Source organism: Heliophilum fasciatum, from assembly GCF_004341395.1.
In the GTDB taxonomy this organism is placed as follows: domain Bacteria; phylum Bacillota; class Desulfitobacteriia; order Heliobacteriales; family Heliobacteriaceae; genus Heliophilum; species Heliophilum fasciatum.
Genome location: NZ_SLXT01000006.1, coordinates 114,556 through 157,687 on the forward strand (window position 1 = coordinate 114,556; position 43,132 = coordinate 157,687).

General features: G+C 54.7%; 25 protein-coding genes (1 of these 25 cut by a window edge). 21 read left to right on the top strand and 4 right to left on the bottom strand.

Annotated elements, in window-relative coordinates; translation table 11 throughout:
• The 18 genes from atpD to EDD73_RS14795 form a co-directional block, all read left to right on the top strand.
• Window positions 1–532, top strand: partial view of a F0F1 ATP synthase subunit beta gene (gene atpD, locus EDD73_RS04845; protein ID WP_131918645.1) — the end only. 881 nt of this gene lie to the left of the window's left edge; only the last 532 of its 1,413 coding nucleotides appear in the window; its start codon lies beyond the left edge, outside the window; it ends in the stop codon at window positions 530–532.
• Between the two features lie 18 nt (window positions 533–550).
• A complete protein-coding gene (locus EDD73_RS04850) occupies window positions 551–967 on the top strand; it encodes a F0F1 ATP synthase subunit epsilon (protein ID WP_131918646.1) in 417 nt (138 codons plus the stop codon).
• Between the two features lie 124 nt (window positions 968–1,091).
• Window positions 1,092–2,108, top strand: coding sequence for a YwmB family TATA-box binding protein (locus EDD73_RS04855; protein ID WP_131918647.1), 1,017 nt, complete (start codon window positions 1,092–1,094; stop codon window positions 2,106–2,108).
• A gap of 188 nt (window positions 2,109–2,296) precedes the next feature.
• On the top strand, window positions 2,297–3,559 hold the full coding sequence (murA, locus tag EDD73_RS04860; RefSeq protein WP_131918648.1) for a UDP-N-acetylglucosamine 1-carboxyvinyltransferase: 1,263 nt from the start codon (window positions 2,297–2,299) through the stop codon (window positions 3,557–3,559).
• Window positions 3,560–3,679: 120 nt separating this feature from the next.
• Window positions 3,680–4,669, top strand: coding sequence for a SpoIID/LytB domain-containing protein (locus EDD73_RS04865; RefSeq protein WP_131918649.1), 990 nt, complete (start codon window positions 3,680–3,682; stop codon window positions 4,667–4,669).
• Between the two features lie 89 nt (window positions 4,670–4,758).
• Window positions 4,759–5,007, top strand: a complete 249-nt coding sequence (gene spoIIID / locus EDD73_RS04870; RefSeq protein ID WP_131918650.1) for a sporulation transcriptional regulator SpoIIID — start codon at window positions 4,759–4,761, stop codon at window positions 5,005–5,007.
• 133 nt (window positions 5,008–5,140) lie between these two features.
• The gene (gene mreB, locus EDD73_RS04875) at window positions 5,141–6,172 is read left to right on the top strand and encodes a rod shape-determining protein (RefSeq protein WP_131918651.1); all 1,032 of its coding nucleotides are present in this window, start codon (window positions 5,141–5,143) and stop codon (window positions 6,170–6,172) included.
• 16 nt (window positions 6,173–6,188) lie between these two features.
• Complete coding sequence (gene galU / locus EDD73_RS04880) at window positions 6,189–7,085, top strand: UTP--glucose-1-phosphate uridylyltransferase GalU (protein WP_131918652.1); 897 nt, start codon at window positions 6,189–6,191, stop codon at window positions 7,083–7,085.
• A gap of 80 nt (window positions 7,086–7,165) precedes the next feature.
• Window positions 7,166–7,990 (top strand): flagellar basal-body rod protein FlgF, encoded by an 825-nt coding sequence (gene flgF, locus EDD73_RS04885; RefSeq protein ID WP_131918653.1) that lies wholly within the window; start codon window positions 7,166–7,168, stop codon window positions 7,988–7,990.
• Window positions 7,991–8,031: 41 nt separating this feature from the next.
• A complete protein-coding gene (flgG, locus tag EDD73_RS04890; RefSeq protein WP_131918654.1) occupies window positions 8,032–8,808 on the top strand; it encodes a flagellar basal-body rod protein FlgG in 777 nt (258 codons plus the stop codon).
• A gap of 213 nt (window positions 8,809–9,021) precedes the next feature.
• Window positions 9,022–11,652 carry an S-layer homology domain-containing protein gene (locus EDD73_RS04895; RefSeq protein ID WP_165876329.1) on the top strand — a complete coding sequence of 877 codons (2,631 nt, stop codon included), beginning with the start codon at window positions 9,022–9,024 and terminating at the stop codon, window positions 11,650–11,652.
• Between the two features lie 198 nt (window positions 11,653–11,850).
• Complete coding sequence (locus EDD73_RS04900) at window positions 11,851–17,988, top strand: IPT/TIG domain-containing protein (protein ID WP_131918656.1); 6,138 nt, start codon at window positions 11,851–11,853, stop codon at window positions 17,986–17,988.
• 27 nt (window positions 17,989–18,015) lie between these two features.
• On the top strand, window positions 18,016–20,865 hold the full coding sequence (locus tag EDD73_RS04905; RefSeq protein WP_131918657.1) for a hypothetical protein: 2,850 nt from the start codon (window positions 18,016–18,018) through the stop codon (window positions 20,863–20,865).
• Window positions 20,866–21,015: 150 nt separating this feature from the next.
• On the top strand, window positions 21,016–22,773 hold the full coding sequence (locus tag EDD73_RS04910; RefSeq protein ID WP_165876330.1) for an S-layer homology domain-containing protein: 1,758 nt from the start codon (window positions 21,016–21,018) through the stop codon (window positions 22,771–22,773).
• 44 nt (window positions 22,774–22,817) lie between these two features.
• Window positions 22,818–25,370, top strand: a complete 2,553-nt coding sequence (locus EDD73_RS04915; RefSeq protein WP_131918659.1) for an S-layer homology domain-containing protein — start codon at window positions 22,818–22,820, stop codon at window positions 25,368–25,370.
• Between the two features lie 92 nt (window positions 25,371–25,462).
• A complete protein-coding gene (gene csaB / locus EDD73_RS04920) occupies window positions 25,463–26,545 on the top strand; it encodes a polysaccharide pyruvyl transferase CsaB (RefSeq protein ID WP_131918660.1) in 1,083 nt (360 codons plus the stop codon).
• Entirely contained in the window at window positions 26,542–27,555 is a 1,014-nt protein-coding gene (locus EDD73_RS04925) for a WecB/TagA/CpsF family glycosyltransferase (RefSeq protein WP_131918661.1), read from the top strand. Before csaB ends, EDD73_RS04925 begins: the two co-directional genes overlap by 4 nt.
• Window positions 27,556–27,668: 113 nt before the next feature.
• Complete coding sequence (locus tag EDD73_RS14795; protein ID WP_165876331.1) at window positions 27,669–31,625, top strand: S8 family serine peptidase; 3,957 nt, start codon at window positions 27,669–27,671, stop codon at window positions 31,623–31,625.
• Here the strand turns inward: EDD73_RS14795 and EDD73_RS04935 are convergent.
• The 3 genes from EDD73_RS04935 to EDD73_RS04945 all read right to left on the bottom strand — a co-directional run bounded on the left by EDD73_RS04935 (window position 31,622) and on the right by EDD73_RS04945 (window position 35,589).
• Complete coding sequence (locus EDD73_RS04935) at window positions 31,622–32,599, bottom strand: hypothetical protein (RefSeq protein WP_131918662.1); 978 nt, start codon at window positions 32,597–32,599, stop codon at window positions 31,622–31,624. The two genes, EDD73_RS14795 and EDD73_RS04935, sit on opposite strands and share 4 nt — an antisense overlap.
• A 6-nt stretch (window positions 32,600–32,605) precedes the next feature.
• Complete coding sequence (locus EDD73_RS04940) at window positions 32,606–33,202, bottom strand: sigma-70 family RNA polymerase sigma factor (RefSeq protein ID WP_131918663.1); 597 nt, start codon at window positions 33,200–33,202, stop codon at window positions 32,606–32,608.
• Between the two features lie 224 nt (window positions 33,203–33,426).
• The gene (locus tag EDD73_RS04945) at window positions 33,427–35,589 is read right to left on the bottom strand and encodes a tetratricopeptide repeat protein (protein ID WP_131918664.1); all 2,163 of its coding nucleotides are present in this window, start codon (window positions 35,587–35,589) and stop codon (window positions 33,427–33,429) included.
• 191 nt (window positions 35,590–35,780) lie between these two features.
• On the opposite strand from EDD73_RS04945, the gene EDD73_RS04950 reads away from it, so the two are divergent.
• Entirely contained in the window at window positions 35,781–38,114 is a 2,334-nt protein-coding gene (locus tag EDD73_RS04950; protein ID WP_165876332.1) for a copper amine oxidase N-terminal domain-containing protein, read from the top strand.
• 182 nt (window positions 38,115–38,296) lie between these two features.
• Complete coding sequence (locus tag EDD73_RS04955) at window positions 38,297–40,546, top strand: copper amine oxidase N-terminal domain-containing protein (protein ID WP_131918666.1); 2,250 nt, start codon at window positions 38,297–38,299, stop codon at window positions 40,544–40,546.
• Window positions 40,547–40,623: 77 nt separating this feature from the next.
• On the opposite strand, the gene EDD73_RS04960 is transcribed toward EDD73_RS04955, so the two are convergent.
• The gene (locus EDD73_RS04960) at window positions 40,624–41,373 is read right to left on the bottom strand and encodes an SLAP domain-containing protein (RefSeq protein ID WP_131918667.1); all 750 of its coding nucleotides are present in this window, start codon (window positions 41,371–41,373) and stop codon (window positions 40,624–40,626) included.
• A 242-nt stretch (window positions 41,374–41,615) separates the two neighbouring features.
• Between EDD73_RS04960 and EDD73_RS04965 the strand changes: the two genes are divergently transcribed.
• A complete protein-coding gene (locus tag EDD73_RS04965; protein ID WP_131918668.1) occupies window positions 41,616–42,842 on the top strand; it encodes a TolC family protein in 1,227 nt (408 codons plus the stop codon).
• The last annotated feature ends 290 nt before the right edge of the window (window positions 42,843–43,132 follow it).

Genomic DNA, 43,132 nt, shown 5'->3' on the forward strand with positions numbered 1-43,132 from the left:
GACGAAAAACGGTTCGATCACGTCGGTTCAGGCCATCTACGTGCCTGCTGACGACTTGACCGACCCGGCGCCGGCAACGGCCTTTGCTCACCTTGACGCGACGACGGTTCTTTCCCGTTCCATCGCCGAGTTGGGCATCTATCCCGCCGTTGACCCCCTTGACTCGACGTCGCGGATTCTCGACCCCAACATCCTCGGTGTGGAACACTACACCGTGGCCCGGGGCGTCCAAAAAGTCCTGCAGCGCTACAAAGAGCTGCAAGACATCATCGCCATCCTCGGGATGGACGAACTCTCCGACGATGATAAACTGATCGTGGCGCGCGCCCGGAAGATCCAACGCTTCCTGTCGCAACCGTTCCACGTCGCCGAAGCCTTCACCGGCACACCCGGCAAATACGTACCGATCAAAGAAACCATCCGTGGTTTCAAAGAAATCATCGAAGGCAAACACGACGAACTGCCCGAAGGTGCATTCTACATGGTCGGCACGATCGACGAGGCCGTCGCTAAAGCCAAGACAATGGCCTAACGAGGGGAGTGACCAGCCATGGCCAACAAGACCTACCGGCTTGAGGTGGTTACCCCGGAGCGGTTGGTACTCAGCGACGATGTTGAATTCACGTCCGCTCCGGGCGCAGAAGGCAGCATCGGCATTCTTGCTGACCACGCCCCCTTGCTCACGGCACTTCAGATCGGCGTACTTGAATACACCAAAGATGGACAAAACCAAAAGTTGACCGTAACCGGAGGCTTCTTGGAAGTCGGTGATGGCAAAGTCACCGTACTCTCCAATGCTTCTGAGCGTCCCGTCGAAATCGACATTTCCCGCGCCGAAGCGGCCCGACGCCGTGCGGAAGCACGGATCGAAGAAGCCAAGCGCGGCACCGAAGATGCGGATTTAGCGCGTGCCGAGTTTGCCCTCAAGCGAGCGCTCCTGCGCATCGATGTATCCAAATTCGATTAATTGATCCGTTTACACACCCCCTGTGGTCGTTTTGACCCAGGGGGTTTTGTGTTAGCAGCAAGTATATTTTCCGGGACACCGCGGGCATGCTAGAGGGAAGGAAAGCTAAAGAAGGTGTCCCAACATGTTACGATTGATCAGCCAACTGGTAGTACAAACGCTCATTATCCTTTTAATCAGTTATCTTCTCCTTTTTCGCCAAGACGGACAAGGCGCCAAATGGGTGATCCACCAGATTCCCCAATTGGAGCAAAGCGTTAGCGAACTGGGCGACAGTTTACTGGCTAATATTACCCGTTTGCCCTGGCCACAGGCGATTCAAAAAACAGCAACGTTCCAACAACTGCGCGAACAAACCGGAGAATTCCCCTATCCCGATGATCGGGAAAATAGGCAGATCTCATCGCCTGGCAGTGAAGCGGGAGCAGCCGCCAAAAAAACGGTTGAAGCCCCGTTGATCCAGCAGATCTATGCAGCCATGCAAGCCTGCAACATCTACGTCATTGACGGACGTCTCAGCGCCTGGGCACCGTTGCCGGAGCAACCGCTCGGCCGCCATACCATCACCATGAGTGCGGACGAACGGAAAAGTGCCGCCGAAGCCTATTTGCAGCGGGAATACCGGGCCTTATTGCCCAGTGCGGGGGGCCATGATCAAGTCCGTACCGAAGTCAAAGTGGAAGGCGATCGCATTTTTGCGCAACTGATCAGCGATGATGTGCAAGATTTGCGGATTGATATGACCATGCAGATTACAGGCGACCGGGGACATCTGAGTATTGCATTAAAGCAGCGCTTTCCCGACTTTGCGCGCGCTACCTGGACAACAGCATTAAACGATCTCAGCCGCCGTTCCAGCCAATTTGAATACAGTGTGGCGATCCACGGTGTTCGTCCCGGCGAACTGGGGCAAGAGGAACAAGCTTCACTGATCCGTGATACCTGGCGCAAACTGCAAGCCGAACCGGTGGAAAACGGTGAGGGCTATCGCGAGATCTACAATGCCTACAACGCATCATTTCCCGGTGGTATGAAGCTTGGGGGCAAAGCCATCAACATTCAGGCCACAAGCCGTTATTATGATAAGGACCAACAGACCCATATTACGGTCGGCTATCCCCTCGTTATGCCGGAAAGCTAACCACCCTGCGATCATCAGCAAAAGAAACGGGCAGGTATTCGTAAAAGCTTGTCAAATCGGCAGGTAAGCCATATACTGATGCCTGTGGAAAGAGCTCCTGTTTTTAGCGCGATGAACAGCCAAAGGAGGTGCCGCCGCTGACTGGAATGCCCCCGTCAATGGCATGACAGCGAAAAGCGGTAAGCCGATTGCATGATACAAAAATTCTGATTACCGGGGGACGACGCTTGCAAGGCACGATTCGTGTCAGCAGCGCCAAAAATGCCGTGCTTCCCCTGCTGATTGCCTCCCTGCTTGGCGAAGGCGAATCGGTGCTGACCGATGTGCCCAGCCTGGCCGATGTCGATACCACCTGCGCCGTACTGCAGCACCTTGGCTGTGAAGTGGCCCGGCAAAACAAAGACATCGTCATTCGCCCGGGACAAAGCAGTACCGTCGAAGCGCCCTACGAATTTGTACGGCGGATGCGTGCGTCCTTTCTTTGTCTTGGCCCGCTGTTGGCCCGTTATGGTCGGGCACGGATTTCCTTGCCCGGCGGTTGCGCCATCGGGTCCCGGCCGATCAATCTGCACCTCAAAGGATTGGAAGCCATGGGCGCCCGGGTACGCATGGAATATGGCCATGTGGAAGCCAGTTGCCGTCGTCTGCAAGGTGCGCAGATCTATCTCGACTTTCCCTCCGTCGGTGCGACGGAGCACTTGATGATGACCGCCGCGCTGGCCGAAGGACAAACCATCCTCGAAAATGCCGCTGAAGAGCCGGAGATCATCGATCTGGCCAATTACTTAAACAGCATGGGTGCCCATATCAAAGGTGCCGGCACCACCGTGATCAAAATCGAAGGTGTGAAGCAGCTTCGCGGAACCCATTACACACCGATTCCCGATCGCATCGAAGCCGGTTCCTATATGGTCGCTGCCGCAGCCACCCAAAGTGACCTGCTCATCGATAATGTCATTGCCGATCACGTCAAACCGATCACGGCCAAGCTTAAAGAAATGGGTGCCTATGTACAGGAAAACGACAGCAGCGTCCGTGTACGCAGCTGTGAACCCCTGAAGGCCGTCGATATCAAAACCTTACCCTATCCTGGTTTCCCCACCGATATGCAAGCGCAGATGATGGCCTTGCTGGCGATCACCCAAGGTACGAGCGTCGTTACGGAAACGGTGTTTGAAAATCGTTTTATGCATGTCGACGAATTAAAACGTATGGGTGCCCAGATCAAAGTGGAAAGCAGTTCTGCTGTCGTCCAAGGCGTGCCGCGCCTCTATGGTGCTCCCGTGAAGGCGACCGATCTGCGGGCCGGTGCGGCCCTCGTCGTGGCGGCGCTGGCGGCCCAAGATACAACAGAAATCAGTTGCATTCATCATATTGAACGCGGTTATGATGATATTGTCAGCAAACTGCAGCACATCGGCGCCCAAATTGGGCGAACGCATTCCAGCTAAAACGAAGCTCCCCGAAAGGGGGGCTTTTTGCTTTTCGGTTCATAAAACAAGCCGAGACCACATACTCATGAAAAACACAGGAACATCGTCAAGGTTTCCGTCGCCCCGGAGATAAAGGAGATGATTATGAGACGCTACCTGATCATTGCGGGCAGCATTCTCGTTGTACTCAGCATCATCGCCATCGGTGTACCCTATGTGATCATCCATACCCAACGTCAACCCCTGCCGACAGAACCGCTGGTCACGATCGAACAAAAAGATGGAGCAATGCAACAAGTACCCATGGAAACCTATCTCATCGGTGTTCTGGCCGGTGAACTTTCCCCCAACGATCCCGAACAAGCGCTCTACGCCCAAGCCGTGGCCGCCCGCACCTATGCCTGGCGGAAAATCCAAGCCGGAGAAACATTAACCACGACCGTCAGCACCCAAGTCTGGCTGTCACCGGAAGAACGGCTAGCGCGCTGGGGTGTCCTGAAAACGCCAACCTACACGTATCATTTACAACGGGCGATCCAAGCCACGAGCGGACAAATTCTGACCCATCAAGGGCAGCCGATCCTGGCCGCTTTTCATGCTTCCTGTGGTGGAAAAACTGAAGATGCCAGTGAAGTCTGGGGACAGGTACGGCCTTATCTGATCAGTGTGCCCTGTTCCGAAGAAGACCAAGCCCACAACCAAAGTGTTCGTACGGTCCACTTTAGTTTGATCGATCTGGACGGACGCTTAGGGACGAATTTGCAGAACACAACGGCAGTGACGGCAGGGGGAACAAGCAAAAAGGCAAAAAAAGACGAATCCGCCATAGCCCAAGCCATGCTGCCGGCCGTGGCCATTACCGAAACAACACTAAGTGGCCGAGCCAAAACCGTGCGCATCGGTGAGCAGACGTGGCGGGCGACGGAACTGCGCAAGTTGCTCCAACTGCGCTCGACTGATCTCACACTGGCCTGGCAAGGAAACCAACTCCAGATCACTACCCGTGGCTACGGACATGCCGTCGGACTTTGTCAAGACGGCGCATGTTTGCTGGCCCAACAAGGAAAGGCCTACCAAGAAATCCTTCAGCACTACTACCCCCATACGGAACTGCAAAAATTGTATTGATGCCTAGCGGGAACGGCCCGGCAGAATGTTCTTTTTTGCTTACCCCATCCATATAATCTACAGATTTTTTGGGTGAGGGAGGGCCACTCATGCAGGAATATATCCTCAAACGCGTCCTCGAAGTATCACAATACATTCTCGATTCGGCCGCGACTGTACGCCAAACGGCCAGCGTCTTTGGCGTGAGCAAAAGCACCATTCATAAAGATGTGACCGAACGCCTCCCCGGCGTCAATCCCCAGCTATCGGCCCAAGTCAAACAGATCCTGGATCGCAACAAATCAGAACGCCATATCCGCGGCGGTGAAGCCACACGCAAAAAGTATCAAGACAACTGAAATTTCCTGGCGAAGCGAAAGAAAAAAAAGCGAAGCGAACCGATTCCCCTTGGATCCAGCCAAATGACAGGGTATACTGTAGTTAGGGAAAAAACGCGTTTTTACGCTTCAGATGGACTAGGGGGACAAGTTCGTGTTAGGCTTGACTGAAGATATTGGTATTGATCTTGGCACCGCAAGTGTGCTTGTTTTTGTCAAAGGCAAAGGCATTGTTTTGATGGAACCATCGGTTGTAGCGATTAACAAAGATACAGGATCGATCATCGCTGTGGGTGAGGAAGCTCGGCGTATGCTGGGGCGTACACCGGGTAACATTGTCGCTATCCGCCCCTTGCGTGACGGCGTGATCGCTGACTATGATGTAACAGAGCGCATGTTGCGTTACTTTATTACCAAAGCTTGCGGAAAATCATTCTTTTTCAAACCACGGGTGATGGTCTGCATTCCTTCCGGTGTAACCGGCGTGGAAGAGCGGGCCGTTCGCCAAGCGGCTATGCAAGCCGGTGCTCGCCAAGCCTACCTGATCGAAGAACCACTGGCAGCGGCCTTAGGTGCCGGGCTGGAAATTTCCGAAGCATCGGGATCGATGATCGTCGACATCGGCGGAGGTACTACCGACATTGCCGTACTTTCCTTAGGCGGCATCGTCTGCTCCAAATCGTTGCGTGTCGGCGGTGATAAATTTGACGAATCGGTCGTTCGCTACATCCGCAAAGAACATTCCTTAATGATTGGTGAACGTACGGCCGAAGAACTGAAGATTAAAATCGGTACGGCCTATCCCTCGGGCCGTAAAGGGGACGACGCGGCCGATATTCGCGGTCGTGACCTGGTTACGGGCCTACCCAAAACGGTGCGCGTCAGTGCCATTGAGGCCTATCGCGCGATGCAAGAAAACATTGAAGCCGTTGTTTCCGGCGTTAAAGAAGTGCTGGAACGGACACCGCCGGAACTGGCTGCGGACATCATGAACAAAGGCATTGTCATGACCGGTGGCGGTTCCCTGCTGAACGGCCTCGATACGTTGATCGCCAAAGAAACACGTTTGCCCGTTCATGTGGCTGACGACGCCATCTCCTGTGTGGCTCTCGGTACAGGATTGGCGCTGGGCATGCTCAACTATCTCCATAAGGACAACATCATGTCCAAAAAAGTAATGATGTAAAAAAGGATGAGTGCCTTTGAAACGCAAAGTACGGAAGGCCATCATACCCGCTGCCGGTTTAGGTACGCGCTTTTTGCCGGCAACCAAATCACAACCCAAGGAAATGCTACCGATTATCGATAAACCAACCATCCAGTTTATCATTGAAGAAGCGATTGCCGCCGGCATTGAAGATATCCTGATTGTGACGGGGCGGAGCAAACGGGCGATCGAAGATCATTTCGATCGCTCGATTGAACTGGAAGTTTTTTTAGAAGAGCGCCAGAAGTTTGACCTGCTCGACACGGTTCAGGAAATCGGACGACTTGCCGATATACATTATGTACGGCAAAAAGAACCGTTGGGACTCGGTCATGCCATCTACTGCGCTCGCTCTTTTATCGGCCACGAGCCTTTTGCCGTGATGCTCGGTGATGACGTGATCCAGGGTGACATCCCTTGTATCGGCCAGATGATCGAAGCCTATGAACAAGTGGGCGGCACGATCGTCGGCGTGCAACCGATTCCGCCGGAGCATTCATCACGCTATGGCATCGTCGCCAAAAATCAACTTGTACGTCCGAATCTCTGGCAACTGCAAGCAATCGTTGAAAAGCCGAAGCCCGAGCAGGCCCCTTCCGACCTGGCCGTCATGGGGCGTTACATCATTGACCCGGCTGTCTTTGATGTCTTGGCAAGCCAGCGACCCGGTGCTGGCGGTGAGATTCAATTAACTGATGCTATTGATGCATTACATACTCAACACCACCAGCAGTTGTATGCGTACATTTTCCAAGGCCGCCGTTATGACGTCGGTGACCGGATGGGGTATCTGGAAGCGACCGTTGATTTTGCCTTACAGCGCCCGGACCTTGCCCGCGATTTCGCCGCCTATATGCAGCGAGCGCTACGTAATTATTCTGACCTTCCTTAAAGAAAGCAGTTCCCGAGTCACCGGCAACCAACAGCAATGGACAATGAAATGACCGACCGACTCATGGAGGAGGAATTGCTTTGATTCGTGGACTTTATACATCGGCAACCGGCATGCTGGTGCAGCAAAACAACCAAGATACCATCGCCAACAACTTGGCCAATGTGCAAACCACAGGCTTTCAAAAAGAACGGGCCGTCACCCGCCAATTTCCCCAATTACTGATTCGGCGTTTGGAAGACATGAGCCCTACCCGCATGGGTTTCGGTATCGGCCACGGCATCGCAATGAACGACCCTGCGCCGATCCTCGGTAACCTCGGTACGGGAGCGATGACTGACCAGATCTGGACGGATTACTCCCGTGCCGGCCTGCGAACTACCGGTAACCCTACAGACCTCGCGCTGAACGGCCGGGGATATTTTGTCATTCGCACGGACGGGGGCGACCGTTATACGCGCAATGGAGCCTTTACGATGGGACCGGACGGGCGCTTGATGACCCAGTCCGGTGCCCCTGTTCAAGGGCAAGGTGGCGACATCATCATCCCCCCAGCGAGCAACGTGGCCATTGATGAACAAGGCAACGTCAGTGCCAACGGGGAAGTGGTCGATCAACTGCGCATCGTTGATTTTCCTGATCCCCTGCCGGGCCAACCGGTTACCTTGGTCAAGCAAGGCGACAGCCTTTTTGCCGTAGCGGAAGGAGCTAACGCAACCCCGCAAGATTTGACCGGCCAAAACGGCCTCATCCGCGTCGGTGCGTTGGAAAACTCCAATGTCAATGTCGTTCAAGAGATGGTGCACATGATTGAGGCAGCGCGAGCCTATGAGGCCAATCAAAAAGCGATCACCGCCCAGGACGGAACCCTCGACAAAGTCTGCAACGAAGTAGGCCGTGCGTAGCCCAAGCACAAGCCGCCAACCGATCAAGGAGGTAACCCACCATGATGCGTGCCCTCTATTCCGCCGCTTCCGGTATGAACGCACAGCAACTGAACATGGACACTATTTCCAACAACCTGGCCAACGTTAACACCTATGGCTACAAAAAAGCCCGTGCAGAATTCAAAGATCTGCTGTATGCCAACTTGCGCAACGCAACGGCCCAAGTACCGACGGGGATGCAAGTCGGTTCCGGTGTTCGTCCCAGTTCCATCACCATCATCAATACAGGCGGCTCGTTAATCAACACTGGAAACCCCACCGATGTGGCCGTTTCCGGCGAAGGCTACTTCCGGGTGGTCAATCCTGCTGATGATACCCGGCCCTACTACACCCGTGACGGCAGCTTCAAGCTTGATGCAGAAGGGTACCTCGTCAATGGTGATGGCCTGCGCTTAGACGGTGTCGATCCGATTCCACCGCGCTCATCGAATGTCAACATTGATAAGGATGGCCAAATCAGCTATGTGGAAAGCGGTGCGGCTACGGCCACAGCCGGTTCGAAGCTTCAGCTTTACACCTTCCCGAACCCCGCGGGTCTCGAACGCAAAGGCGGCAACCTGTTGATGCAGACCGATGCATCAGGAGAAGCCGGCGGTGGTGATCCCAACACCGAAGACCGCGGTGGCATTGTGCAGGGGTTTTTGGAAGCATCGAACGTCCAAGTCGTGGAAGAGATGGTGGCCATGATCACGGCCCAGCGGGCCTATGAAGTGAGCACCAAAGCCATTCAAACGTCCGATGAAATGATGGGACAAGCCAATACGCTCAAACGATAAATCCCGACAACGCTAAACCCCGAGGATGAACGAACACCGCCTGATGAGGCGGTGTTTTTTTTATGCCCTGCTGCAATTGGGCAACCACTAAAGAAACAGGGGCAACGAAAGCTTCCACATAAGCGCAGGAAAAACAGGAATTTGTCATCTTTTTGGCGAAGGAACAAAGATAACGCCAACAGCTACATGGCGTACAAACAGGAGGGTTACCCCATGCACAAACGCCTTGTCGGCGGACTCCTCGCCATCAGCGTACTTGCCGCCCCGTTCAGTGGTTGGGCGGCGCCCGTAAAAACCTTTAGTGACGTAAGCACGGCGTTGCCGGAATACAGACCGATTACCAAGTTAGCCAGCCAAGGAGCGATCAAAGGCCGCGAAGACGGTACCTTCGGGCCGGCCGATCCGGTCAAACACCTGGAAGCCCTCGTTATGGTGCTACGCTTTTTTGGCTATGAAAAAACGGCCGATGCTGCCGGCAGCCAGCTAACGGCCGCCGACGAAGCGCGCTTTGGCGGCAAGGTACCCGCGTGGGGACGAGGGTACTTGGTTGTCGCCGGCAGTCAGAACTATATCGAGCCCGGTGAGCAGTTTAACTGGCAGCAAGGGGCATCCCGCGCTTGGATTGCCCGTACCCTGGTCAAAATGCTCGGCCATGACCAAAATGCCCAGGCCAAGATGAATCAACCGTTGACGTTTACCGATGACCACCAGATCCCGCCGGCGCTGCGCGGTTATATTGCGGCTGCGGTGGAACTGGGGTTAATTCGTGGTTATGAAGACGGCAGTTTTCAGCCCAACCGCACCGTATCGCGCGGCGAAATGGCCATCTTCCTCGATCGGGCCGAACGGCAGATGAAGCAACTGCCGCCCGGGGAAGCCCAAGCTACCGTCATTACCGCCCAAGACGGCGTGATCACCGCCATCGGCAGCGAAGGCCTCATGCTGAACTTGGCCTTAGATCCCAATGCGCGCATCTTTATCAAAGACAAACTGGGTACGGCTGCCGACTTGCAGCCGCAAGATCAAATTCGCTATATCAACAACGGCGATCAAGTGGTCTACGTGGAAGCCAGTCAGGGCATGACCACCACCAGCAGTACCTTGCGCGGTGAAGTGATCCAAAACAACAGCACGACGGGGATGATCACGATCCGCAAAGCTGACGGCAGCCTGGGCAGCTACTTTTTAGCAACCGGCGTGAAAATCATCAATATGCTGGGGCAACCGATGACATCTACCGGCATCACCGCCGGCACGGTCGTCCAGCTCAGCCTCAACCATGAAAGCAAAGCGTCGCAGATTCTGGTCGAAGCCAGCAGCCAAAACAGCAGCCAAGGTACGATCGTCGATATCAATTTGGCGAGCAAACTTTTGATCATTGCCGATACGCCCAATCACTTGAGTACCTACATGCTAAGTGATACAACGGCTGTGGAATACAAAGGCCAGCGCTTTGCCAGCGTCAGTGACCTGCGTAATGGCGATAAAATTGCCGTGGAAACCGATGGGGCGAACAGCGTCACTAAAATCACCGTCATTACCGCCCAAGATACCAATCAAATCGAAGGCACCGTCAGTTTGATCGACCGGGACAAGCGGATTGTCACGATCAAAGCAGGCAGCAGCCTCTATGCCTATGAAGTACCCAGCACCACGTCAGTGCAGTTCAGCGACGGGACCAAAGCCGGCTTTGATCAGATCTACGCCGGAGACAGCGTCACCGTGGCCGTGAACAACGGCGCCGTCACCAAGCTGACGGTCAACAAAACCGGGACAACAACAGGCATCGTCGGGAAAATCGTTTCGGTCGATACGGATCGGCGTCTGTTGATCGTCAAAGATCCCCAAGGCCAACTGCGCTCTTACGACATTAAGGATCCAGTGATTCTCGATATCGAAGGGATTAGCAGTCCCAGACTGACCCACCTGGCCATTGACAGCATGATCGAATTCCAGTTGATCGATGAAAAAGTCAGCTATATCAAAGTGCGCAACACCACCGAATGCGTCGTCACCCGTGTGGACAGTGACAGCCATTTGATCACCTTGCGTGATCTGACCGGTGTGGAAAAGAACTACTTGGTCAGTGATGACGTGGAAGTGCAGATCTACAAACGCTCCGGCGAAGACCTCGGGGACGTCAACGTCAACGATCGTGTCAAAGTGCGCATTACCGGTGACATCGTCGAGCAGATCAAAGTGCAGACCTTCCTGAGTGGTCAGATCACCGACCGATCCGAAAGCAGCAACAATGTCTACATCAAAGATACCAACGATGACGAGCGGTCCTATCAGATCGGCAGCGACATTGACTTGGTGGTTCCCAACCAACCGGACGCCCGGGTGGCCGATCTCACGCGCGGTCAATGGGCCGTCGTTACCTATTGGGGTAATACGCCCGAAGTGGTGACGATTCAGGAACCGGTCAGCGGGGAGGTAACGGCTGTCGATGCCGGCTACGGCAAAATTACCGTTCGTCAATATGACGGTACCTTGCGTGTTTGTGCCGTCGCACCGACGCTAAAAGTCGAGAAGAACGGTGAAACCACCGGCGCATTAAGCACCATCACCACCGGTGACCGGGTCCAACTGATCTTAGACAACCAAGCCCGCGTCTTCCGGGCCAGCGCCACCCGCAAAGTCACCGGCACCGTTACCGGCATCAATCGCGGCACCAAAGAAATCCTGATCAACGATACCTATCTTGGTTATCTGGTGGACAGCAACACCTATGTGCTGCAAAAGGGTGTACGTAAAACCTTCGATGATATTCAGCACAAACAAAATGTCACCATCTACTACTTGCCCGGTTACAAAGCATTGGAAGTTCTCCTGCCGAACTGATATCGTCAAGACAAATGACCTCCCGGCGATCTTGTTGGTGAGGTCATTTGTCGATTCCGCCCCTTACGTAAAGTGCCGGGACCGTTTTGTCGATAAAGAAGATAAGGGATGTTAGGACTGTTTCAGGAATTCGTTTCCAGGGGCTATGGCGTAAAGAACCATGGCGCGTAAAGAACCATCCAAGGAAGGAGCATTTCCATGGCGATCGTACATATTTATCGCAAAACGGTCCGATTCGTGGCCTTGATGCTGATCGGCTTGCTGTTGTTGCCGCTCATTCCCCCGGAGGCCGTACAAGCGGCGACGACGCCCGACCCGCCGCAACTCAAGGAGATCAGCTACACGGCACAGGCGCCGGGCACTCCCGTTACGGATATTACCATTACCGCTACCTACGGTTTGAGTGATGCGACGCGGGTGCGCTTGCGCGGTCCCAGCGGTTTTAGCCAGATCGTCAATATTGCCACGGTAGCGGAAGACCAACTCATCTTAGAGCCAGTCACTTTTCCCGAAACCTTGCGTGAAGCGTCACTGCTGACGGTGATCATTGAACGCAAAAGCACAACATTGACCTTTACTAATGCCATACAGTACCACGGCCTGGGGATTAGCTCCAGTGTCACCATCGATATCCCTTCCGGGAAGGCCGGCAGCCCTGAAACTCGCAACATCTACTCGGTTGGTTTTTATACCGAATATGAAAATCTCGATACGGATCCGCTAACGGGGCGAAGAATCCTGTTTGAGCCTCTCTATGGTGCGGCCATCCTTGATAACTACTCCGTCCTTCCCGGCGGCTTTGATCCCGCAGCGCCTGATGCGCCGTACGATTTTCCGTCAGGATTTACAGCCAAACGCGGCAAATCCGCCCTGGCCGGCTTTGAAGCGACAAGCTTTATTATTCCACCTACCGGTGTGCCTGGATCGCAGTACCGTCCGCGGTTGGAGCGCATCAATACGGCGCGCTTGTCGACGGTGCGTAACGTCATCAGAGAAAGCATTGCCGATCCCATCTTTCGTTTTACCGGCAACGAGTTGCCTTTGCCGGAAATTATCTCCATTGAAAATGATCCGCTTTATTCCCAACTGCAGATACCCGATCAAGTCGCACTCCAAAGTATGATTCCGGGACAAGTGTTTAACTCCCAGACGGTACAAGTGCGCGTCAAGTGGAAGCACGGTACGGACAAATCCAAATTCCAAAAAATCGGCAATAAATTGGTTATCGCCAATAAAAACTTGGAAATTGATATGGAAACACCGGCACCGCCTGATGACAACGGTTTTGTCTTGTCCTATGCGAATATACCGCGGGACCTCTATAAAACAACCACAACGGGCTATGTGTATGTGTTACGGAGCCACGACTTTGGTGCTACGCCGTTGCGATACGTCCGTTTCTGGGCCGATCCCTATCATCGTAATGCCGGTTCGAAACTAACGGTGAACCAGCCGACCGATGCTGCCGGACGGATTCTCATCCAATATAATACCAAAGGCGATCCAACCATCGAAATCGCCAGTGATGCGCCCGGTGCTTTTGATTTGCCGGCGCCCAACCAAGGAGATAAAGCGAATATTGAAATTGTCTTTGGCGATCATCCCCTGGCGGCTCCGCCGGAAAACGTTGTTCAACTGAGCACTGCCGAAGGCTCCGAGTTGTATAGCGATAAGTTCCTCTTTAAGGTACCACCCAATATGATCGTGCCGATCAGCAATACATCGACGAATGAGTACTTTGAAGTTCCCGTGTGGATTCGCAGTTACTATGGCTATTCGCGCCTCGATTCCAAGGTTTTTTTCTATGTGCTTCAAAACCAGCCGGTGATTCACGAGGTCAAGATTACCAGCATCAACAACGTCAAGGTGACCTACGAGAAGGATGCCAAGCCAGAAGACTATCCCAAACGGCCTACCGGCATGGAACGGACGATTCCCCGCAATGCCACCATCGCCAATCTGGAAATCAAGGGCTTCAACTTTATCCAGGGGCTGACGACAGTGAAAATCGGTGAACTGGTCGTGCCGCCGGAACTAATCCGCGTCAACACGCCCGCCGGCGGCATGACGATCACCCTGACCGGCACGCAGTTAGCCCAGTTGCCCGGTGACGTGCCGATTATCATCACCAATGGCATGGGACAAAGTGCCAACAGCACGACCGATCCGGTTCGCTATAAAATCGGTGACAACACCTACAGCGCCACCTATAGCTGGGGTGCTACCGTGGTTGGCGGCTTTCGCTATTTAAGTGTGCCCGACTTTCCTACCTTGCCCCATACCGGCGACCAGAAGCTATGGCCCACCTGGCTGATCGATCCTAACAAAGACAACCGGTATCGTCTCAAGCTCAATGACGTCGTCAAAGTGCCGACGCAGGCCATTGATATCATGGGCGGCCAGATCGTCAAGCTGAAAAACGGCCGCGATTTTTTCCGGGTATCCCAAGGGATTGATCAAGTGACGGGCATGGAGAAATGGCTCCTGCCCAAAATCGAACTACGCTATATCAGTAATGTAAAAGTTTCCACCGTTGCTGTGCCGCCGGGACAGATCGAAGTCCCCCTAGAAAACGGCGGCACCGAATTGAGTTTTCGTGTACCCTGCAATCCGGAGAAACCAGAGTACTTGCAAGAGGCGTTGGGGATTCCCAACAGCGATTTTGCCTTAGGGGTTCCCATCTACATCGATGTCATCATCACCAACCCGGACGGGCAAAAGGTCATCATCCCCAAGGCGATTGAAGTGATCAAGCGTGGAAATCCATCGACCGTACCGGTGATCACCGATCTGACGCCGGACATCGTGCCGAACATTGAAGGCGTCGAAACGCAGGGGCGCACCGTAGTGATCAACGGTTCCAACTTTCGGGGCTCTTCCACCGATAAACCGCGGGTCTTTATGCACTTTACGGAAGTGCCCGCCGCCAACATCACCTATATTGACGATAAACATATCAGCATCTCGACCGTTCCGTTGACTTTTTTTGATGGTATGCAAGATCGCCGGAAGATCATCATCACTGTGATTAACCCCGACGACGGCACTGCTTCCTATGCCTATTATGACCAGACCACCGGTGCGATCGTCGAAGATAAGCCAAACGTGATTACCGTGATCCGTCCGCAAGCCGATGCGCCTTACATTACGGCCGTAACCCCCAATTATTCCCCGATCAATCTAGGACCGCTTGCGGAGCGAAACGGTCCCTACATCTTCATTCGAGGGAATAACTTTAAGCCCACCGGTTCGACGCGGGGCATCAAACAGATCTACATGGATGAGATCCCCGTTTTTGTTAACGACCCATCGTCAGAGCATTATCTCCAGCCAGGCCAGTATACGTACAATAATGATCTGATCGCCATCCCCATGCCCGATATACCCACGGTGCGCAAGAACATGACGATCATCATTCAATTCTACGATGACACGGCCGCTTGGTCCGGCTTTAATACCTACCAAGCCAAACCGCTCAAGGTGGACAGTGTCAGTCCGAATAAAAGCCCCGAGGCCGCATCGGGATTGCCCATGGCCGACATCACGATCACCGGCAGCGGTTTTGGCACGAACGCCCAAGTTTATATCGGCGGGCAACTGGCGACCTTAAACGCGCCGTCGACGGATACCACGATTTTGGCCAAAGTGCCGCCGCTGCCGGCCGGAACCTATAAGATCACCGTAGCCAACCCCGACAGTTACGGTATCGGTTCACCGGCAGAAGATTTTACCTATCTTGGGGCGACGGACTCCGCACCGCCGAAGATTACCGACCTGTGGGTCGACGGTGTGCTCAATGGCTCCTTGCTTTCGTCCGGCGGGCAACAAGTGCTGCTCAAAGGTGATTTCTTTTACCCGCCCGACGCTGACCCGACGGACGCCAAGAACCAACCACTGATTTTCTTGAACAAAAAACTGGTGCCTGCCAGTTCCATTCCCACGGTGCCGACGATGACGGAGATTGAATTTACGGCCGTCGCCATCAATGTAGACTTTTTCGCCGCCGGTGAGAAAAGCAAAATGGCCGAAATCATGATCATGCGTGCCGACGGCGCCACCGTCATCAAGCAAGTGCTGATTACGCGCTCGGAGCCCTCCATCGATCCGCCGACGCCCTGCGGTGCCGATATCAACGATCTGCCGCGGCCCTCCATCTACATCTCCGGTTATAACCTGGACCGCAACATCGTCGTGCGCTTTGGTAATGATCAGCCGGGACAAGAAGCTGTCGGTACCGGCGACTTTGACGTATCAGGCAGTCAGGTGGAACGGGTGATCTACAGCGCCAAAGATCATCGTTCGGTCTTTCGCGTCACCGTACCGAATTTAGAAAGCCTTTATCGCGATCAAAGTGATGATCCGCGCAACTGGATTCGCGTCCGCGTCTTCAACCCCGACGGCCAAGTGGCCGAATCGCCCAATTTCCTTTTCCGTCTTTATGATAACGAAATCACACCGGTGATTACCGCCATCGAACCGAGTGAGCCCTTTTCCGCTTCCGGCGGCGCCGTCGCGTCCATCAAGATGCGCGGGATGGTGATCAACTGGCAAGACAAAAACCAATGGCCCATCTTCTCCTTTGGCGGTATCCGCGTGGCGCCGAACTATGCCAGCGCTGCGATTAACTATCCGCCTGATCCCAACACGGATATGACCAAAGAGCCGGTACGTTTGATCAAGCCGGCCATGAGTGAAAGTGAAGAATGGACCTGGGAAGTGATTGTCCCGGCCTATCCATGGCCCACGGAAGGTCAAAAGGCGACGGAAGACTATTTGGAAGCAGAAGTGCGGGTCATCAACCGCTATAACTGTACCGAAACTTCCGGCGCCGACGTGGGCTACATCACCTATTATCGCCCCCAAGGGGACATAAGCCTCGTGAAAGTGTCACCGGACATCGCTCCCTTGGAAGGCGGGATTTCGGCCGTCATCACCGCACAAATCACGCCGGCCAGTCCCGGGAAAAACGGCTCGAAAGGCTTCCTCGTCATGGACGGACAACTGCCCAAAGTCTATTTCGGTACCGTACCCGGTACCGTCAACGACGTGAATGCTGACGGTACGCGAATGACCGTGATCGTGCCGGCTCATGATCAGGGCAAAGTTGATATCACCGTCGTTAACCCCAACCGTACCCAAGGTGTTTTGCGCCAAGCCTTTACCTACGCCGCCATTCCCGTCATTGAGTCGCTGCGGCCCAATTCCGGTCCCAGCGCCGGCGGGATCAACGTGATGATCCGCGGTCGCGGCTTTGTCGCCGGTGCCAAAGTCAAAATCGGCCAAGTCGAAGCCGAAGTGCTTTCCACGAAGACCGAAGAGATCCAAATCATCCTGCCGGCCTACGCCAATTTCCCGACCGATGCCAGCAAAGTCGTCGTCGATGTTACGGTGATCAATGCCGACGGCGGTGAATATACGTTGGCCAATGGCTTTACCTATTACAAAGACGAAGGACAACCGACGGAACGGCCGCTGATCGTGGCCAAAGCCTTGAGCCGCGATACCATCCGCGTCACCTGGCCCATCGTTCCCCTGGCTAAATCGTACGAATTGGAAGTTTCCGAAGGCGGCCGGGGCAACTACCGGCTCAGTGACGTTGTCAAAAATGCGACGGCCCGCGACGGTGTTGTCTCTGTCTTGGTGACCGGCCTCAACGGCAACACGGTCTACTGGTTCCGCGTGCGCGCCGTTTCCTCCATCGGTATGGGTCCCTATTCCGATGAAGTATCGGCCTTGACCAAAAACAACACCGACAGTTGGGGCGGCTTTACGCAGCCTGATGTGGAAGCAATGACCACGGCCACCGGGCCGAAGCTGCTCCTACGCAAAGGAACGCCGGAAAAATACTATGATTTGCGTACCGGTCTTATGGGTGCCGGCAAAGTCAAACAGGTGACCTTTAGTCCGGAAACCCAAGTGTTCACCACGCCGGTGATGTTTGACAGCGGTGACTGGAAAGTGCTGATTCCGCCGCTGACGCTCAAGTACAACGCCGGATCGCTGACCGATTCCTATGCGACGATTCAAGTCGGCCCGGCGCCCAGCCGCAGCGCCGAGCAAGCGCGCTTGGCCAACCGGACCCAGCAACCACTAGCCCCCATCTATGAATTCAAGGCCGTCTTTGAAAAAGACAACCAAAGTTTTACTCCCCTGCAATACGGACAGCCTTTTACCTTAACCTTGAACTACCAACAACCCAAAAACAATCAGCGAGTTTCGCTTTTCTACTACGACGGCACCCTGCGCAACTGGATCAAGCAAAGCAGTTATGTGGATGCCGTGGCCGTATCGGCGGCGATCTATCGCGCCGGATTCTACACCGTCTATCCTGAATAAAGACGCCTCGACAAGGAAGTGAACGGCATGCCCCATGCTCGCCCCAGGGTGCGCAAATTCGGCGCGGCGCTGGCGCTGCTCGCCATGATCGGCACCGGATGGCCGGTCGCACCGGTGGACGCGGCAACGACCTTGCCCACGACCATCTACAGTGTGCCCTACTACCGCAGCTTGATCGGCAACGGCATCTTTCCCGATGCCCAAAGCCACTGGGCTGCCGAAGCCTTAGCGACGGCCGGCGTTCATGGCTGGCTGCGCGCCGATGGCAACGGACAGATCCATCCCGACAGCACCTTGAACAACCGCGATGCCTTGCTGGCCATTGCCAGCTTGGCCGGTTGGATGCCGGAGGTCCAAACGCCGCAGGCCCAAGCGGCGCCGGCGGGAAGCCACGATCCCTGGAGCGTCTGGGGACAACAAGTGGTGACGATTGCCGCGCAAAAAGGGATCTTGCCCCAAGGCACCACGGTGGCTCCCATCGGCAGCGGCCCGGGCAGCCGGGGCCTGCAACTGGATGCCCCGGTCAGCCGGGAGCAACTGACGGTCTGGCTCAGTAAGGCCATTCCCTTGCAGCCGATCTACGGCCTCAGCCAAGCCCACAGCTACCAGTTTGCCGATTGGAACCAACTCACACCGGACAACGTCCCTTGGATTGAAGCGGCCTTACAGCAAAACCTCCTCAACGGCCGCATTGGTGAAGATGGTGCGTACCGCATTTTACCGGCCGGCACGATTACCCGGGCCGAAGCGGCCACCTTGCTATCCAGGGCCTTGCGCCCCATGCTGGAACTACAAAAGCGCCCGGTCATTGAAGGCATCGTCACCGATATTGAGTCGGTCGATCTGGGAACGGGCACGCCCAACAAACAGCGGGTGCACTTGATCGGGCCGCTCGGCGAAAAAACGTCGCTGGAACTGGCCGGACCGTCGCCACGCAACCCTTTTGGTCAAAACCTGGCCGTCTGGAAAAAGCGCCTTGTCGACGGCTACGCTTTTGAAGTCGGCGATGCTGTAGAATTGTATCCCCTGGCGCCTTGGGGCGATAATGCGGCTCCCCCGGTGATCAATCCTGATGCAGCTGTGACGCCGGGCAGCGCTGCTGATATTCAAAAACAACAAAGCAGTGATCCCAACATCAACCCCAATACCAACGAAGCCCAGATGACCGGTACCACCGCCAGTGAAACGGCCAATGGAACGACAACGGCCGGAGCAACCGGTATCGGCACGGCAACGGCTGTACCGGTGCAAATCTACTTTGCCCGTGTGCTGCCGCCCAATCCGCCCATGGAAGGCATTCTGATGCAGTATGATGCGGAAAAACGCCAACTGGTCCTGCAAGATTCCTTTGGCAGCTTGCGCCAGGCCCGTGTATCGCCGGCGGCCGTCGCTTGGGTGGACGGCGTGGCCCAGCCTTTCAAAAATATCCCCAACGGTACCTATATCCGTGCGCAGTCCGCCGGTGATACGATCACGGCCATTAGCGCCGAATTACCGGTGCCCGAACCGGGCGCCATTCCGGCCGAAAGCATCATCAGTGAGGGCAGCGTGCTGGAAGTACAAAGCAACGCCATCCGGGTCGCCGACAGTCAGGGGCGCGAAGGCTACTATCCCTTCGCTAGCGACATCATCGTCCGCAAGGGCAACCAATTGGCTTCGCTCAATGACATCGAAGTCGGCGATCCCGTGAGTTTGCGTTTTTCCGATTACCGTGCCCAACTGGTCAGCGCCATCGAGATCCCGGTCTACAACCGGCGTGTGGAAGCGGTCTACCGCGGCACGATCAGCGCCCTCAACCCTGTGACCCAAACGGCGACGGTGCGCGCCGTGCAGCGGTTTGACGGCGGCGACTGGATCAGTCCGTTTAACCAAATGCAAGTGCGCTTGCATCCCTTGGAGACGGTGGCCCTGGAAGGGCGCGTCATGGCCAAAAAAGATTTTATGCGTTACGGCAAGGGCCAAGAAGTGCTGTTTAGTGCCGCTAACCGCTTTGACGGCGTGGAAGCATCGCGGCTGACGACCATTCAAGGCCGGCCGCAGATCTTTAATGACACCATCGATAATGTGAACGTACTCGGCGGCAGCGTGCGCCTCTTTAGAGAGGGCAGCACCATGAGCATTGACAACAACACGATTGTGCTGCGCAACGGGCGGCTTGGCGATATTCGTACGCTGAAAAACGGCGATGCCGTATGGGTGCTGGCCGACGTGACCCGCACAGGCTACCGCATCGCTTTTCTCAACATTGATACCGATCTGGTCGGTAACAACGCCGATGATAACGGACTGCTGCAAGGCGATATCTTCGAAATCGACGAAAAAGGTCAAGTGAAGATCGCGTTCTACAGCCGCTTCCGCAACAACGGCTGGGAACGGGCCAGCGGCAGCAATCAGACGATGACGGTCCGGCCGGTGCCCGACACGATGATCCTTGATTTTCGCGGCGTCACGAACAACCTGCCGGAAGTGCCGATCAGCGAATTCTTACGCCTCGGACCCAGCGGCTTCTATGATCAAGCGCACGTCTACACCTACATCCAAGATGGCCGGCCCATCGCCATGACCCTCTTCCCGGCCGGAACGTCGACCGATACAGCGCCGACGGAACGGACTACCTTGGGCCGGATCGCCAGCATCGATCCGATTGCCAAAACGATCACCTTCCAGCAAGTTCGCGACTGGACCGACTTCCAAGGACGTTGGCAGCCCAACCCGATCCGCTTGACCGTGCTGGCGGACAAAACGATGATCATCGATCATAAAAAGCAGATCAGCTTTACCGATCTGCGGGTTGGCGACACCTGTATGGTGATTCGTAAGACCATCAATCCCAATACAACGACGGAGCAAATGGCCTTGTACATGTTCCGGCAGTAACGAAGATACCGATGCGCCTCAACCTGTACGGGACGAGGCGCACCCCTTTTTCCGAGCCGATTACGGTTTGAGAGAGCCTCTTTTTCCGAGCTTGCCCCGGTATGGCCGATCTCCTTTTTCCAAGCCAATCCCCGTATGATGGATCCCTGCATGGTTGAACCGGGCATTTTTGCTTTTCACTTGGCTCTTCATCTGCTAAAGGAGGTGCCTTCCCTGCGTACCTACCGACAAATCCCCTTGCTGCTGGCGCTCTTACTTTGGATGCTGACCCTGCCTTCCGCCGGTTGGGCCGAGTCCAGCGCGATGACCATGGAAGGCGGCGTGGCCAACGAGTATGACTACCAGGAATACGTTTATTTGACGGGCAAACCGGTCTTGTTTCGCGGCAGCTTCAAAGTCACCGTCACCCCCAGCGGCGATACCAATACGACCAAACTGACCTATACGCTGCTCGATGAAAGCGGCAAAAACAAACTGTCCCGCAACAGCACTTATCTGGAGAAAGTGGCCGAACGGGAAGATAAAAGCCAAAGCGTGCGTACATCGCAACTGGACAAATTCAGCGAGACCATCACCATTGACGGTGTCAAATACCAACTGGTGGACGGCCGCATCAATAAGTCCGTGCTCTACGACAAGCATCCCGTGGTCAACTACTACAGCGGCAATTGGGAAGGACGCAAAATCTACACCGTCAACAAGGATCAAGGCCGGTTGACTGTCGACATTTCCGGCACGACCGTCGGCTACGATCACAACTGGGGGCGAACGGAGACGCAGCGCATGACCCAACTGCTGACGTACACACCGGGCATTGCGCCGAATACGACCACAACCGCCGCCGCAGCAGCCAATTCGGCAACGACAGCGCACCTGCAGACATCCTGGGAAGGACAAGTGGACACCACGATCAACCTTTCCACCGATCGCACCGTAAGCTATGCGCCCAATGAGCCCGAGGAGATCTCCTTTTTTGGTGGCTATGTGCTCAGTGAACGGGGCAGCATGGCCGGCAATGCCGAATATGACTTGCCTTATCTGGCGACGACGACGACTTCCACAACAACAGGCAATCGCACGACCACAACGACCAATACCGTGCTCAACAACTTGGTCCGCAATCACGGCAACTTGGCCATGAGCTATACAACGGCGCCGAAAGTACAGCGCCTTTATGTGCCCAGCTATGGCGACATCCGCGGACACTGGGCCGAAGAAAGCATCCATCAAACGGCAGGCCTCAAAGCCTGGGGCGCCCCGGAAGGCTATTTCGGACCGGCCCAACCGATCACGCGTTTGGACTTTGCCATGGCCTTTGTGCGTGCCCTCGGTGTGGCTGCGGCCGACGGACCGGCCGGCAACATTGCCTATACGGCCGGCTATCCCAATTTACCGGAGCCCGGCCAAACAGCAGCACCCAAAAAACCCGTCACGATAACGGCGAACTATAACGGGGCCACCGGTACGGCCCGGTTAAAAATCACCTTGCCGCCGCCGGAACCGGCTGCCGATGTACCGCCGAAGGCCCCGGGCTACGCTGAAGTCAAAGCGGCCGTGACCAGCCAATTGATGAAAGGCGTCAGTGAAACCCGTTTTGATCCCTTTGGTTTGATCACCCGTGAACAGGCGGCGACGATTCTTGTCCGAGGCCTTGGATTGAAAAATCTCGCTCCGGCCGGCCAATTTGAGTTACCGTACCAAGACAGCAGTCAGATCAGTCCCTGGGCGCGCGAATCGGTTTATGTGGCCCAGCGCCTCGGCCTGATGCAAGGCGATGACTACGGACTTTTTCGACCGGCCGATCCCATATCGCGCAGCGAAGCCGCCTACCTGTTGACGAAAATGATCACCTATCTCCAGGAGGATGTAAAAGAAGGCTACCGTGATCGCCTGATGAACCTCTACTAACCGATGAACCGCTACTAATGCTTTGATTACCGGGGGGTGAACCGATGAGAAGCCTACGCTTCTGGCCGGCAGGCTGGATCGGCTTTTTCCTGTTGTTCTTGGCCTTGTCCACGCCTGCCGATGCCTTAACCGTCACCAGTACCTATTTTGATAATAACGCCGTCTACACCAGCGGCGGCGCAACGCCGGAAAACATCACGACGCGGCCGACGATCCGCATCACCTTTGATCAAGACATTACCGTCCGCAATGACGCCGCTTTTCCGATCATTCCGACGGGCGGTGCCGCCAATACTTTTTCCACGAATTATAGCGTTCATGGCGGCAACACCTTGAACCTTACCTTGGTGAACAGTACTTATCTCAACTACGGCACTAACTATAGCTTGACCATCGCCAAAGATCTGGTGGCCGCCGCCGATAGCACCTTGAGCGAAGAGCAAAAGGTCTTGACCACCAATTACACGATTCCCTTCAAGACCGTACCGCTGAGCGCTTTTGCGCCGACCAATCTCAAAGCCCGCGTGATCGGCAACGGCATTGTCGAGTGGACTTGGGAATACAATGGCGGTTATGTGGACGGGTTTAAACTGGTAGACGGCTCTTCGACGTCGGGTTTGCTCAAAGGCGCTGTTAAGTCCGATATTCGTAAAGTGAACGAGACCGGTTTGATCGACGGCAATAGCTATACCCGTACAATCTTCGCCTACCGTGGCAGCGATGTGAGTACGCCGATGACCGTCACCTATACGCACACGTCCCTGGCGGCACCAACCGATCTGCGGGCGGACCTTACGCGGCGCGGTGTGCACGACTTGCTGTGGACCTGGTCAGACTACGCCTATGGCTCCACCGGCTATAACATCTACGATGCCGACGGTGACCACTTGGTCGGGCGCGTGGAAGCGGGCAGCACCAATTTCCTGGAATCCGGTTTAGAAGAAGATACACTCTACCAGCGCTATGTTCGCGCCTACCGCGCCGGTTCGGGTGTCGAAATGCCGCGGATCGGTCCACCGTCCAACGTAGCCACCGCGCGCACCTTGACTTCGTCCGGCTATACGAACACGGGTTCGGGCTCTTCCGGCAGCACGACGGACCGCTCCCGTATTGCCGATGCGATCCAAGATGCCTTGGATGTGGGCGTATCCACTTCCGATATTGTCAAGCTGGACGGCTCGAATATCGGTGACAGCACCGATTATCTGGTCAATACGGAAAAAAACCGCTATGTGGCCTTTACCGGTGATGCCTTTGCCGACTATACGGGCAGTATCCGCATTGCCACCAGCGACATGCAACTGCGCATTCCTTCCAAGTGGCTCGATCGCGGTGATGACACAGGCGGTTCTGTCGTGGCTGTTCGCGAATATGTGGACAACTCCTTCGCTCCGCCGGGTAAGCTGCGCATCGGTACGGCCTACGACCTTGATATTGTTCGCTACTCGAACTATTCCAAAAACGGCTATACGGCTAATACCTTTTCCAGTGATGAACCGGTGTATATTACGTTCTATTATGATTACTGGCGCACCAGTAACCCGGCATCCTTAAAGATTCATACCATTGAAAACGGCGGTTGGATCGAATTGCCCAGCGCGATCAACACGACGGACCGTTCGGTGCAGACGAAAGTAAGCCACTTCAGCCGATTTGCGTTATTCGAGACACCGGTCGGTGGTTACAGCAATACGCCGGTGGCCGGCGGTTATGCGGCGGCGCCGAGCACCGGCGCTTATCCTGGCGCACCGGGCTATGTGGGCTTTAGCCCCTATACGACCACCCCGGTCGGCTACCCGCCGGGCTTTGGCCCCGGCTACGGTCCCGGTTACAGTTACTCTACCCCCGGCTATAATCCGCAGCAATATGCCAGCGGTACGGGCCAGCCCTACAATGCATCACCCTACGCGGCCTACCCCTATGCCGGTTCGAACTACGGCTATCCCTATGCTGCCGGGTCTGCAACTGGGGCCGCCATTGGATCTCCTGTCGGGTCCTCAGCCGTCTACACCAGTACAGGTGTCACAAGCAATGTAGCGCCCCTGTCGAACTCACCGGCTTTTATTGACATCATTGGCCACTGGGCGCGGACGTCCATCGAAGCTTTGGCGGCGCGCGGACTTGTCCAAGGCACCGCACCGCGGATCTTTGAGCCTGATAAAGCATCGACGCGGGCTGAATTTATTACTTTGCTCATGCGTGTGCAAGGCGGCGGCGATATCCCGCCGGGATCGCCCGTCTTTAATGATGTACGCGCCGATGACTGGTTTTCCGGTCCCTTACGCGAAGCGACCCAGCGGGGTATTGTCCAGCAAGGTGACGGCTATTTCCGTCCTTATGCGGCGATTACGCGGCAGGAGATGGCCGCTTGGTTGGGACGCAGCGTCAAAAATCGTACGCTTTATGGCAACGGTCCCGACTTAAGCGCCATGAGCGATGCGGCCCGTGTCGATGAAGCGCTGCGCGCCGATGTGGCGACAGCCATGAAAAACGGCTTGATTCAAGGACGGACCGACGGCACTTTTGATCCCCTCGGTTGGACAACGCGGGCCGAAATGGCCACAGTGTTGCAAGCGTATATGGAAAAGGTGCGCTGACCCATAAAAACCTACGGTGATGTTGGTTGGCAATCGAGCAGCACGCATGTTAAAATACGGCTAGATTTGTCAACGGGCGGGGATGAGAAGGCGTGAGCACAGTTGTATTATCGGGATATTTTGGCTATGAAAATGCTGGGGACGAAGCGTTGCTCAAGGCCATGATCGCTGCGTTGCGCCGCCGGCGTCCGAACCTGGAGATCATTGTGCTCTCGGGGCAACCGGAGGCTACCGCCAAGGCTTACCAGGTGAAAGCTGTTTATCGCTATAATCCCATTGCCGTACTTACTTCGCTGCTGCGCGCCGACCTGGTGATCAGCGGGGGAGGAAGCTTGCTTCAAGATGTGACCGGTCCCTTGACCGTACCTTATTACTTGCTCGTTGTCGCCATGGCTGCGCTGCTTGGGCGTAAAGCGATGTTTTACGCCCAAGGCATCGGCCCGGTCAATGGGCGGTTGGCCCAGTGGATGATTCGCCACGTGGCCAACCGTATTGATCTGATCACGTTGCGTGACGCTGCGTCGAGAGAGCGGCTGCAGGAGATGGGCGTAACCCGGCCGCCGGTGCATATCACGGCCGATCCGGTGTTTGCCTTGCCGCCTTGGGATGGCATTGAGGCCGGGGAACCGGCGTCGCCGCCGGAAGCGATTTTTTGCTTGCGCCGCTGGTCGGCCCACGATGCGATGGAAAAGGCCTGCATGGAACTGGCCCGGTACTTACTGGAGCGAGGCTGGCAGGTCACTTTCCTGCCGATGCATGCCCAGCAAGATGTACCGATTTCTCAGGAGATGGGCCGGCGCTTGGATCACCCGCGTGTGCGGGTGCTTGACCATGATTTGAACTTTGAACATGCCTTGCAATTAATCGCCCGCTCATCACTGATGGTCGGTGTGCGCTTGCATGCGTTGCTGTTTGCGACGCTGGTCAGTGTGCCGGTGCTGGGCATCGCCTATGATCCCAAAGTGTCCGGCTTTCTCGCCGAATTGGAACGCCCGGCTTTTGGTGACACGCATCCGTTGACTGGGGAAGGGCTGATCGCTGAAGTCCGACGTATTGAGCAAAACATGGCGGAAGAGCGCCGCCTGGCCATGAACGGGGCGCGGCGGCTCAAAGCCAAAGCAGAACAAAATGCCATTTTGGCCATCGATCTGATGGAAGGGAGAAGGCCTGAGTGAACGAGCAGAAGGCCGTAGTGAATGAGCAGAAGGCCGCAGTGAGCGGGCAGAAGGACGCAGTGAACGAGCCAACGATGACCGTCCGGGGGGCTAGTTCGCCGGCTGGGTCGGGGGAACCGCGACGGGTGAACATTCTCGGTGCCCCTGTGGACAGCCTTACGATGGAACAAGCGATTGCCAGCGTGGAAGCGTTGCTGGCTGCCGGCGGTGTGCACCATGTGGTGACGGCCAATCCGGAGATTCTCTACGGGGCGCAAACGGATACAGAATTACGACAGATTCTTCATCAAGCATCCTTGGTAACTGCCGACGGGATTGGCGTTGTTTGGGCCGCATCGTGGCTCGGTCAGCCCGTACCAGCACGGATTACCGGGATTGACTTGATGGAGGCATTGCTGGTCCAAGCAGCCCACCGCGCTTGGCCTTGTTTTTTTCTCGGCGGTGCGCCGGGCGTGGCCGAAACGGCGGCGGCGCGCATGAGTGAGAGGCATCGGGGGCTCGTGATCGCCGGTACGCAACATGGGTATTTTGCTCCGGCGGAAGAGCCGGCGGTGATCAAGCGAATTTGTGCGGCGCAACCGAAGCTGCTTTTTGTGGGGCTGGGGGCGCCGCGGCAGGAGAAGTGGATTGCTGCGTTTGCGCGGGCGCAGGAACAGGCGCAGGCGCAGGAACAGGCTCGGCAACCGCAACGGCCGCAGTTGCAGCAACAACAGACACAACCGCGGCAGCGACAGCAACCGCAACCGCAACAGCAACCGCAACAGCAACCGCAACCGCAACAGGCGCATCCCCGGTCGGCGATGGTCGCTATCGGCATCGGTGGCAGCATGGATGTCTTGGCCGGGAATGTTCGTCGTGCCCCGGCCTGGGTGCAGGCGGCGCACATCGAGTGGCTCTACCGGTTGCTTAGCCAGCCGAAGCGTATTGGCCGCCAATTGAAATTACCGCTTTTTGCGCTGGCTGTTATGGGTCAAAAAAATGGGCAGGGTGGGCCAAAAAGACAATTGTAGAAAAGGTTGGCCCTAAAAAATAACCCCCAAAAAGTGTATCCTAATAGATAGCCAAAAAAATCGCTACCTGCCGAGAAAGCGGCGTAAGGAGATGAACGATCATCGTAGCGAACATGCCGATTCAAGTAGCGAAAGGGAGCGCCATCGCACTTCGCGCGGTGCTTTCGCTAAGTCTGTTTCTGGTTCCGCCACTCTCTGCTGCCGCTGGGGCCGTGAGTTTGGAAGTCCCAGCGGCTACAGGGGGTCCCATAGTCGCTGGTCCGGCCGTAGGTTTGGAAGTCTCAACAGTTACAGGGAATCACGGAGTCGCTGCGGCCGTACACCCCGTCGGCCCGGTAGCGGCAGCGCCCTCTGTAGATCCGGCGACCGACAGAAGCGCTGCTCCGTCGGCCCGACAGTTGCTCAGCGACCGGGCGCGGGACATGACCGGTGCCAATGCCCTGGCTGTACCGGGCTGGCTGACTCGCATGGGCCTCACCGGCGAAGGTGAACTGGTTGCCTTGGCTGACAGTGGCCTGGATAGCGGCAACTTAAATGATCTGCATCCGGATTTTCGTTCGGCGCCGGGACGGATTCCCCGCGTCGTGATGTTGCGTTCCTGGTCAGGTCGTGCTGTGCCGCGCGATCAAAGTGGTCATGGCACGCACATGGCCGGTTTGATCGCTGGCAGCGGCGCTGCTTCGGGCGGTAAGTACCGTGGTATGGCGCCGGGTGCCAGCTTGTATGTGCAAGATATCGTTAACGAAGCCGGCCGCGTCAGCCCGCCAGCCCGGCTCGATGATCTTTTTTATCCGGCCTACTCCGCCGGAGCCCGCATCCACGTCGACGGTTGGGGCGGTGAAAGCAACTACCAAGACAGCAGCGCCCAGATCGATACCTTTGTACGGCGCTATCCCGATATGTTGATCATCTATGGTGCCGGTAACAACGGCCCTCAGCCGGGTTCAGTAACGGCGGAAGGGGCCAGCAAAAATGCTTTGACTGTCGGCGCCAGTCAAAGCCCACGGCCGGCTTTTGATCAAACGTGGGTGGCACCGGATCAGCCGGTTGAACTGTCCAGTCGTGGCCCCACCAGCGATGGGCGCATCAAACCGGAGATTCTGGCACCGGGCGATGCGTTGATTGCGCCACGAGCCCGCGATATGGCCAAAAACTTTGCGCCCAATGATGCTTATGCCCGCATGCAAGGCACGAGCATGGCCGCTGCCGTGACGGGCGGCGCGACGGCACTTTTGCGGGGGTATCTCCGTCAAAGTCCGGAGCCGCAAGGAGCTACAGGGCGGCAAAACAGCCCTGGTGAGTCAGTGGCGGGCTCCCGATCTGGCCCTTCCGTGGGTACTCGCTCCGGACTATCGGTAGGCAACCGTACTGGTCCAGAGGGGGATACTCGCCCCGGGCCATCAGCGAACCCCCCTTCCGAGCCATCCGAGGGCACCCGATCGGGACCGTCAGCAGCGTTACTGAAAGCCTTGCTGATTAACGGCGGGCAAACACCCAGCAGTGGGCCTACTGCCGGCGGGTTGGCCGGTCTTGATATTGCTGGCACGGTCCTGGCGTTGGCCGAAAAAACCATGACCTACCGTGATGAAACGCAAGGGCTACATACAGGCGAAGAACGGCTTTATCCGATTACGATCTACCAAAGCGGCCAACCCTTAAAAATCACCTTGGCCTGGACCGATCCGGCCGGTCGGACTGACGGTAGCACACTCGTCAATGACCTGGATGTATCGATCATCACACCGGACGGAAAAGCCCTGTACGGCAACCATTTTCTTGGCCAGGCAGGTGCCGATCGCCAAAACAACGTGGAGCATATTTATCTACCGTCGCCGCAACCGGGCACCTATCAGATCAAGGTGCGCGCCTCAGCGGTGCGCGCCTTAGGCAGTCGTGGTGCCAGGGCGGCATTGGCTCCCGAACCGTCCCAAGACTATGCACTGGTTTACGGACAAGCCGTGGAAAAACAAGTGCTTCGTGAGGGAAGCACTTCACAAGGTAAGCCGCTGCTACACTTGGACGGCGGCGGTGTACTTACACCGGAGCAAGGAAAGATCAAGTTGGCCGTTGACGGTGTGCTTGTGCCCTATAACCCGGACCAACCGCCGCTGGGCGGTGACGTCTACCATATTGACGAAGCGGTGTACATTGCGGCGCGGCGCTGGCGTCCCGCCGGCGGTGTGCAAGCCGTGAGCGATCAAGGTCAAACCATGCTGCTTGAATGTGGGCCATTGACCCGTGAAGGGGGATACTACGTAAACCCCGGCGCCCTTGTGCGGATCAACCGGCAGGCATCGACGGTGCAAGCGTTACCGACCGGTGCGGAAGTCATGGCCTGGATCAACCCTGCACGGCAAACGATTTGGCACGTCGATGGGGCCTACCGGGAAGTTCGCGGCATTTTGCAGGGAATAGATCGCCATGGGAACACCGTGCGCTTGCTGCGCGATAACCAGACCTACATGCTTGAGCCGGCCATGATCGTCACTTATGAAGATCGGCGTATCGGTGAGAGTTCCTTACCACCGCTGGCCGTAGACGGCGCTTCGCCGTTACCGGGGATGAGCGTGCGCCTTTTGATCAGTCCCACCAGTGGCAAAGTACAGCATCTGAGCATCCAACGGGCGATTTTGCAAGGCCCTGTGCAAGCCGTTGACCCACAGGCGGGAACGATTACCTTGGAAGATGGCAAAACCTATCCGCTGCTTGCCGGGGCGCAGGTGATTCATGATGGGCAGGCCGGCGATCTGACCCGGATCTCTCCGGGCAGTGTGCTTAGTGCGGTGGTGCTGCCCGATACCGGGACGATCATCGAGTTGCACACTTGGAGTGACGCTCAGTTGCGCTGGGGCCAGATGGCCTATCTGGGCGGGCCGCAAGCGACTTTGCTTTTTGCACCGGCGCGAGGCACAGTGCAGCACTATACCTTGGACTCGGCAACTACGGTTTGGCGCTGGGGCATGACGGTAGAGCCGGCCAACTTGCCTGAAGGTGGTTGGGGATGGCTTTATCTTACGCCACCTGTCCCGCCAGGAAGCCGCCCGCCGGAAGTGACCCCGGTTCGGTCCGCCATTGAGCGCGTGGAAACGGTGGAAACAGCCACGGCGCAAGGCCGGTGGCGCACATGGAACGCTGCCACTGGTGAACTTCGCTTGGACGATGATCACCGTTACCGGGCCGGTGAGCGAATGGTTATCCAAAAAAACAGCTATCCGGTTCAGCTTGAGGATCTGCGTGCTGGTGAAAAAGTCCAACTGATCACCTTACTGCCGACCGGAACGGTACCGGCCGTAGCGATTGCGGCCAAAGCGCAGACCCTACCGGGGGTAACGGTGCCGCCGTTACAAGTCGCTGCCGTACAAGCGGGGCAGCGCTTGTTTGTTGCCGGCCATACCAAAGCCGATCAAGTGTATCTCTATGGCCAAGAGGGACAACTCCTGGCATCGCTGGTTCCCGATCAGCAGGGGCGTTTTAACCGGCCCCTTGCCGCCGAAACGGCGCCTCCTTTGATCCGTGTAGTTGCCGTTGATCGCGCCACCGGCGGTGTGAACGGCCAATATGTAAGTATCCCGGCGATCGGGCATCGCGATTTTCCTGATATTCAAGGTCATCCCTTAGAAAAGGAAATTCGTAGTCTTGCCGAAGCAGGGATCGTGCAAGGCGATGAAGCGGGCCGCTTTCACCCCGATAACCGCCTCACACGCTTGGAGTTGTTACAACTGTTGGTGCGTACGATGGGGTGGCAAAAGCAGGAGCAAACCAATGTTGTGAAGATACCGGACTATGTGCCAAGCTGGGCTGGAGATGTGGTCACGATGGCACTCCGGCAGGGGCTCCTCCACGCAGAAGAGATGGTTGCTTTACAAGGCCCGGTGCAGAGCCAAGAAGCACTGGCGCTTTGCCGGCGTGCTGTGGCGACGATTCTAAATGAATCGGCAATCTTGCCGGAATGGATGAACCGCGATCCATCGGCGCCCCTTACCCGCGCGCAAGGTGCGCAGTTGATGCAAAGTATCCGCCAATTTTTTGCAGGACAAAGTGAAAAAAAAGAAGAAAAAGGAACCCTCTAGGGGGTTCCTTTTTCTTCTATCCAAATCGTCCAGCGTTGCTTGGACGCATCTTGATCCCATTGGGCCAGTTGTGCTTCCAGCGATGTGATTTGGGCCGTCAGTGCTTGGCGCCCTGCCGTATCGGCAGTGCTATCGCGCTGCGCTTGTAGTTCGCGGCGCTGGGCTAAGGCGGCATTATAATCGTCAGTAAGCGATGTGACCTCTTGTTGGCGATCGATGATGGTTCCCACGGTGGCGATCAGTTCATTGAGCAGATCGGCTTTGGTGGTGTCAACAGTAAGCTGGAAAAGGGTGACTTGGGCGGTACCGGCATCTAAGGGCACGGAGGTCGGCGACGAACTGCCAACTCGTTGGGCCAAGGCACGGAGCGCTTGTTCAGCTGTTACTCGACTAGGCACCTGCAACTTGATTGATGTGCGAGTAAGAGTACGTTGTTTGCTCACGAGCACCCGTTCGGGAACTGTTGATTCGGTCTGAGCCAGTGCTCGTTCTCCGGTGGGAGCCGAGGTCGGGGGTGAGGTAGCCAAGACCGGTTCCAGTGGTTTGCCGACTGGCGAAAGGGCCGGTACCGGTGCTTTCGCTTCTAAGGCGCCACCTGTGACCAGCGGGGCCGGTGTTTGGGGCGTTGTTGCTGCCGGTGTTCCCGGTTCCGCCGTCGCCTTCGGATCCGCTGCTACGGGCGAAGCGGCAGAAAGGGTGTTTGGCTCCACGTGGGCGACCATGGGCGGTGCGGCTTCCTGGAGCGTCAGTCCCCAGACACTGCCCGTCACTGCCGCTAAAGCGGCGGCGACACTGACCGCTTTTTTGCTGTTTTTGTCCAGACGTTGCCAGAAGGTGCGCCGTTGTGTTTGTGGTTGAATGCGCTTCATCACGCCGGCCACAAAATCGGGCGGTGCTTCCATCGGTTGGTTCATCGCGCGTAACGCGCGGCCAATCGGTTGCCAGTGGGGATCAAAAGGATCATCATAGACCATAACCATTCACCTCCTCGCCTTACGCAGTAATTCGGTCGGCGAAACTGCGGATAATTTTTCTTTGAGCGCTTGTCGTGCCCGGTTAATCCGTGACTTGACCGTGCCCAAGGTACAATCGAGGATTTGCGCTACCTCTTCGTAGGAGTAGCCCTGCACTTCCCGCAGGACCAGCACGGCACGATGTTCTTCGGAGAGTTGCATCAACGCATGGCGTACCGTTGATTGAAACTCTTTGGATTCCAGGATCTCCTCGGGGTTCTCAGCGGTGGCCGCCAATTCCCGTTGCACTTCGCCACTGCCCAGTGTCAGTGGCTCATCCAAGGAGAGGGCCGACGTTCGTTTCATCTTGCGCTGCATGTTGATCCAGGTGTTGACGGCAATCCGGTGCAACCATGTACCGAAATCAGCTTCCAGCCGAAAGCTGCCGAGGGCGCCGTAGGCCTTGACGAAAGTTTCTTGCGCCAAGTCTTGGGCATCGGCGTAATTACCGGCCAGGCTGTAGCTGAGCGCGTAAACTTGATGCTGATACCGTACAACCAGTTGTTCGAAGGCAGCAGTATTGCCTTGTTGGGCCTGCTGCACAAGAACACGTACATCTTCCAAGGGAGACTCTCCTTCCGGGATGGCATCTTGCCCCGGCTATTCTTTTGACAATCGCGGGACGAGAAAAGTTCCGCCTGGGGAAGAGGGAGGCGGAACTTTTCTGGGGATCGAGGGAGCGAAGGGTTGGGGGCGGGGGCGACAGGTGAGGATCATAGCAGCGGGTCAGATTCATTTAATTCAAATTCAGATCAATGGAGAACGAAGGTAGTTGAGGAGCGGGCGGCTTATGGCCGATCGATCAATACGGTTTGGGTGGCACCTTGATAGTCGACCTTAGCGCCAAGGGACTCGGCGACAAAACGCAGGGGAACGAGCATGCGCCCCGTTGACTCATCGATGATCGCCGGAACATCCAACTGGCGCTCTTCGCCGTTGACGCGGGCCGTCATGGAGCCCGCTGTCAAGCTAATTCGGCGGTTTCCTTGGACAGCGGTTACGGTTTGGGCCGCGCTATCCCAGGTGACGTCGGCACCAAAGGCTTCAAAAACAGCGCGCAGCGGGACGAGGACACGGTTGTGGCGAATCTGGGCTTGGCCTTGGTCGGGCGGGATGGCCCAGAGCTTGCCATCGAGCACGATGGCGATCGTGCCGGAGACGGTGATGGTTTTTTGCGTACGCACTTCGGCGCCGTGGTTATCGGTGGCATAGAGCTTAAAAGTGTATTCGCCAGGGGTGGGGAAGGTTACGGTGGCTTGCGTTGCTGTTGAGGAAGTGCCCGGTGCAATTTCTGCGCCTTGGGGCCATTCCCAGCGTAGCGCGGTGATCTTGCCGTCATCGTCGGTTGATGCCAGTCCGTCCACTTGTGCTGTTAAGGGGGCGGGGCCGGTCGCGGGGTGGAAGGTGATCACTGGCTTGGGCAAGTGGTTGTAGGCCAGCGGCGAAGTGGAAATGGGGTCGTAGCGCTGGGCCAGTTTGAGCTTGGTCGTGGCTTCTTCCGTGCGGCCTTGCGCTTGGAGGATGATGCTTTGGCCTTGGTAGATGAGGGCGTTGTGGTTAGTGAGAGTGCTGGCGCGATCATAGAGCGGCAGCGCTTCACCATAACGGCCTTGCCGGAGATAATTATGGGCTAAGCCAAGCCAAGGTTCGAATTTAGACGCATCTTCCAGGCGCAGTGATTCGAATAATGCTTGTGCTTCGCTGTAGCGCCTTAGATCGACGTAAAGATAGGCGAGACCGAGTCGTGCCTGGACGTGCGTGGGATCAATGGCGATGACGCGTTGATAGAGATCGAGGGCCGACCAACTGATCTGGCGGCGCCGCTGCACTTCAGCGAGAGTGAAGAGGACATCGGTGTTTTGGGGAGCCAGTTGGGCGGCTGTGGTGAGGATTTTCGCGGCATCGCCGTCGCGGTGGACACGGGCGTAGAGTTGACCAAGGCCGAGGTAAGCCGGCACTGACGAAGGGTTGAGGGCGAGTACCTTTTGGTAAGCTGATTCAGCACCGGCACTGTCCTGTTGTTGAGCAAGCACGGCGGCTTGGGTCAGCAAAAACGTTGTAGACAGGGTATTGGCAACGGGCTCATTCGTTAAAACTGCGGCTGCTTCGGCTAAATGTCCTTGTTCCCGCAAAGCTGCCGCAAGCTTCGCGGCAATATCACCTTGCTTCGGTGCGATCTTCAGCGCCTGCCGGTAATAACGTTCGGCCATGGGCCAATTGCGCTGTTTGGCGTAGAGATCACCTGAAAGTAAGGGAATGGTGACATCGGTGGCATCAATGCGCGCCGCTTCATCGAAGGCAGCCACGGCAGCATCAACATGCTGGCGGTGCCATTCCAAGCGGCCTATGGCTTTATAGAGCGCGGCAGTATGGTGACCGAGTCTCTGGGCATAGCGGATGGATGCGTCAGCATCACCTCCACGATCAGTGTCGATCAGGAGATTGATCAGGTTGATATGATTGGATACAGTATTGGGATCAATGGCGACGCCCGCCCGGAAAGCGACTTCTGCTTCCTTCAAATTATGTAATGCGATGTGGCTCCGTCCCAAGCCGTCGTAGGCAGATGCAGCATGACTGAGATCAACGGCGGTTTGATACAAGGACAAGGCTTTTGGGTAGTCGCCGGTCAGATACTTAACCTCGCCTAGATTAGCAAAGAGACGGCTGTCTTTGGTTGTAGCCATCTTTTGTTCCAAAAGCAGTGCAGCCTCATCGAATTTGTTTTCGATCATCAGAGTTTGTGACAAGCCAATGATCGCTTCGATATAGGTTGGTTTTAGCGCCAATGCTTGGCGGTACGCAGCTTCTGCCTCGGTATGACGGTGTTGTTGGTTTAACGATATGCCGAAGCTGACATAACCGGAAGGAGAGATGCTGTCGGCAGCCCAAGCCGACGGCGTTAAAAAAAGCAGCAGCAGACCGGTTAGAGCCCAGGGTTTGTGCATCATAAGGTCACACTCCTCATCAAATGGACAGTAGAGAGTACGGATTTACCAGAAGAAGAACTTTTTTTATTGTAACATAAAAAAAATTACGGAACGGGGGAACTTTTTGGGAACCTCGATTGTCAAAGGTACAGGTCGACAAATTGAGAGCGTTTTTGAAAGGTAGATGCAGCTGCCTGATGGAGAGCTCATCAATGTCTAAGACCAAAACATACACAAAATATTATGGGAGGTATTTTCCAGTGATTTCGAAAAACAAAATTGCTGCTGTCGTGCTGTCCTCGGCGATGGCATTGACCTCGGCACTGCCCGCGTTTGCTTCGTCCACCTATGAAGTAAACAAAGTTTCCCAAATCGAAGCTAGCGGCTCGATTTCCGGTCTTCGTGTTATCGTAACCGTTCCTGCGAACACCCTGAAAGCGAACACTCCTGAAAAAATCCGCTTTACTCTTCCTACAGATTTGACCATGCCGACGGGTACTAACTTTGCTACCATTGGTGGCACGTTCAGCACCCCCATGATCGGTGCTAACCTGAAAAACCAATTCACAAACGTTAGCGCTGTTGCTCTCGGTGGTACGGGAACAAGCGGCAACAACTATGTTGAGTTCACCGTTTACAAAGCAAACGATCCCGCATCCCCCGCAGCACTCGGTGAAGGCCGTTTGGTCATCGACTTCCCCGCACTGAAAGCAAGCGGCCTCAACACTGGCGATGTAAAACTGAAAGCTGAAGCAGCTTCTGACAGTGCATTCTCTAATGCATCGATTACCATCGCCACTGTTGGTTCCGGATCGGTAGCCGTAAGCGTCGATGATATCAAAAACATTTCCTCCTCCAACTCCCAACCTGTTGACAGCATCTACTTCAAAGAAGATCGCAGCGCTGCGCTGAAAACAGATCCCACCAGCATCAAGCTGAAACTGCCTGCCGGCTTTAGCTGGGCTAACAAAGCTGCAGTTTCGGTAAACTCCATCTGGGGTACTTCTGGTATCGCTACTGTTGATACCACCGCTGGCGATGAGCGCGAACTGATCATCAAAGGCAACAGCCTCTCCAGCCAAGCTGCATACTTCCGTCTTGATGGCGCAACCATCAACGTAGACGAGTCCGTTGCTAAAAAAGGTGACGTAATCGTCAACGTATCCGGCGCAACCACCACTACGCCCAGTTCCTTCACGATTGCTCGTTATGGCGAATTCAACACGAATGTCTCCGTTTACGGTGACGTACCGACAATTCCTGCCGGTAAAAACTTTGACACCATTTCTGAAATCGGTTCCTTCAAAATCGAAGAAGAAATCGCTGGCAGCCTGATCGACGACCGCACCATCACCTTGACGTTGCCCGAAGGTGCTCGTTGGAACACACCGAACAGTGCGTCGCCTTATGCTGGCTTCACCAAAAACGGTGAAACCAAAGAAGGTCGCGTTAACGGTATTTCCTGGACCATCGTTGACAAAGACGATGCAGGCCGTATCCTGAAAGGTACCTTCGATATTCTCCAAAACAACTCGACAACTGCAGCTAAGTACATCCTGGAAAAAGCCCAAGTTTCTACAGCTGTTGACTTCTCCGGCGATTTAGCTGTTGAAGTTGGCGGTACTGCAGGCATGACCGGCAAACTCGTACTGGCTAAAGTTGCTCCTTCCGCTACGGTAAGCGTTTCGGAAGTTAAGCCTGTGACCTTGGGCCTGGGCGCTCAAGCTATCGGTGACATCACCATCACCGAAGGTATCAAAGAAGCCTTCAATAAAGACAACACCCTTCTGAGCACCACTGTTGAAGGTAGCACAACTGAAGACAACGTCATCAACGTCCAACTGCCCCTTGGCGTGTTCTTCGATGGCACCCCGACAGTAGAAGTAACCTCCGGTGACATGCTGATCGAAACCAGCAGCATCACTGTGAACCAAAACGGTTCTGACGGCAGCCAAGGTAGCCTGCGCTTCCGCGTGAAGTCTTCCTCGACCACCCCGTCGGCCATCAAAATTTCCAACGTCAAAATCACCTCTGACCGCACTGTGCCCGAAGGTGACATCGTTGTCAAAGTTCGTGGTTCCGCTGTTAACAAGTCGGCCTTCTCCGGTCGCGGCACCGCTGCTTCGGCTGTCGTTGCCAAACTCGTTACCCCGGCTCCTAGCGAAGTCAAACCCGATGCAACCTTCAAGATTGGCGACACCAAATACAACGTTAACGGCGTAGAAAAATCCATGGATGTTGCTCCGTACATCAAAGACGGCCGCACCTTCCTGCCTGTTCGTTTCGTCGCTGAAGCTCTTGGCGTCACCAGCGATAACATCATCTTCGACGGCGCTACCGGCACCGTAACCCTGATCAAAGGCTCCACTGTTGCTCAATTCACCATTGGCAGCAAAGAGCTGAAAATCAACGGCGCTACCATTCAAATGGATGTAGCTGCTGAAATCTCCTCGGATCGCACCATGCTGCCCTTGCGCTACATCGCTCAAGCGCTGGGTGCAAGCGTAGCTTTCGACGAAGCTACCCAAACTGTCACCGTGAAATAATTTGCGCTAACGCAAAAGACCCGGATCCATTTTGGATCCGGGTCTTTTGCCTTTGGATACCATGTAGGCTTAAGGAACTTTATCTTAGCTACAACTGTCTAAGAATTAAACAGATAAGATGACGAATGCATGCTTCCGAAATCAACATAGGCATCGCTTTTTAGGACAGGAGGTATTCCCGTATGTTGAAAAACAAAATTGCAGCAATTGTATTATCGTCCGCGGTAGCTTTGTCTTTAGCACTGCCGGCCTTAGCCGCCACCTACAACGTGAATTCAGTTCGACTTATTGATTCCAGTGGCACCCTAACAGGGGTGCGGATTGTTGTTACAGTTCCGCCGGATACCTTGACGAGTCAAGATAAGCTTAGATTTACATTGCCTACGGATTTGCGAATGACCTCTTCTAACGTTAATTTGAGCGTGCCTACCGTTGGTTCCGGCTTAGCTAACCAGTTTCGAGCAGCTACCGTAACGAACAGCAATTTCAACGGTGCTGGTAGCGGCAACGATTTTGTCGAAGTTACTGTTTCAGCCTATGCTACTGAACCGTTGCCCGACGGGCTCTCAGCCATCGGTGAAGGGCGACTGATTGTCGATTTTCCTGACATGAAAGCTAATGGATTACCATCAGGTGACGTAAGGATCAAAGCGGAAGCGGCTTCGAACAGTGTATTTACCAATACTGCGATCACTGTCGGTACCGTCGGTTCTGGTTCTGTATCGGTAAGTGTAGATGACGTCAAAACGATCACATCATCCGGTAACGAAAGATTAGACACCATTTACTTTAAAGAGGACCGTACCGGTGCCTTAAAGCCAGATGGAACAAGTATTAAGTTGAAGCTTCCTTCCGGATTTACTTGGGAGAGTACAGGAACCTTACAGTCCGTCTGGGGGTCAACGCCTGCGGAAATGGGCATGACGATCAGTGAAGGTAGTGATGATCGCGAACTAATTATCAATGCAACCAGCGCCAGTCAAAATGCAGCCTACTTTACTTTAATCGGTGCAACCATATCTGTTGATGAATCCATTGCTAAAAAAGGTGATATTGTTGTTAACATTTCCGGATCGACGACAACTACGCCATCTTCATTTACCATTGCCAAGTACGGTGATTACAGTACGAATGTTACATCGTATGGTGATATTCCTACAATTTCAGCCGGTAAAAATGGTGATACTATATCACAGATTGGCGCATTTAAAATCGAAGAAGAAGTTCCGGGTAGTCTCATTCCTAACCGTACCATTACATTAACTTTGCCCGAAGGGGCACGCTGGGGGTTAGAAGGCGAACCGCTGCAACTACCAACACGAAGTGGCGAGAGCAAGGATGGTGGGCTGAACGAATTTACCTGGTCAGTTGTTGATCGTGAAGATGCGAACCGAATTTTAAAAGCAACCATTGGCGGCAGTGAATCGACTTCGGCCGCAAGATTAATCTATGAAAAAGCACAAATTGCTACTGCTGCCGATTTTTCTGGTGATTTAGCTGTGGAAGTAGGCGGTACGGCAGGTATTAACGGCAAGATTGTCTTAGCGAAAGTTACACCGGTAGCAACAGTATCCGTTTCAGAAGTTAGATCAATCGCTTTGGGGCTCGGTGATCAACCGATCGGTGATATCTTGATCACAGAAGGAACGAAAGAAGCTTTTAATAAAGATCAGTCGGAACTCGGATCGGAAGTCGAAGCGCCTAATGATGCTACCGTCAACTTGCAATTACCTATTGGTGTATTCTTCAGTGGTACGCCTACGGTGGAAGTTGTATCGGGGGATTTGTTGATCGAAAGCGGAAGTGTTACGACTAATCTTAACGGTTCTGACGGTACACAAGGCAGCTTACGGTTTAATATCCGATCTTCATCGACAACACCGTCAACAATCAAAGTATCAAACATAAGATTGACGACCAACCGCACTGTGCCGGAAGGGGATATTGTTCTCAAGGTGCGTGGCTCTGCCGTCAATAAATCAGGATTCATGGGGCGAGGTACAGCAGCATCGGCTGTGATCGGTCGATTGATTACGGCAGCTCCTTCGGAAGTTCGGCTTGAAAGTAGTTTCCAAATTAACAGCACACGCTATACAAGCAGTGGCGTAGAAAAGACGATGGATGTTGCGCCCTACATTAAAGACGGGCGGACGTACCTGCCTGTGCGCTATGTCGCTGAAGCACTAGGTGTTCCCAGTGATAACATCATCTACGATCCGGATTCAGGAACGGTCACTTTGATCAAAGGTAGCTTAGTTGCGCAAATGACAATCGGGAAAAAAGAATTGAAACTTAATGGTGCGATTATTCCCATGGAGGTGCCAACTGAACTTGTCGCTGGCCGTACCATGTTGCCAGTGGCTTATGTTGCTCGTGTACTAGGAACGGCTATCACTTATGACGAAGCAACGAAAACAGTGACGATCAAGTAAAACATGGAAAAGAAGCAAGCCCGGATCCTCGGATCTGGGCTTGCTTCAATAATCGCGAATATCGTTTTCTATTTATTTTATTGCTTAGGTAAAACAACAGACCACTGTTCAAGATTCGGTTCCGGCACAAGGATCGCCTCCGGTGGAAAAGCAGTGCCAATTACCCGTGCTGCATAAGGCGGGATCTGAAGCTGTTCAGCTACAAGCGAGCCGGCAGCAATTTGCCGGTTAAGCTTATCGATGATTACAACGGGAAGTTCAGGCAAACGAATCTCCTGGCCTGTGCTGTTGCACAGTAAAAGGCGAACCAGTAAAGCGCCTTCGTACATCTCCGCTGTCAAAGAAATCACGCGCATTTCCCCGGGTTGCGGTGGTTGCAGACGGGCTAACTGCAGTTCCACACTTGTCTTCCCCTTACTCGTTAGCAACTCATCGGGATCATAGACATAAAAAGACGTTTTAACGTCAACTTCAGACAGACGGGCGGTATCGACGACCATCTGCCATCCTTCCATCGAGGTGATAGCCGATGGCTTATCTTCCCAGGGAAAGGATACTGTCCCGGACAGTTGCCCTTTTGGAGGAACCGTTCCTAGGGATGAAAGATCGATGATTGTTTGATAGTGCGCCGTGCCTTCAGCGTCAAGCAACGAGACGGGCAGTTTGACTGCGATCAGCGGCATCGTTAAAGTATTTTCTAACGTAAGTACTGCCTGCACTTGATCGCCGTTGTCGGTCAATTGGGTGTCGCGCAAATAGATGCGGCCCGTTTCCGGTGTTGGCGAAGCAGAAGCCACTGCTTGAGGCTCTTGGTTCGATTCTGACATGAATGTACCTCCAATATTAAAATGAGCTCTTGCCAGTATTATAGACGATTTTATGCTTTTATTATAGACGATCCTGGAAAATAAGACCGATCCTTTGGTGTAGATGGCGAGGCGAAGATGACGGGACACGAGGAAAGCGAAGCAAAAAACACTGTACCGTCTTCTCTTGACGGCCTGTATTAGATCGAGTAGACTTAAGATAAATGACCATTCAGTACATATTTTAAGTAGGTGGAATAATAATGAATAATTTAAAACAAAGCGTAACCGCCTTTGTTTTAACGGCCACTGTTGTGATGAACCCTGTTCTAGCCCTGGCGGCTATCAGCAGTGAACAGTCAACGGGTGCGAGTACACTGTCACCGATGGTCAGTGCAGCACCGGCTTCGGCAGCCGTCATTAACCAGGGCGCACCGGAGTTAACGGTGGGACGCTTTCCTAAAGTTGATGCTAATGATAAGTATACATTGACCCTATCTCTGTCGGAGGCGCTGAATCGTGCTTTAGCGAAAAGCCTCAATATCCAGTTAAAGCAAGCGAATGTCGATCGTACTTGGGAAATTCGCGATGATAAGGAAATGAATATGGGCAGCCTCGGACAGCCGTCAAGCAGCAGTTTTTCGCAGGTTAACGCATCCATTCAATCCTTCACGAGTTTGCTTTCTTCCGATATCAACTGGAACAACGCCAAAGCTGACCTGCGTGCTGAAAAAGACAGTGTGGGTGTCCAAGTTGCCAAAAAATATGCCGATGTTCAACGCAATCTTGCCAAGGTACAATCGGCAGAAGCTGCCTATAAGTATGCCCAGTGGCAGCAAAAAAATGTAGGCTTGCAACTGAATCTTGGTGTAATCAGCAAAACCAATCAAGTGGAACTAACAGCAAATACGATCGGTAAGCAAAAAGCATTGCAAGCGGCGCAGGAAGGCCTTAACGATGCCTACCATAAGTTCAACGATCTTGTAGGACTACCTGCTGACGCACGACCGGTTTTGCCTGATCAGGCAAACTACCAGCCTGTCGAGGAAATTAATGTTGAACACTATATCAGTAAAGCCCTCGCCGAGAGCCCTGCTCTGGTCAGCAGTCAAGGCCAACTGGATCTTGCTGTGTCTGTACGTAACGTGTATGACCCATCCGGTGGTCCTTATGCTGTTCGTGGCATCGATGTACAAAAAGGCAAGCTTGCCGTTGCTCTGACAAAGCAGTCACACGAACTTGCTGTACGACAAATCTCCAGTGGCATCTTAACCTATGAACAACAAATTAAAGGCTTGGAAGAAGCGTTGCGTGTGGCCCGGCAAAATGAAAATATCGCGAAGCTCAAGTTCAACATTGGCATGGCAACTCAAGGAGAGCTTTTGTCTGCCCGTGCTAATCTTTTGAGCGCTGAACAGGCCTATTTTGATGCCATGTGGCAACATGAACTCCTCAAAATCGGTTTAGAAAAGCCATGGGCTTGGAACTAAGCGCAAGGTTTTATCAGGTACTTGTCGGCTGATTGTCAGATGATTAGCTCGGGGACGATAAGATAATGACGATAATATAAAGATAAAATAAGAATAAAACAGTAATCATAGATAACGAGAGAACGACCTCCTGCGTATATGGGAGGTCGTTTTTTATGTTTAATTATTGCGTAAAAATTATTTTTCTCGAATCGCCCCCCCAAAAAACATAGCATCTGCGAAATACTGTGGTGTACAACGAACCACACAAAAATAAACAGCCAAGATCACCGCAAAGGTAAAGAAAAACA

Coding starts and splice junctions, on each gene's coding strand:
- EDD73_RS04915 (WP_131918659.1), top strand. CDS start 22,818: ATGAGAAGCCTACGCTTCTGGCCGGCAGGCTGGATCGGCTTTTTCCTG.
- EDD73_RS14795 (WP_165876331.1), top strand. CDS start 27,669: ATGCCGATTCAAGTAGCGAAAGGGAGCGCCATCGCACTTCGCGCGGTG.
- EDD73_RS04910 (WP_165876330.1), top strand. CDS start 21,016: ATGGTTGAACCGGGCATTTTTGCTTTTCACTTGGCTCTTCATCTGCTA.
- EDD73_RS04950 (WP_165876332.1), top strand. CDS start 35,781: ATGTCTAAGACCAAAACATACACAAAATATTATGGGAGGTATTTTCCA.
- EDD73_RS04955 (WP_131918666.1), top strand. CDS start 38,297: ATGTTGAAAAACAAAATTGCAGCAATTGTATTATCGTCCGCGGTAGCT.
- flgG (WP_131918654.1), top strand. CDS start 8,032: ATGATGCGTGCCCTCTATTCCGCCGCTTCCGGTATGAACGCACAGCAA.
- EDD73_RS04905 (WP_131918657.1), top strand. CDS start 18,016: ATGCCCCATGCTCGCCCCAGGGTGCGCAAATTCGGCGCGGCGCTGGCG.
- EDD73_RS04895 (WP_165876329.1), top strand. CDS start 9,022: ATGCACAAACGCCTTGTCGGCGGACTCCTCGCCATCAGCGTACTTGCC.
- EDD73_RS04965 (WP_131918668.1), top strand. CDS start 41,616: ATGAATAATTTAAAACAAAGCGTAACCGCCTTTGTTTTAACGGCCACT.
- EDD73_RS04900 (WP_131918656.1), top strand. CDS start 11,851: ATGGCGATCGTACATATTTATCGCAAAACGGTCCGATTCGTGGCCTTG.
- EDD73_RS04960 (WP_131918667.1), bottom strand. CDS start 41,373: ATGTCAGAATCGAACCAAGAGCCTCAAGCAGTGGCTTCTGCTTCGCCA.
- EDD73_RS04855 (WP_131918647.1), top strand. CDS start 1,092: ATGTTACGATTGATCAGCCAACTGGTAGTACAAACGCTCATTATCCTT.
- EDD73_RS04865 (WP_131918649.1), top strand. CDS start 3,680: ATGATTATGAGACGCTACCTGATCATTGCGGGCAGCATTCTCGTTGTA.
- EDD73_RS04850 (WP_131918646.1), top strand. CDS start 551: ATGGCCAACAAGACCTACCGGCTTGAGGTGGTTACCCCGGAGCGGTTG.
- EDD73_RS04945 (WP_131918664.1), bottom strand. CDS start 35,589: ATGATGCACAAACCCTGGGCTCTAACCGGTCTGCTGCTGCTTTTTTTA.
- spoIIID (WP_131918650.1), top strand. CDS start 4,759: ATGCAGGAATATATCCTCAAACGCGTCCTCGAAGTATCACAATACATT.
- EDD73_RS04935 (WP_131918662.1), bottom strand. CDS start 32,599: ATGGTCTATGATGATCCTTTTGATCCCCACTGGCAACCGATTGGCCGC.